Source organism: Streptococcus australis (genome assembly GCF_019930045.1).
In the GTDB taxonomy this organism is placed as follows: Bacteria; Bacillota; Bacilli; order Lactobacillales; family Streptococcaceae; genus Streptococcus; species Streptococcus australis_D.
Map to the genome: position 1 here is coordinate 1 of NZ_JAHZQQ010000014.1, position 41,869 is coordinate 41,869.

The 41,869-nt window shown below is 43.7% G+C and carries 40 protein-coding genes; 7 read left to right on the forward strand and 33 right to left on the reverse strand.

Annotation, left to right across the window (positions count from 1 at the left end; translation table 11 throughout):
* Window positions 1-255: 255 nt before the first annotated feature.
* The 10 genes from K1J10_RS04215 to K1J10_RS04260 all read right to left on the reverse strand — a co-directional run bounded on the left by K1J10_RS04215 (window position 256) and on the right by K1J10_RS04260 (window position 12,324).
* A complete protein-coding gene (locus K1J10_RS04215) occupies window positions 256-840 on the reverse strand; it encodes a DUF1307 domain-containing protein (RefSeq protein ID WP_129268906.1) in 585 nt (194 codons plus the stop codon).
* A gap of 128 nt (window positions 841-968) precedes the next feature.
* Entirely contained in the window at window positions 969-1,967 is a 999-nt protein-coding gene (gene galE, locus K1J10_RS04220) for a UDP-glucose 4-epimerase GalE (protein ID WP_223355978.1), read from the reverse strand.
* A gap of 64 nt (window positions 1,968-2,031) precedes the next feature.
* Window positions 2,032-3,504: a UDP-glucose--hexose-1-phosphate uridylyltransferase gene (galT, locus tag K1J10_RS04225; RefSeq protein WP_223355979.1), complete on the reverse strand. Its 1,473-nt coding sequence runs from the start codon at window positions 3,502-3,504 to the stop codon at window positions 2,032-2,034.
* Window positions 3,501-4,160 carry an HAD family hydrolase gene (locus K1J10_RS04230; RefSeq protein ID WP_223355980.1) on the reverse strand — a complete coding sequence of 220 codons (660 nt, stop codon included), beginning with the start codon at window positions 4,158-4,160 and terminating at the stop codon, window positions 3,501-3,503. The genes galT and K1J10_RS04230 overlap by 4 nt, the downstream gene beginning before the upstream one ends.
* A gap of 9 nt (window positions 4,161-4,169) precedes the next feature.
* The gene (locus K1J10_RS04235) at window positions 4,170-5,348 is read right to left on the reverse strand and encodes a galactokinase (protein ID WP_263285387.1); all 1,179 of its coding nucleotides are present in this window, start codon (window positions 5,346-5,348) and stop codon (window positions 4,170-4,172) included.
* 241 nt (window positions 5,349-5,589) lie between these two features.
* Window positions 5,590-7,032, reverse strand: a complete 1,443-nt coding sequence (gene gtfA / locus K1J10_RS04240; protein WP_223355981.1) for a sucrose phosphorylase — start codon at window positions 7,030-7,032, stop codon at window positions 5,590-5,592.
* Between the two features lie 128 nt (window positions 7,033-7,160).
* Window positions 7,161-7,994: a carbohydrate ABC transporter permease gene (locus K1J10_RS04245; RefSeq protein ID WP_021153463.1), complete on the reverse strand. Its 834-nt coding sequence runs from the start codon at window positions 7,992-7,994 to the stop codon at window positions 7,161-7,163.
* A 13-nt stretch (window positions 7,995-8,007) separates the two neighbouring features.
* Complete coding sequence (locus K1J10_RS04250; RefSeq protein WP_049523549.1) at window positions 8,008-8,874, reverse strand: carbohydrate ABC transporter permease; 867 nt, start codon at window positions 8,872-8,874, stop codon at window positions 8,008-8,010.
* A 13-nt stretch (window positions 8,875-8,887) separates the two neighbouring features.
* Window positions 8,888-10,147 carry an extracellular solute-binding protein gene (locus tag K1J10_RS04255; protein ID WP_223355982.1) on the reverse strand — a complete coding sequence of 420 codons (1,260 nt, stop codon included), beginning with the start codon at window positions 10,145-10,147 and terminating at the stop codon, window positions 8,888-8,890.
* Window positions 10,148-10,161: 14 nt separating this feature from the next.
* Window positions 10,162-12,324 (reverse strand): alpha-galactosidase, encoded by a 2,163-nt coding sequence (locus K1J10_RS04260; protein ID WP_223355983.1) that lies wholly within the window; start codon window positions 12,322-12,324, stop codon window positions 10,162-10,164.
* 163 nt (window positions 12,325-12,487) lie between these two features.
* Here K1J10_RS04260 and K1J10_RS04265 point away from each other — a divergent pair, with 163 nt between their 5' ends.
* The 3 genes from K1J10_RS04265 (at window position 12,488) to birA (ending at window position 15,341) form a co-directional block, all read left to right on the forward strand.
* Window positions 12,488-13,321 carry an AraC family transcriptional regulator gene (locus K1J10_RS04265; RefSeq protein ID WP_223355984.1) on the forward strand — a complete coding sequence of 278 codons (834 nt, stop codon included), beginning with the start codon at window positions 12,488-12,490 and terminating at the stop codon, window positions 13,319-13,321.
* Between the two features lie 67 nt (window positions 13,322-13,388).
* Entirely contained in the window at window positions 13,389-14,393 is a 1,005-nt protein-coding gene (locus K1J10_RS04270; RefSeq protein WP_223355985.1) for a LacI family DNA-binding transcriptional regulator, read from the forward strand.
* A gap of 6 nt (window positions 14,394-14,399) precedes the next feature.
* Entirely contained in the window at window positions 14,400-15,341 is a 942-nt protein-coding gene (gene birA, locus K1J10_RS04275) for a bifunctional biotin--[acetyl-CoA-carboxylase] ligase/biotin operon repressor BirA (protein ID WP_223355986.1), read from the forward strand.
* Window positions 15,342-15,381: 40 nt separating this feature from the next.
* Here the strand turns inward: birA and K1J10_RS04280 are convergent, their stop codons facing one another.
* From K1J10_RS04280 to udk, 5 genes are all read right to left on the reverse strand, one after another.
* Window positions 15,382-15,594, reverse strand: coding sequence for a DUF3272 family protein (locus K1J10_RS04280; RefSeq protein WP_048690913.1), 213 nt, complete (start codon window positions 15,592-15,594; stop codon window positions 15,382-15,384).
* Window positions 15,595-15,632: 38 nt separating this feature from the next.
* Window positions 15,633-17,309: a DNA polymerase III subunit gamma/tau gene (gene dnaX / locus K1J10_RS04285; protein ID WP_223355987.1), complete on the reverse strand. Its 1,677-nt coding sequence runs from the start codon at window positions 17,307-17,309 to the stop codon at window positions 15,633-15,635.
* Entirely contained in the window at window positions 17,309-17,806 is a 498-nt protein-coding gene (locus K1J10_RS04290; protein WP_223355988.1) for a GAF domain-containing protein, read from the reverse strand. Before K1J10_RS04290 ends, dnaX begins: the two co-directional genes overlap by 1 nt.
* 312 nt (window positions 17,807-18,118) lie before the next feature.
* Entirely contained in the window at window positions 18,119-18,790 is a 672-nt protein-coding gene (locus tag K1J10_RS04295) for a YoaK family protein (protein ID WP_223355989.1), read from the reverse strand.
* Window positions 18,791-18,856: 66 nt separating this feature from the next.
* Window positions 18,857-19,492: a uridine kinase gene (gene udk, locus K1J10_RS04300; RefSeq protein ID WP_048691384.1), complete on the reverse strand. Its 636-nt coding sequence runs from the start codon at window positions 19,490-19,492 to the stop codon at window positions 18,857-18,859.
* A gap of 207 nt (window positions 19,493-19,699) precedes the next feature.
* On the opposite strand from udk, the gene K1J10_RS04305 reads away from it, so the two are divergent.
* On the forward strand, window positions 19,700-20,677 hold the full coding sequence (locus tag K1J10_RS04305) for a Gfo/Idh/MocA family protein (protein ID WP_223355990.1): 978 nt from the start codon (window positions 19,700-19,702) through the stop codon (window positions 20,675-20,677).
* Between the two features lies 1 nt (window position 20,678).
* Window positions 20,679-21,767, forward strand: a complete 1,089-nt coding sequence (locus K1J10_RS04310; RefSeq protein ID WP_223355991.1) for a DEAD/DEAH box helicase — start codon at window positions 20,679-20,681, stop codon at window positions 21,765-21,767.
* 308 nt (window positions 21,768-22,075) lie between these two features.
* Here K1J10_RS04310 and K1J10_RS04315 read toward each other — a convergent pair whose 3' ends face one another.
* The 5 genes from K1J10_RS04315 to K1J10_RS04335 form a co-directional block, all read right to left on the reverse strand.
* The gene (locus K1J10_RS04315; RefSeq protein WP_223355992.1) at window positions 22,076-23,461 is read right to left on the reverse strand and encodes a polysaccharide deacetylase family protein; all 1,386 of its coding nucleotides are present in this window, start codon (window positions 23,459-23,461) and stop codon (window positions 22,076-22,078) included.
* A gap of 194 nt (window positions 23,462-23,655) precedes the next feature.
* On the reverse strand, window positions 23,656-24,042 hold the full coding sequence (gloA, locus tag K1J10_RS04320; RefSeq protein ID WP_023022851.1) for a lactoylglutathione lyase: 387 nt from the start codon (window positions 24,040-24,042) through the stop codon (window positions 23,656-23,658).
* Window positions 24,043-24,292: 250 nt separating this feature from the next.
* Window positions 24,293-25,666 carry a sensor histidine kinase gene (locus K1J10_RS04325; protein ID WP_223355993.1) on the reverse strand — a complete coding sequence of 458 codons (1,374 nt, stop codon included), beginning with the start codon at window positions 25,664-25,666 and terminating at the stop codon, window positions 24,293-24,295.
* Window positions 25,656-26,330 carry a response regulator transcription factor gene (locus K1J10_RS04330; RefSeq protein WP_006596563.1) on the reverse strand — a complete coding sequence of 225 codons (675 nt, stop codon included), beginning with the start codon at window positions 26,328-26,330 and terminating at the stop codon, window positions 25,656-25,658. Before K1J10_RS04330 ends, K1J10_RS04325 begins: the two co-directional genes overlap by 11 nt.
* 113 nt (window positions 26,331-26,443) lie before the next feature.
* Window positions 26,444-27,040 carry a hypothetical protein gene (locus K1J10_RS04335; RefSeq protein ID WP_223355994.1) on the reverse strand — a complete coding sequence of 199 codons (597 nt, stop codon included), beginning with the start codon at window positions 27,038-27,040 and terminating at the stop codon, window positions 26,444-26,446.
* A 209-nt stretch (window positions 27,041-27,249) separates the two neighbouring features.
* Here K1J10_RS04335 and K1J10_RS04340 point away from each other — a divergent pair, with 209 nt between their 5' ends.
* On the forward strand, window positions 27,250-27,792 hold the full coding sequence (locus K1J10_RS04340; protein ID WP_223355995.1) for a biotin transporter BioY: 543 nt from the start codon (window positions 27,250-27,252) through the stop codon (window positions 27,790-27,792).
* 54 nt (window positions 27,793-27,846) lie between these two features.
* Here K1J10_RS04340 and K1J10_RS04345 read toward each other — a convergent pair whose 3' ends face one another.
* The 13 genes from K1J10_RS04345 to truB form a co-directional block, all read right to left on the reverse strand.
* Window positions 27,847-30,390: a M1 family metallopeptidase gene (locus K1J10_RS04345; protein WP_223355996.1), complete on the reverse strand. Its 2,544-nt coding sequence runs from the start codon at window positions 30,388-30,390 to the stop codon at window positions 27,847-27,849.
* Window positions 30,391-30,521: 131 nt separating this feature from the next.
* Window positions 30,522-31,175, reverse strand: a complete 654-nt coding sequence (gene phoU / locus K1J10_RS04350) for a phosphate signaling complex protein PhoU (protein ID WP_006596567.1) — start codon at window positions 31,173-31,175, stop codon at window positions 30,522-30,524.
* Between the two features lie 14 nt (window positions 31,176-31,189).
* A complete protein-coding gene (gene pstB / locus K1J10_RS04355) occupies window positions 31,190-31,948 on the reverse strand; it encodes a phosphate ABC transporter ATP-binding protein PstB (RefSeq protein WP_126404057.1) in 759 nt (252 codons plus the stop codon).
* Window positions 31,949-31,984: 36 nt separating this feature from the next.
* Entirely contained in the window at window positions 31,985-32,788 is an 804-nt protein-coding gene (gene pstB / locus K1J10_RS04360) for a phosphate ABC transporter ATP-binding protein PstB (protein ID WP_048689960.1), read from the reverse strand.
* Window positions 32,789-32,799: 11 nt separating this feature from the next.
* Window positions 32,800-33,684: a phosphate ABC transporter permease PstA gene (gene pstA / locus K1J10_RS04365; RefSeq protein WP_061563816.1), complete on the reverse strand. Its 885-nt coding sequence runs from the start codon at window positions 33,682-33,684 to the stop codon at window positions 32,800-32,802.
* Window positions 33,674-34,585, reverse strand: a complete 912-nt coding sequence (pstC, locus tag K1J10_RS04370) for a phosphate ABC transporter permease subunit PstC (protein ID WP_006596571.1) — start codon at window positions 34,583-34,585, stop codon at window positions 33,674-33,676. The genes pstA and pstC overlap by 11 nt, the downstream gene beginning before the upstream one ends.
* 17 nt (window positions 34,586-34,602) lie before the next feature.
* Window positions 34,603-35,469: a phosphate ABC transporter substrate-binding protein PstS family protein gene (locus K1J10_RS04375; protein WP_223355997.1), complete on the reverse strand. Its 867-nt coding sequence runs from the start codon at window positions 35,467-35,469 to the stop codon at window positions 34,603-34,605.
* 129 nt (window positions 35,470-35,598) lie between these two features.
* Window positions 35,599-36,903 (reverse strand): RsmF rRNA methyltransferase first C-terminal domain-containing protein, encoded by a 1,305-nt coding sequence (locus K1J10_RS04380; protein ID WP_223355998.1) that lies wholly within the window; start codon window positions 36,901-36,903, stop codon window positions 35,599-35,601.
* Window positions 36,900-37,673 carry an inositol monophosphatase family protein gene (locus K1J10_RS04385; RefSeq protein WP_223355999.1) on the reverse strand — a complete coding sequence of 258 codons (774 nt, stop codon included), beginning with the start codon at window positions 37,671-37,673 and terminating at the stop codon, window positions 36,900-36,902. The genes K1J10_RS04380 and K1J10_RS04385 overlap by 4 nt, the downstream gene beginning before the upstream one ends.
* Window positions 37,663-37,941, reverse strand: coding sequence for a UPF0223 family protein (locus tag K1J10_RS04390; RefSeq protein ID WP_048689976.1), 279 nt, complete (start codon window positions 37,939-37,941; stop codon window positions 37,663-37,665). Before K1J10_RS04390 ends, K1J10_RS04385 begins: the two co-directional genes overlap by 11 nt.
* 1 nt (window position 37,942) lies before the next feature.
* Complete coding sequence (locus tag K1J10_RS04395) at window positions 37,943-38,344, reverse strand: Spx/MgsR family RNA polymerase-binding regulatory protein (RefSeq protein WP_040803090.1); 402 nt, start codon at window positions 38,342-38,344, stop codon at window positions 37,943-37,945.
* Between the two features lie 127 nt (window positions 38,345-38,471).
* Window positions 38,472-39,389: a bifunctional riboflavin kinase/FAD synthetase gene (locus K1J10_RS04400; RefSeq protein ID WP_223356000.1), complete on the reverse strand. Its 918-nt coding sequence runs from the start codon at window positions 39,387-39,389 to the stop codon at window positions 38,472-38,474.
* Between the two features lie 4 nt (window positions 39,390-39,393).
* Complete coding sequence (gene truB, locus K1J10_RS04405; protein WP_223356001.1) at window positions 39,394-40,290, reverse strand: tRNA pseudouridine(55) synthase TruB; 897 nt, start codon at window positions 40,288-40,290, stop codon at window positions 39,394-39,396.
* Between the two features lie 180 nt (window positions 40,291-40,470).
* Between truB and K1J10_RS04410 the strand changes: the two genes are divergently transcribed.
* Window positions 40,471-41,787 carry an FAD-containing oxidoreductase gene (locus tag K1J10_RS04410; RefSeq protein WP_223356002.1) on the forward strand — a complete coding sequence of 439 codons (1,317 nt, stop codon included), beginning with the start codon at window positions 40,471-40,473 and terminating at the stop codon, window positions 41,785-41,787.
* The last annotated feature ends 82 nt before the right edge of the window (window positions 41,788-41,869 follow it).

The window sequence follows — 41,869 nt, forward strand, 5'->3', positions numbered from 1 at the left end:
CTTACAGTTTACCCCAATGAAACGCTATGAGTTTTTTTGTTGCACTATATTTTACAATTTATCAGAAGAAAAAAGTTTCTTTCATACTACTGTTCATCATTAGAAAAACCTCATTAACTACTGCTATGTTTTCATACAACAGTTAAGTTAAATTTCTTTAAACTCACTTTTCCTTAAATTCTATTCTACCAAAATATGCCCATGAATTCATACCAAAACAAAAAGAGCAGCAAACTGAGCTGCTCTCCATTTGGTTTATTTTTCTACCATACCGCCCTTGATAAGACTGTCTTTCGTTACTGAATAACTAACTGTTTTGTCATCTAGGGGATTAAAGCCTGGGACGATTTCTTTTAATTTTTTAAAATCGATTTTTGTGTAATCAATGGTATTGCGGATATAAAATATTCCATCTTTGTATTCTGATGTCAGTTCAAATCCTTGTCCCATCAAATCTTTGAACATTTCTTGGCTCTTAGCAACGGCTTCTTTCATGGATTCAAGAGGGTTTTCACCAGGAACTTTTGAGACGTCGTAATCATCAACTTTTTCTTGTACTAACAAGGTATCTCCCTTGTAATACAAGGTTACAGTGGACTTACCTGCTTCATCACTCGATTCAAGAACCGTTTTTTGAGCACCTGCTAGTGCATCCTCTTTTTGGCTTTCATCCGTTGATGACTCTTTTGTCTTCTCTTTAGCGGATGATTTGCTTGTTGCTTTACTAGTCGCCTTAGTAGACGATGGACTAGTAGATTTTGTACTCTCTTTTTGTGCGCAACCAGCTAAAAGAAGACCCGCTGTCAAGAAGACGGCTAACATTTTTGTGGTTTTATTCATTTTGAATACCTCATTTTTTTATGATAGTTAGGGAAATGACTGATGTCTGAAACGAGTCATTTAGCAAGATCAACTGTCGTTTTAGGTGTTATTAGAAAAGCCTCAAAAATGATGTTCGCAGTCCCTCCTTATCGATCATTGTAGCCGTCTGGGTGGCTGGAATGCCATGCCCAGGCGGTTTGGATGATGGTTTCGATATTGTCAAATTTTGGTTGCCAGCCGAGGATGGCACGCGCCTTCTCAGAGGATGCGATCAGGGTATCTGGATCTCCTGGTCTACGATCTGCAATCTCCAGAGGGATTGGATGTCCCGTCACCTTTCGGGCTGCTTCTACGATTTGAAGATTGGAGAATCCAGTCGACGAGCCCAGGTTAAAGGCAGTAGATGGGTTACCATTACGCAGATACTCCACTGCTAAAAGATGGGCATCCGCCAAGTCAAATGGATGGACATAGTCCCGAACATTGGTGCCATCTGGTGTCTGGTAGTCATCTCCAAAAATAGAGATCTTCTCGCGTTTTCCTTGGGCCACTTGTAAGACGATCGGTAAGAGATGGGTCTCTGGTCCATGGTCTTCCCCAATAGATCCGTCAGGCTTAGCACCCGCAACATTAAAGTAACGAAGGGGCACATACTTGATGCCGTAGGCTTGATCAGCCCAACGCATGATGGTTTCCATCATGAGCTTGCTTTCGCCATATGGGTTGATTGGTTTTTGCGGAGTGGTTTCAAGAATCGGAATTTCTTCTGGAATGCCGTAGGTGGCAGCAGTTGAAGAAAAGACGACGTAGTGCACCCCACATTCATGCATGACTTCCAAGAGTTTGACCATGCCTGCTGTATTGTTGTCAAAATATTTCAATGGATCTGCCATGGATTCAGCGACCAATGAGTAGGCCGCAAAGTGGATGACCGCATCGATATCTGCATGTTCCTTAAAAACAGTGCGCATAAAGTCTTGATCCGCCAGGTCTCCTTGGTAAAAGACGGCATCTGGATGCACCGCTGCACGGTGGCCTGTGACCAGGCTATCGACCACGACGACTTTTTCCTGTCCTTCATTAACCAAGCGGTCCACCATGTGGGAACCGATATAGCCAGCTCCTCCGAGTACGAGTATTGCCATTTATTTTCCTTTCGCTTCTTTGTTTTCTCTCTTATTGTACCAAATTTCTGCCTCTTCTCCAGACTTAAAGTGTCGCAACAAAGCGTCTAAAGGCTGTCTGGCCTTCTGCTGTTCGCTTGTAGACACCAGCATCTTCCAGCACCCGCGCAAAGATTTGACCGACTGATTTACGGACAAGGGCTTCTGCCTCTGCTTCATCTGTGAGGGATGGGTGAGTGGCTTTCAAATTATCTGTCCAAGGCTGGTGGTAGGTTGCTACCGTGCTCTCACGTCCAAGTAGATAGTCTTGGACCTGCTTGAGTTCTTCCTTAAGACGAGGTGGCAAAATCGCTAGCCCCATGACTTCGATTAGGCCGATATTTTCTTTTTTGATGTGTTGCACATCTGCATGCGGGTGATAGATACCATCTGGATGCTCTGGTGAGGTTTGGTTGTCACGGAGCACCAAGTCCAGCTCATAATGCCCATCACGAATCCGTGCAATGGGGGTAATGGTATGGTGGGGCTGACCGTCGGATGACGCTAAGACTTGAACGGCTGGATCCGAGTAGCCACACCAGGCTGTAAGGATATGGTCTGCCAGAGCAATCAATTGTTCCTTGTCGTCTGATTGCAAGCGGAGAACTGACATAGGCCAGTTGACAATTCCTAGTGACACAGCCTCAAATCCCTCAACGCTAAAGCTTTCCTCAACAGGAGCTAGCTCCATAGGGAAGGTGTGCCGTCCGCCTTGGTAATGGTCATGAGTGAGGATAGACCCCCCTACAATAGGCAGATCTGCATTGGAGCCCGCAAAATAACCTGGAAAAGTCTCGACAATGGTCAAAAGTCGCTCAAAGGTCTTGCGACTAATGGCCATGGGCACATGCTGGCTATCGAGGAAAATGCAGTGTTCATTGAAGTAGGCATAAGGGGAATACTGGAAACCCCAATCATGACCGTCCATGTCAAAGCGAATAATCCGGTGATTGGCGCGAGCTGGATGATCTAGGCGACCTTGATAGCCTTCATTTTCAAAGCACAATTGGCAGGCTGGATAATGACTGGCTTTAGCAAGCTTGGCCGCTGCAATGTCTTTAGGATCTTTTTCAGGTTTTGACAGATTGATGGTGATTTCAAGAGAGCCATAGGGAGTCTCTGCCTCAAAGGCGATATTTTGTGCAATAGCCTCTACTTTGATGTAGTCGTTGCGCTTCGAAAGGGCATAGAAATCAGCAATCGCGTCCTCCTTGGACTGACGGTAGGTCTCCCAGAAATGATGGTTGACCTGACTCGGACTGGGGGTGATCCAATCCATCAACTCTGCACCCAAGCTGTCCTTGGCGGCCATGCTATCTTGAATCATATTATTCGCAACTGCAATCTCCACCAACTGATCTTTGAGCGCGATCAAGTCTTCTTTTTGGGCTGGTCCATCTAGGCCTTCTTCTCCAACGCGACTCATGATGCGATTTTTTAGATAAATCCGATCCATCTCTTCGTAGTCACTCGCCGCAATGACGGCTGTGACAAATGCATCCAAAATTCCCTGATTCATTGATTCTCCCTCTTACGTTTTAAATAGTCTCTGACAGCATCCAAATCCTGGAAAACTTGTTCTGCTTTAGTTAAGAAAGACTGTGCTGGTACTTTTAAATCTGGAACACATATGACTGGGATTCCAGCCCGATAGGCTGCTTCAATCCCTGCTTCACTATCCTCTAGCACTAAGCAATTCTCTGGTAAAGCATTCAAATCACTACAAGCCTTTAAAAATATATCTGGGTAAGGTTTACTTCGTTTGACATCTTTTGCAAAAACTAAATGGTCAAATAAGGACAGGATCCCATTGCTATCCAAGATCATTCTAGCCCGAGATTCAACACTTGAAGTTGCTAGGGCGATTGGGATGCCCTCTGTTTTCAAAAAAGTAAGTAAATTCTTAGCACCTTTTTTTAAATGAACACCTTGGGCTAATATTTTAGCTTCCAGTTCATAGACTTTAGCCAAGGTTTGGTCAAAGTTCCATGGTAAATCATAGGTATCCAAAAATCGTTGAACATTCTCCTCTTCCCTATGTCCACTGTAGTCTCTAGAATAAGTTTCTTCTGTGAAAGGAATTCCAAAATCTCTAAGCAATTCTTGATAAACTTTTAGAGAAATGATTTCAGTATCGGCTAATAAGCCATCTAAATCAAATATTACAGCTTCCATTATTATCACCTAGTCTAAAACTCGTGTCCCTGCCGCAACTTCTGCAATATAGAAGCTTGGCGCATAGCCAACTACTTCTTCATAGCGGTTGCCGACAGCTTCTTCAAATGCTTCAACTTTATCTTTGTTTACAAGGGCGATGGCGCAACCACCAAAGCCTGCTCCTGTCATACGAGCGCCCAAGACACCTTCTTGTTCCCAGGCTGTATGCACCAAGGTATCTAATTCTAGACCAGTCACTTCGTAGTCATGCTCCAAGGATACGTGGGAAGCATTCATGAGACGGCCAAAGCCTTCCAAATCACCTGCTTCAAGAGCCTTACGAGCTTGGAGGGTCCGTTGGTTTTCAAGTACAGCATGACGAGCCCGTTTGATGCGATTTTCATCCTTGATCAAGTAGCTGTAGGCATCAAAAGCCCAGAGATCCAATTCCCCTAAGGTTTGGATATCCAGTTTTTCTTGGAGTTCAGAGACGGCTGTTTCACATTCCGCACGGCGTTCATTGTATTTTGAATCCGCTAATTCCCGGCGTTTGTTGGTGTTCATGATGACCACGACATTGTCTTTGAGGTCCAGCGGTACCAAATCATACTCTAGGGTGTTGGTATCGAGGTAAATAGCCCGTTGATCAGCTCCCATACCGATGGCAAATTGGTCCATGATCCCAGAGTTGACTCCGATGAAGTGATTTTCGGTTTGTTTACCGATCTTGACCAGATCTAGACGATCTAAGTGAAGATCATATAGTTTCTCAGCGATGACGCCAATCAAGAGCTCAAGCGATGCTGAAGAAGAAAGACCGGATCCATTTGGAATATTGCCGTAGACATAGACATCCATACCGCTATCAATAACATGACCCGCTTCTTGCAAGAAATGGAGCACGCCTTTTGGATAGTTGGTCCAGTTGTGTTCTTTTTCAAAGTGGAGATTTTCAAGTGGAACTTCAATGATTCCCTTGTCTTCAAAGTTTCCTGAGAAGAAACGCAAGACCTTATCCTCACGCTTTCTTGCTGCTCCGTAGGTACCAAGTGTGATAGCTGCTGGGAAGACATGGCCACCATTATAGTCAGTGTGTTCACCGATCAGATTAATCCGTCCTGGTGAAAAGAAAGTGTGGTCAGCCTTTTCCCCAAAGACAGCCTGGAATTTTGCTTGTAAATTTTGAGATGTGATTGTTGTCGTCATGAGAAACTCCTTTAGTTTTGTAAACGTTTTTATACTTGTATTATATCTGATTAGAAGTAAAACTTCAAGTATTTTTAGTAAAATTTTATTCATTTTCCATTTCATGCCCAAAAAGGCTATAAAAAAGCCTTTTCATCCGATCGTAACTTCTATTTCTATCTTTCTTTTTTGAGCTAATTTTAGTAAAAGTTTACCAAAAAATCTCAATTGGGAGATTACCCAATTGAGATTCTTAAAGGTTCTAAAACACCATTTCTTGACCATTTTCTGTCACTTGGTAAGTGCCCTCAGCAAGATTGAGTCGGGCTGTTGCTGTTACAGTCTGGTCCTTGTTTTGGCGCGTGATGACAATGGTATGTTCATCTGGTGTATCCACTTCAATGCTTCCTTCTAGGTCAAAAGCTTGCGAGTTGTTACGGAAACTAAAGAGCTTGAGAAGGGATTTCACAACTGCACGCTCTACTTCTTGAGCAATTTCTTCATTGCTGTAGTAATGACGATTGATATTGCGGCCTTCCTTAGTGTTTTCTAAGAGTTCCAAATCATTCTTCCCTGCTAGGAATCCAACATAATAGACTTGTGGAATGCCTGGCGCAAAGGCTTGAATCAAGCGGGCTAGGAAATACTTGCCATCGTCATCTCCAAGCGCTGAATAGTAGGTCGAATTGATTTGGTAGATGTCCAAGTTGTTGTACTCTGCTGTTGAATATTTGCGTTTCACATTTGCTCCTACCTTGTAGAGCTCATTTGAAGCATAGTCGATCTCTTCATCTGTCAAGATATCCTTGACATCGACCACGCCAATCCCGTCATGGGTGTCGAGTGTCGTGAATTGCTTCATCGGACTCATCTTCAACCACTTAGCAAGGCGCTCCACTTTTGAGCTATAGAGGGTATAGAGGGTCACCATTGGAAGGGCAAAGTCATAGACATAATAGTCGTGATCAGCAATCTTAAATTGGATAGAATAGTGTTCATGAATCTCTGGCAAGAGCTCAGCACCGTAGCTGGCTGCCATATCGCGCACCTTATCCAACAAGTCCCAAATGTCTGGCTCCACGAAGAAATCATTGGTATCCAACTTCTTGACTGCATAGGCAAAGGCATCTAGGCGAATGAGGTCACAACCATTGCTCGCCAAATGTTCGATGGTCTTGCGTATAAAGTCCATGGTCACTTCCTTGGTCACGTCCAGGTCAATCTGCTCTTCCCCGAAGGTATTCCAGAGATGCTCAGTTGTCCCATCCGCAAAGGTAATTTCTTGCTTGGGAGCTCGATCCTTGCGCTTATAAATCAAGTCCACATCCGCTTGAGTAGGACGATTCTCCGGCCAGAACTTGTCCCAGTTGAGGAAAAGATCCTTGTAGGCACTTTGGTCGTGCTTTTCTTGGTAGTCTTTATAATACTTAGATTGACGAGAAATATGATTGATCATAAAGTCAAACATAAGATAGTACTTGTCGCCCAAGCGTTTGACATCTTCCCAATCTCCAAAGGCTGGATCCACTTGGTCATAGTCCACAGGCGCAAAGCCACGGTCACCGGTTGATGGGAAAAATGGCAAGAGGTGAACTCCACCGACTGCATCTCCAAAATATTTCTCCAGATTTTCATAGAGGTCCTTGAGGTTATTTCCCAAGCTGTCTGAGTAAGTAATTAACATGGTTTTATTTTGAATCGACATAATGGTCTCCTTTTCTTTATTTGAAAGCCAAGTCTGAAGAGACCTGGCTTTCTTGAGTTTTTCTATTTTAGAATTGCTTTCTAGGATACGATTGAAATCAGCAAGCTGAATCGTCCCTTTGTATCTTATTATTTCACTGCGCCGTTGCTCATTCCTGCGATGATATGGCGTTGGAAGAAGAGATAGACAATGGTGATACTGATAATGCCGACCACGTAAGAGGCAAAGCTTGGTCCGTAGTCGTTGAAATATTGGCCTGCGTAGTTGTATTGGAACAAAGGCAGAGTCCACATTTTGGAATCCCGGTTCAAGACAAGGAGTGGCAACATAAAGTCATTCCAGAACCAAAGGGCATTGATGATCATGGTTGTCGCATGCATCGGTTTCATCATTGGGAAGATAATGCGGAAATAGGTTGTAAATTTATTAGCCCCATCGATCTCAGCTGCTTCATCCAGACTTTCTGGAATCGAGATTTTGATATAGCCGACATAGAGGAAGAGGGTCTGTGGAATTGCATAAGTCAAGTAGAGCAAGATCAAACCAAAGGTGTTAGCCAAACCGAGTTTACTCATCATAACCGTAATCGGAATCATGATGACTTGGAAAGGTACGAAAATCCCAAGGATCAAGAGGGTATACATGATGGTAAAGGCTTTTCTCTTACTCATATTACGAGCGATGGAGTAGGCTGCCATAGGGATAAAGATCATTACTGCAAGTAAAGACAAGACAGTGATGACGACAGAGTTCCAATAATAGCCTCCGATGCCATCCGCTAAGAGGCGACTAAAGTTATCCCATGTGAAGTTGGTTGGAAATCCAAAGAAATTGTCTACGATATCCTTGGTGGGTTTGAAGGAACTAAAGAGGGTGGCAAGGAGTGGCACTAAAATCAGAACCGATCCTAGAATCAATAGAATGTATTTGCCAATCAAGGCTTTTCTTTCATCTTGTTTCATCGTGCTTCTCCTCTTAAATTTCAAATTTCTTAGATACTCTCAATTGGATGATCGAAATCACTACAATTAAGAAGAACAAGATTACGGCAATGGCATTGGCATAACCGAATTGGTTGTTTTTAAAGGCATAGTTATAAACCAAGAGCCCAAGTGAGGTTGTGGCGTTGTTTGGACCACCACCGGTCATGGCAAAGACTTGGTCAAAGGCAGTCAGCCCACCTTTTAGGGCTAGGATAAAGACCATAGAGACACTTGGTAGCAAGTAAGGCAATTCAATATTCCAGAAGACTTGCTTGCTAGTCGCGCCATCGATCTTCGCAGCTTCTGTAATCTCAGTTGGGATGGATTGCAGACCTGCTAGGAAGATAATGATAGGCATAGCCACCCCTTGCCATAGAAGGACAAAGACAGCCGCAAAGATTGCTCCCCACTTAGTCCCTAAAAGACTGGTTTGGAGGAACTCAATATGAAGGGCATTCCCAATCGCTGGAAGACCGTAGTTGAAGACTTGCTTGAAGATCAAAGCTACTGTCAACCCAGACAAAACAGCTGGGAAGAAGAACCATGCACGGAAGAAGGTTTGACCTTTGATTTTAGAGTTCAAGACACGCGCAATGAAGATCCCAAGGGCAATCTCACCAACCACCATGGCAATGGTGATGATCGCGGTAAATCCAATCGCATTCATGAATTTTGGATCCATGAAGAGGAGTTTAAAGTTGTTTAAGCCGACAAACTTGTAGTTATACGTCAAACCTGTCCAGTTGGTAAAACTGTAAAAGGCTCCTTGGAACATCGGCACATAGAAGAAAATTGCTTGTAACAAGAGGGGAATGACCACAAAAGCCCATGCCCAATATTTTTGTAATACTTTTTTCATAGTCTCTCTACTCCTAATCCACATCCGCTTTCATCGGGTTAAAGAAGGCATTCAAATCATTGACCATTCCTTGTTTATCACCTGTCAAGACATAGTTCATGGTCAAGGTATGGAAGTCTGCTTCACTGGTCCAGTATTGTTGCAACCAGACCAAGTGACGATCCGTAAAGGCATATTTGGTCATCCCAGCAAGCGGTGAATCCTCTCCTGCTTGTTTGACCCCTTCGATCGCTGTTGGAGATCCGTCCACATCGTAGTATTTTTGCATGACTTCTGGACGGGTCATGTATTCCACAAAGGCATTGGCTTCTTTTGGATGTTTGGTAGTAGCTGAGATAGACCATGCCAAGTCACCTGCACCAACGGTTAAGCTTTGTCCTTTTTCTTTTCCTGGAATCATGAAGGTCCCAATCTTAAAGTTCGGTTTTTGTTCATTAATCGCTGTGATCGCCCAAGACCCATTTGGTGTCATGAGGACATCCCCACGTGCGAAGGCTCCGATGACATCGGTATAGCCAGCACCTTCCCAGTTCTTTTGCTTCGAACCTTTAATGCGAAGAATATCCATCACCTTGATGTCATCTTTCATAATCGGATCAGTCAATTTAATAGCATTTGGTTGAGAATAACGAAGGTATTGATTGGCTTCTTTTCCTCCACCTGCTGCTGTCGCAAAGGCTAATTGATTGTAACCATTGAGTGTCCAAGCATCTGCACCTGCAATTCCAAATGGTGTTTGTCCTTTAGCAACGATGTCTTTGACTAACTGTTCAAATTCATCCCAGGTTTCAGGGACCTTCAAGCCCAGTTCTTCGAATTTATCTTTGTTGTAGTAAATTCCGTAAGCATTGGCTGTGAAAGGAACGTTGTAGACTTTTCCGTTTACAGCATATTTTTCAGCATAGCCATTTTTCACGCGTTTCAGATAGTCTTTATTGGACAAATCTTCGAAGACACCTGCTTTTGCCCATTCTTGCAATTCGATGGACTGTGGGTAAATATTGACCACATCTGGCACATCTCCTGCGAGGACACGTGTCTTCAACACCTCACCAGCGTTTGGTACATTGACAACTTTGACCTTGACCTTTGGATTTTCCTTTTCAAAATCACGCGCGATTTCTTCCAAGGTTTTGGTCATTTCTTTTTTCTGGTTGAAATACTCGATGGTCACTGTGCCATCCGCAGATTTTCCATCGTTGGAGCAAGCACCGAGCCCAAACAAGGCTAGGCCTGTAGTCGCAAGAAGTCCGATTTTTTTATACCATTTCATTTGGCTGTCTCCTTTTATTTTTTGACAAAAACATATTGTTTGCTGAGGAAATCTCCCTGAGGAAGAACGACGGTTAAGCCGGCATACATGAGCTCAGCTCCTGAATAGACTTGGTCTGTCCCTTCTAGGCTATAGAGCGCATCTTCTTCCAATCCTTTGAGCTTCAGAGTCGGCTCGATCTCCTCAACCGTTGATAAAACCCGTACATAGGTTACAACCGTGCGGTCTTGATAAGTAAACTGGACGGCTGCTTGATTGCTACCTTGGCTTGGATTGATCAAGCGGTAGTGTTTTCCGAATTGAACAAGGGCTCGAATCGTTTTGTAATGAGCGACTTGAGCTGCAATCCTATCCAACTCTTCTTGCGGAAGACTGGTTAGATCCAATTCATAGCCCAGATTTCCCATCATGGCTACATGACCTCTCGTTTCAAGTGGTGTCATCCGTCCCATCTGGTGATTTGGCACCGCTGATACGTGAGCCCCCATAGCGATAGTTGGATAGAGATAGCTAGATCCATACTGGATCGGAAGTCTGGCAATGGCATCCGTATTGTCACTCGCCCAGACCTGAGGGAAGTACCGCATCATACCAAGGTCGTTGCGACCACCACCACCGGAGCAAGACTCAAAGAGGATGTTCTCGTACTTCTCTGTCAAGTAAGAAACCACTTCATAGAGACCCAAGATATAAGCATGGGATTGCATCTTGGTTTCAAGGTAGGTTTTACCATTTCCAAGTTTGGTGATATTGCGGTTCATGTCCCATTTGACATAGTCGATCTCATGGTTTCCAAGTAAGTCATCCAAGACCTGCTTGATATAAGAAACCACTTCTTTATTGGAGAAATCGAGCACCAGTTGATTCCGTGAATAGGTGTGTTCGTAACCTGGGACTTGAATAGCCCAGTCCGGATGAGCCCGATAGAGGTCACTATCAACAGAAATCATTTCTGGCTCCACCCAAAGGCCAAATTGAAGCCCCTTGTCGTGGATGCCCTGGATCAATTCTGCTAGACTTCCTCCTAATTTTTCTTCATTGACAGTCCAGTCACCGAGAGCCCGATTGTCATCATAGCGATTGCCAAACCAGCCATCATCAAGAACAAAGAGCTCGATTCCCACTTTTTGAGCCTCGTCTGCCAGCTCCAATAATTTTTCTTTCTTGAAATCAAAGTAGGTGGCTTCCCAGTTGTTGATCAGAATTGGACGTTCTTTATGAGCAAAGGGACTAGGAATGATATGGTCTTGGACAAATGCTTGACTCTCTTGACTGAGACCGGTCAATCCCTCATGTGAATAGCTAATCATGGCCACCGGCGTATCAAAGCTCTGATTTGGCGCTAACTCCCAGGAGAAGTTTTCTGGATTGATTCCCAATCCAACCCGCACTTCATTGATTTGATTCTTTTGAACAAATCCTTCAAAATTCCCACTGTAGAGCAGTTGGAAGGCAAGGGCTGAACCGGCATCTTCTGTCACTTCATGGTCAGCAAGGATCAGGGCAGGAGTCTGGGCGTGTCCAGAAGCACCACGGTTCGAGCTAATAGAGAAGATTCCTTGTTCCACTTGTTGACGGCGAACTGTTTTTTCTCTCGCATAGGCTCCTTGAAGTGTGATGACATCATAGTCACCTGCTGGGACATCGGTCATCACACTAAGGGCCTTGTGGATCACGACGGTTTCATCACTATAGTTTTCAATCTTTGAAAAGCTGGTGATGGTTGCCCGATCCTCGTAAGCCGTGTAATAGAGGGTCAAACGAAGGGCCGCTTGATCATCTTCAAAGACCAAGGCCAAGGTTTCAGCCTGATCTACCGAGTAAGGATTAGGAAGGCCGGTCGCCTCGACACTACCAGAGTATATATTGGCTCCGACATAGAGGAAATCCGTCACCTCTGTGGCACCGTGCTGGATCTGGATCGACGGTTTTCGAAAATCTCCAAGCCCATGTTGTCCTAAGACCTGACGCTGGGTATCCAAACTGAAGGTTCGAATATCAGGTGTGGGATTTCCTGAGAAAGCATGGTCCTTCTCATGCACCGTATTGGAAAAATGATAAGACGGAATCGGACGTCCCAAATGCTTAAGCATCAGGTAGCCATCGCGATTTTCAAGGATGAGGCTCAATCCCTTACTTTCTACATAGAACAAATTTTGTTCAATACGAATTGCCATGTCTTCCTCCCATTGGATCCTAAAAATCTATTACTATGTATTTTTATTTCTAGTTCCCATATCTTTCTTTTTTAACATGTCTTTATTTTACGTGATGTAAACGCTTCCGAAAATAGAATTTTGTTGCACTTATATGGTAAAATGTTAGGTAGGAGGTTCAACCATGTCAGTCTTTTCTGAATACCAAACCGACACTATTGACCTAGCCCTTGATTTTTATGGCTACGAAGATTGTCCGAAGAATTATGAATTTGGTCCTAGCGTCCGAGATAATTTTGTACTGCATTTTGTTACCAAGGGAAAGGGAGTCTTTCACTTTGAAAAAAAAGAAATCCACCTAGAAGCTGGGGATCTCTTTCTTCTTCCAAAAAATAAGGTGACCTACTACCAGGCAGACTCAGAAGAGCCTTGGTCCTACTACTGGATTGGCATCAGTGGCACCAAGGTAAGTGATTTCATGCGCTTTTCAACCCTACAAGAAAAAGGCTTTTTAAAGAAAACAGAGGTGGACACAGAGCGGATTGGCCTGTTTATGGAGCAACTCGTCCACAAGGCAGAGGCTTCAAAGATGACTTCGCATTACCAACTCCACCTTCTCTCTCAGATCTATGAACTGCTATTTCTTATCAGTGAAGTGTCCCCCGATATCCATCGGAGCCATCCATCTCCCACCTATCAGCTCTATCTGACCTGCAGGCATATGATTGAGACTCATTACAATAAAGAGCATCTAAGTATTCAAGAGATCGCCGATGACCTCAATGTCCATCGGTCTTACCTAACAACTGTTTTTAAGGAGTTTCACCAGATCTCTCCCAAAGAATTCCTGCACTCGGTCCGCATGCAGCGGGCCCAGCAATTGCTGGCAAACACAGACGAGAGCATCAAGATTGTGGCTTACTCAGTTGGCTTTTCAGACCCCCTCTATTTTTCAAAGTCCTTTAAGGCCTATAGCCAACTGACTCCTAGCCAATATCGTAACAAACATAAAATTTAGTAAAATTTTATTTCTTTTTACTAGTATTTAGAGTATACTGGAACTAGTAAGCAATAAAGGATGAACTATGGCAACGATTAAAGACATTGCGGAAAAAGCAGGCGTTTCTCAGGCAACGGTCTCTCGCGTCCTTAACCAGGATCAAAACCTATCCGTTAGTGATGCAACTCGAAAACTAATATTCGAAACAGCTGAGAAACTCCATTACCAAAAGAAAGATCGAAAAAATAACCCTCTTCAAAGCAAACGCTATCGCATTGCTATCTTAGAATGGGTGACTGAAGAGGAAGAGTTAGAGGATCTTTATTACTACTCCATCCGAGTCGGAATTGAAAAACAAGCCCAAGAACTTGGACACGAAATCTTCCGTGTCTTTAACTTAGAGGATTGGGGACCTCTTGAAAAATCAGATGGAATTATCGCTCTAGGTAAATTTAGTCCCGAAGTTATCAGTCAACTTGAAGGCTATCAGAAAAAACTTGTCTTTGTAGACTCTAATACTTTAATATATGGCCATACCTGTGTAATGACAGATTTTGAAACATCTGTTTACCAAGCGCTGTCATATTTAATAGAATCTGGTCACAACCAGATTGGTCTCCTTGTTGGACAAGAAACGACCGCCGATAATCTCCCTCTTCAAACAGATCCCCGTTACATAAGTTTTAAGCATTACCTAGAAGAGAAAGAACTTTATCAACCAGACTTTATCCGGGTGGGGCATTTTTCAAGTGAATCCGGCTACGAGATGATGAAAGAACTGATTGCTGAATTAGGAGACCGGCTTCCTTCAGCCTTTTTCATGGCCAGCGATGCCTTGGCAGTTGGTGCTCTTCGTTCTCTCCAAGAAGCTAGCATTCCCGTCCCAGATCGGGTCAGTCTCATCTCCTTTAATGACACCTCGATTGCTAAGCATGTCTATCCTCCGCTTTCTGCCGTTACTGTCTACACAGAAGAAATGGGGAAACAAGCCATTCACAGACTGTTACAAGACCTTCAAAGAGGAGATTCAGGAATTCCAACTATGCATACTTTGGCCACTCGTCTCACCATCCGTGAAAGCACGCGTTAAGAACTTATGAAAACACACGAAATTTTATACCAAACCTTATCCCAAGCCCAGGATTATGTCAACGGCGAACAACTAGCCCAGGAAATGGGCCTGTCTCGCACCTCTATCTGGAAGGCCATCCAGCGTCTAGAAAAAGAAGGCATCGAGATTGAGTCTGTTAAAAATCGAGGCTACAAGATCCTTTCTGGAGACCTCCTAATCCCCCAAGTCATCGAAGACCTTTGTCCATTGACTGTCTCCTATAATCCCCAGTGCCAATCCACCCAGTTAGACGCTAAGAATGCCATGGAAGCGGGTGGCCAATCTGCTACTCTGTATCTGGCTCCTTTTCAAACAGCTGGTAAGGGGCGTTTTGGGCGCGACTACTTCTGTCCTTCTCAAGGGGGGATCTACATGTCCCTCCACCTCAAGCCCAACCTCCCTTTCGATCAAGCACCTGCCTATACCCTCATGGTCTCAGCTGCTATCTACAAGGCTCTGAAAAATCTAGCCTTATTGGATGTCGATATCAAGTGGGTCAATGACATCTACTACAAGGGGAAAAAAGTAGGAGGTATTCTGACTGAAGCCATCAGCTCTATCGAAACAGGCCTCATCACAGATGTCATCATTGGAGTAGGTCTCAATTTTGCCATCACCGATTTTCCAAGGGAACTGAAAGACAAGGCAGGATCTCTCTTTGGCTCTCAGCCTCCCATTTCCCGCAATGAACTGATTGCTGAGATTTGGAAGGAATTTTTCACCACTCCAGAAGAGGAGCTGATCTACCTCTACAAGCAACGTTCACTGGTCCTAGGTAAGGAAGTCCGCTTTGAACAAAATCAAACCAGCTACCAAGGTCTGGCCAAAGATATCTCAGACAGTGGACAATTACTAGTCCAACTGGAGGACGGCCAAGAACGCTGGCTCAACAGTGGCGAAATTTCCCTCAAGCAGTGGGACCTGTAAAGCAGACCAACAGCTCAAAAAAATAAGCACCAGTCGGTGCTTATTTTTTATACTTATCTCGTTTTTTCTGATTGAGCTGTTGATCGATACTTTCGACCAATTTCCCTAAGATATAGCTGACTTGCAAATTTCTCAGGATCAAGAGAGCCCAGAAGATAGCTGCAAGGTAGCTTTCTCTCATCACTGCATCATTGAAAAAATAAGTTTCAAAGGCCGTAAAGATAGCCATAGTCCAAAATTGACGTTTATTCATATTGATATTCTACCACGATTTTCTGGAAAAAGCACATCCTAGTCTTCCTGAACAGTAATTTTGTCAGAGAGGAAATCGAAACCTTCCGGAATGACAGAATCTTCTGCTACCTCGACTTCTTCCTTGTGACCACGCGCTTTCTTCGAGAATTCCGCCCGGACCTGGGTCCACTCCTCTATGGAAATGGCCAAAATTTCAGGTGAGAATCCGGCTGCATTGCTTAAAATATTGCCAAACATGGTATTGAGGTTATCTCGCTTCATGGTCTGTTCGGCATTAAAGGCAGACTCAAAAGCAAGAATCGCATGGCGTTCATTTGCCGCAACCGGTTGCGAACCAACCAGCAAGGCCTTATCTGCCCCTGCTAAGCTATCAATAATTTCCCCCCAAGCATTTTGCAGGCGGATGAGATTGTTACGGGCCAAATCTGGATTTTCAACCGCTTCTTGTAAGATGGCTTGAACCTTATTGCGATCCACTCGATATCCCTTGCTGGACTTCTGAGGACGGGCTGGAGCCGACTTGGCTACAGGAGCCCCGCTCCCTACTTGAGCTAACTGATTCTTCAGAGACTCGACTTCTCTTTTGAGCTGGTCTACTTGTGCTGAAAAATCTGCTGGAAGAGCCGCTTGGCTAGCCGAAGGGCCCTCACCCTTGTATTCTGCCAAACGAATGGTCATCATCTCCGTATAGATTTTCGGCTGCAGGCTGTTTTTGATATCCGCTAAACTCCTTGTCGCAAGATCAATCCAAGCAAAGAGGGTGGCTTGTGGAATGGCTAGATTCTGGTTAAATCTCTCACTGACATGGAGATTTTCCCCACCTGTCTGAACGATCAAGAGATCCCGTAAATACTGCAAGAGGTCCGTCACAAAGCGGGCCATGTTTTTCCCATTATCAAAGATCAGGTTCAACTGGTCCAAGGCAGCTGTTGCATCGTGTGCTGACAAGGCTACAACATAGAGATCTAAAGCTTCTTGACTGATGGAACCTGTGATTTCTTCAGCCGTCGCAGTGGTCAATTGGGCACCAGCTGTCAGGCTGAGGGCTTGGTCCAAAATGGACAAGGCATCCCGCATCCCACCTTCTGCCCGACGGGCAATTATGGCTACAGCTTCTTCTTCGTAATCAATCCCTTCTTTATCCAAAACAGCTTTTAGGTGGTCTTGAATGGCTGACGTCTTGATGGATTTGAACTCAAAGCGTTGAACCCGTGAAAGGATGGTTGCTGGAATCTTGTGCAATTCCGTTGTTGCTAGGATAAAGACTACATTTTCTGTCGGTTCTTCCAAGGTTTTGAGAAGAGCATTAAAGGCTCCCGTCGAGAGCATATGGACCTCATCGATAATATAGACCTTATGAGGAGCCAAACTAGGCGCATAGGTAGATTTATCGCGGATATCTCGGATCTCATCTACCCCATTATTTGAGGCTGCGTCAATCTCGATAACATCCTCTAAACTGCCATTGGTAATGGCTTCACAGATATAGCAATCATTACAAGGCTCTCCCCCTTTTTGGTTGGGGCAGTTCATGGCCTTGGCAAAGATTTTTGCCACACTGGTCTTCCCCGTCCCACGAGGTCCAGAAAAGAGATAGGCATGGCTAATTTTCCCCTGTTCGACAGCTTGTCGAAGGGTCGTCGCAATAACCTCCTGCCCTACAAGTTGGCCAAAGGTCTGGCTACGGTATTTACGATAGAGGGCTTGATACATTAATCTACTACTCCAAACATCCTAAAATTCCAATTTGTTTTTTCAAGCAAGATAGCTACAAAACGTTCCAAATAAAGGCGATCAAGGTCGTCATAATCTTCCACTTGGTCCGAATCTAGATCCAACACTCCCAGCAACTGGTCTTTCAAGACCATGGGAACCACAATCTCACTCATGGCGCGACTGTCACAAGAGATATAATTGGCATGCTGGGTCACATCCTCAATTACCAGCGTCTCTCTTTTCTCTGCTGCTTCTCCACAGACGCCTTTTCCTAAGGCAATGTGGACACAGGAAACCTGACCTTGAAAGGGACCTAAAATCAGCTCTTTTTGATCATAAAGATAAAAACCTGCAAAGACCGAATGTGGTAGGGCTTGATTGAGCAAAGCACTGGCATTGGATAAATTGGCCAAGGCATTGCTTTCACTCTCTAAAAGAGCTTCTAACTGGGCTAGTAAGAGTTGGTAACGTGATTCTTTTTCCTGTATATTCATAACCTTTATTATACCAAACTTTAGTTAGAAAATTAAGTATTTACAACGGAGCAACCTTTGATAACAACCCAGCTTGCCATCAGAACTATCAAGCAAATATTCCCAATTAAAAAAGAGTGGGACAGAAATCGGTAATTCGTTAGAATTCGATTTCGTCGTCCCACCTCCGCACAGTTGAGTAGGGCTGTAAAAGCTGATGAAATCAACGTAGTAGAGCCCACTCAACCACTGCGTCTTGCTCGATAATCCAAAGAAAATTTAGAGGCTAGGACTTTTGTCCCAGCCTCGATTGATCAAACTATTTGAATGTGACTAGATATCTCTTCGAACATATTGAATCGCCCGATAAGAGAGAAAGAGGGTCAGAACAAGGGAAACAAACCAGATGGTCCGAAGGCCGTAATATTGGATGAGGAAGGTGGAAAGAATAGCTCCTCCCACAAAGCTCCCAATCAAAGAAGTCATAAAGAGAGACTCCCAGAAAAACTCCATCTTCCGCTCCCGTACAAAATTTCCATATGCGACCATGGTCTTCTTGAGATTCCCTGTCATAAAAGAATGGTTGTAGGCGTAATCATCTACTTCTCCAAAGGAAGTGGCTACAATCCCCAAGCTCAGTCCAAAGAAAGGCACAATCAGAACATTGGGCACTTCTTTGGGAAAAAATCCTGCCACCAAGGTCGTCAAAACCAAGGGCACCAAGGTACTGAGCCGCCAAACCGAATGACTAAAGAAGCGTTGAAAGACGGTCATCAAGAAAATCCCGATCATAAAGGCCAACATGGTGGCTAGTTTGACCTCCACATCCGCGATTTCATGGCCAATTAAACCAACAGATAGAAAGACCACGTTTCCCGTTTGGCCCGCGGCCAAGGTCCCTCCTCTTTCGATAAAGGTGTAGGCATCTGAAAAGCCTGCACACATGGTCAGTAGGCAGGCAAAGGCCTTACTTCTGGAGTGAAACTCCCTTCTTAACTTTTTCATATTTCTCCCTATTTGTCATGGAAAAGAGGCTGGGACACTACTTCCTAACCTCTCTCACTTGTTATCTTATCCTTCACGTGATTCGCTCAAAATCTTCTCAATCTTGGTCGTAATCAAATCGATGGCTACGGTATTGGTCACGCCTTCTGGAATGATGACATCCGCATAGCGCTTGGTTGGCTCGATAAACTGATGGTACATCGGCTTCACCACTCCCAAGTACTGCTCGATGACACTGTCCAAACTCCGACCACGCTCTTCCATATCCCGCTTGATTCGGCGAATGATCCGCACATCATCATCGGTATCAACGAAAATCTTGATATCCATCAAGTCACGAAGACGCTTGTCCTCCAAGACCAAAATCCCCTCAACGATAAAGACATCCTGAGGCTCTTGGCGATAAGTCTTAGCACTACGCGTATGCGCTGCATAGTCATAAGTTGGAATATCAACCGGACGGCCAGCCAACAACTCATTGATTTGCTCAATCATGAGGTCTGTATCAAAGGCAAAAGGATGGTCATAGTTGGTCTGAATCCGCTCTTCAAAGGTTAAATGGCTTTGATCCTTGTAATAAGAATCATGCTCAATCATAGCAATCTTTTCATCTGGAAAGTGGGACAAAATAGCTCGAGAAACACTAGTTTTTCCCCCACCAGAACCACCTGTTACACCGATAATAATTGGTCTGTTTCGCATCTTCTTCTCCATTTTCTATAATCCTATTTATTCTATCACAAAAGCGGTCACTTGACCACGACTTGAACCATTTTTCTATGGCTTTCGTCCAAAATCAAAGAAGGATCTCCTTTCCCCTTCCGTCCCAGTTCGAATAGCCAATTCCATCTTTTTAGGGTGAAACATGATATAATGAAACCAGTAAATACCTGATTGAAAGGAGCTGCCATGCTGAAACTTGGTATCATCGGCACCAGTGCCATCTCCCATTCCTTCCTGGCCGCAACAAAAGAAACAGGCCACTATGAGTTAAGGGCAGTCTATTCGCGGACCTTAGAGAAGGCTAATAGCTTCGCCCAACCCTATGGACAAGTGGCCCTCTATGATGATCTGATTGCCTTTTTAGATAGTGACCTGGATGTCATCTACATTGCTAGTCCCAATTCACTCCACTATCCTCAGGCAAAGTTAGCCCTTCTAGCTAAGAAACATGTCATCCTTGAAAAACCAGCCGTCACTACTCCCAAGGAATGGGAAGAGTTGGTCAAATTGGCCAAGGAGCACCAGGTCTATCTCTTTGAAGCAGCTCGCAACTATCATGAAAAAGCCTTTGCGACCATCCAAGACTTTCTCAAAGACAAGACCATCTTGGGTGGTCACATGACCTATGCCAAATACTCCTCTAAAATGCCCGAACTCCTGAAAGGGGCTACACCTAATATTTTCTCTGACCAGTTTGCTGGCGGAGCCCTTATGGATCTGGGTGTCTATCCCCTTTACTTTGCAATCGGCCTCTTCGGTCAACCTGAATCAGTAACCTATCAGGCGCGACAATTGCCTAATTCAATCGATTTGAACGGACATGGTAGCTTGGTTTATTCTGACTTTGTCATCGGCATTCAAGCCGGCAAAGATGTGACCAGCAATCTTCCTGCTGAAATCTACACAACAGATGGCACCCTCTTTCTGAGTGGCATTGAAGCCGTTAACGAGGCTGTTTTTCAAGACCATTCTGGAAACAGCTACCAGCTTCTAATCACTCCTGCCCCTCATAACATGCTAGAAGAAGCCCAGGCCTTTGCTAGTATGATGACAGAAGGCGACCAGATACTTTACCAGACTTGGCTCCAAACTGGACAAATGGTCCATCAAGCCCTCTATGCTATGCGCCAAGATGCTGGAATACACTTTAAGGACGAAAACTAATATGACACTAGCATTCCCACCGCTCTGGCAAGAGCAACTCAAAACCCTCGGCTTTGAGCAACTCACTGAAATCCAAGAACGCCTCTTTGAGCCGATCACCCAAGGGGAGAATGTGCTTGGAGTCAGCCCGACAGGAACTGGGAAGACTCTGGCCTATCTCTTCCCTAGTCTTCTCAAGCTAAAACCTAAAAAAGCGCAACAATTGCTGATTCTCTCCCCCAATACAGAATTGGCCGGACAAATCTTTGATGTCACTAAACAATGGGCAGAGCCTCTTGGACTCAGTGCTCAACTTTTCCTTTCCGGCTCTAGTCAAAAACGGCAAATCGAACGTCTTAAAAAAGGACCCGAAATTCTCATCGGAACTCCAGGCCGTATTTTTGAGTTGATCAAGCTCAAGAAAATCAAGATGATGAATGTCGATACCATCATCCTGGACGAATTTGACCAACTTTTCAGCGACTCTCAGTATCACTTTGTCGACAAGATTTGCCACTACGCGCCACGAGATCATCAATTTATCTATATGAGTGCAACGACTAAGTTTGATCCAGAGCAAATCGAGCCCAATACCCTGACCATTCAGGTAGAAGGGCAAAACTTGGACAATATCCAGCACTTCTATATGGAAGTGGACAAGCGAGAAAAGGTCGAACTCCTCAGAAAACTATCCAATGTCGAAGACTTTCGTGGCCTCGTTTTCTTCAATAGCTTGTCCGACCTAGGGAGCGCTGAAGAAAAACTCCAGTACCGAGGAGTTAGCGCTGTCTCACTTGCTAGTGACGTCAACGTCAAATTCCGGAAAGTCATTCTGGAACGCTTTAAGGATCATCAGCTGACACTCCTTCTGGCAACAGATTTGGTAGCGCGGGGAATCGATATCGACTCACTAGAATGTGTCGTCAACTATGAAGTCCCAAGAGATGCCGAAACCTACATCCACAGATCCGGGCGTACCGGGCGCATGGGCAAAGAAGGCTATGTCATCACCTTGATTAGCCATCCAGAAGAATTAAAAAGTTTGAAAAAATTAAGCCCTGTTCGTCCTTTAATCCTTAAGGGAGCTCAACTCTATATAGGGGAAGAATAAGAAAATCGTTCGTAGTATTACGAACGATTCAGATTGAAGATAAAGTCATTTTTAAAACTTTCCTTAGGTGAGTACGGACGTCAGCGAACTTCGTAGAAGTTCCATGACTTAGTTTTGAACCTAAAGTTTCAAAACTCCCGAGTGCCTGAAACAATTGTGTTTCAGGCATTTTTCTCACAGCGGAAAGTTTTTCATATTCTTAAATGATTAAAAAATAAAAGTCAATTTTTGAAAATCATCCCGGTGTTTTATGTAAAACAATAGTTTGTCTACATTCAAAATCGTTCGTAGCAATACGAACGATTTTTTTAATTACGATTGTAATAGAGGCGATGACTTTCCACTTGATGGTTTAAGAGTTCATCAACCGTCACGATGGTGTAGCCTTGCGATTGAAGGTATTCAATCACGGCTGGAAGGGCATTAATAGATGTTTGGTGAATATCGTGCATCAGGATGATCGATCCTGGTTTGACTTGTTTTTTCACTTCTGCCAAGATGGCTTGTGTATTGTGGGTCTTCCAATCCAGAGTATCCACATCCCACATGATAAATGCCTGATCAACGGCATATTGAATGGCACTATTAATCGAACCATAAGGCGGACGAGTAATCTTCGTTTGCACTCCTGTGACCTTTTGAATCACTTCCTTCGTATCCATGATTTCTTTTTGGGCAGCCTCCAAAGGCAACTTGGTTAAGACAGGATGATTCCAGGTATGGATTCCGATTTCATGTCCTTCCTGACGTACCCGTTTAGCCACTTCAGGATAGGCCGAGACATTCTTCCCAAGCATAAAGAAAGTAGCCTTAACATGGTACTTGTTGAGGATATCCAGGGCTTGAGGGGTCGTCGTTGGATCTGGACCATCATCAAATGTTAAGGCAACCATCTTAGCATGACGTTGAGTTTGGTAGGCCTCATAAGCTTGAAGATCTCCGGGATTCAGACGAGTAGAATCAATCACATCATAGAGCTTCGAAAGGGGTACATCGAAGGTTTCCATGCCCTCAATAGTAACTGGAAGGGTAATAGAAAGAACCCCTTGATTGTAGGTGAACTGCCAGCCTGCCATATCACTTGCTGAAACAGATTGCATTAGCTCTTCAATTCGATCTTCCCCTAACTGTAGGAAGACCAGCTGAGAACGCAATTCTGTCAAAAGAATTTCTTTGGCTAGATCTGCATTCGTAAACAATTGTAAAAATTGGAAGACAGCTCCCTCATCCGTTAGATAGAGGAGAGGTAGTTTGTCAATCCCATCTTTAATGAATTTGCCATTTTTCCACTTGTACTGGGTCTTCTTCATCTGATAAGGATGAACCCCTACAAATGGGTCTTCTGAACGTTCGGTATGGTAGAACAAAAGTTCTTTTGCTTGCTGGTTATTCTTCTCTTCTTGGGGAAGAGAGCCAACGTCAGCCAAAATTCTCTCTTTAACCACTGCGATGGGTTCTTCATTATTTTTCGGGTAGTAAGCCGCGACATATGTTTGACCAACCATTCCTTTTTGAAGGCTGGTATCCTTGTCTTTTTCAATTGCTTCTTCTTCCCGGACAGCTTTGGAAAACTGTTGATTATAATTTTTGATGGCGCGTGCTTCCTCAATCTTCTGATAAGCTAGGTAAATTCCTCCGATAAAAAGGAGGTTTAGAATAATGAGGATAAACATTTTCAAGTAGGAATTCTTCATACTCTTATTATAGCAATTTTATCACCAAAAAACAGTAGAAAACTCTAGAATCTAGAAAATAAAACCTAAAAAATAGTAGGAAAATAGAATCAATTCTGTCCTATCTCCTGTCACTCCCTAGAGGCCATCTTCATGCACAAAAAAAGAACAGGTCAATTCTCGCCTGCTCTTTATCACATGTTATATGATGCTGATTATAAGGACTTTTCACGAATCACTTCTACTTTGTAGCCATCTGGGTCCACAATAAAGTAATAGTTTGGAAGCGTTCCTGGCAATCCTTTTGGATCCGTTACTTGGTAACCTTTTTCCTTATGCTCTGCATGAAGGGCCTCAAGATCTGGGGTACTTAAGGCAACATGGGCAAAACCATCTCCAATGACATAAGGACCATGATCATAGTTGTAAGTTAATTCTAACTCATAGTCATCTCCTTCTAAGCCAAGATAGACGATCGTAAATTTGTATTCAGGAAAATCCTTGCGACGCAATTCCTTAAATCCAAACGCATCTGCATAAAAAGCAATTGATTTTTCTAAATTCTCCACTCGTAAACAAGTGTGTAACATTTTTGAAGCCATAAGACACCTCTTTCTTTTTTTACTATTATACACTAGTCAGATAAAAATAGCGATTATTTGAAATGGATGAAAAAAGAGAGTGGGACAGAAATCGGTAATTCGTTAGAATTCGATTTTGTCGTCCCACCTCCGCACAGTTGAGTAGGGCTGTAAAAACTGATGTAATCAGCGTAGTAGAGCCCACTCAACCACTGCATCTTGCTCGACAATCCAAAGACAATTGAGAGGCTAGGATTTCTGTCCCACTCTCTTACTTGTTCTTCGTTGATTTAGAACTGGATTTCTTTTTACTATCTGATTTAGTTGCTAGCTTTACCTCAAAAATAGCACCTTTAGGCTTGTTATCTCGAACAGTAATGGTACCATTAAAAGCTTCTACGATTTGCTTGGCTAAAGAAAGTCCTAACCCAAAACCACCCTTTTGACGGGTCCGCGACTTATCCACTCGGTAGAATCGATCAAAAATCCGTTTTTTATCTTCGTCTGCAATCCCTGATCCATTATCCTCTACCCGGAGATAGAGATAGCGATCCTTGAATTGGGCGACAAACCGTATCTTTCCTTCTTCCTCTGTGTATTTGAGGGCATTGTCATACAAAATGGTCATCAGCTGTTTCAGTAGGACCTTGTCAGACACCAGACTCCTTTCGACATGATTCTCATACTCGAAGATTTTATCATTTTCCTCGGCAATGATTTCATAATTGGCAAAAGTTTGGTCGAAAAAGGATGGTTTGATCTCGCAAAACTCCGGTTTAATCCCATCATCTCGACGGGCTAAGTTTAAGAGATTGGTCGTCAATAAGCGCATATTGCGAACCTCATCCAAAGAGGAGGCGATATTCTCACTGGATTCCATGATCGTTGCCTCTGGTTTTCGGAATAAGGTTTCCAAACGATTTTGCAAAACCGCTAAAGGTGTCCGCAGTTCATGAGAGGCATTTTCGACAAAAGCCTTTTGCCGGTTCATGCTCTCTAAGAGAGGTTTCACACTCATTTTAGCCAGAAAGATACTTGCAAAGAGGGAAATGCCCCAGAAGCAAATCATGACCAAGGCGATTTGGCTTTCGTGTTTTTCACTGGTTTGTTCCAACTGGCTGATATTGGTCATGATCACAGCATATTTCACCCCATCGATATAATCATCAGGGTCAATATCCACCAAATAAGCACGATAGCTTTCCTTCTGCCTATAATGGTTGGTAATTTGAATCTGCTTGATCTTGTTTAAATAACTGCGACTAAAGGTTACTGTTTTTAGATCTAGAAAACCATTATCCGTCGTAACATTTTCAAAATTATCATTCAAGAGGATGGCTGTACTATTGGAAGTGACCGATGGTCTAGGGCCATCCTCGGGACCAAGTTCATCATCTTCTGGTCGGTCATCATCTGGTTCGTCTTTTCCCATCCCATTTCCTGTACGATTGGCCAAGCTAATAATAGAATAGCGATCCTTACTGAGCATCTTTAAATTTTCATCAACCGTTGTATAAAGACTTGACCGCATCACTTGAATAATAATCAAGGTCATGGTTGAGAAAATCAAGGTAAAGAGTCCGAAATAGCGGATGAAATAAGAAAAGTCATCCGCATTGACAGTTTTTTTTATTTTATTGAGCATCTTTCAGAATATACCCCACGCTACGCAAAGTTTGGAGATTTTTTGCAAAGTCTGTACCTTTTAATTTCTTACGAATCTTGGAAACATACACTTCGACAACCGAAATAGTTGTATCACTATCGAATCCCCAAAGTCGATCAAAGATTTGTGTTTTTGGCAGGATAACATTTTGATTTTGAAGGAAATAAACCAAAAGGTCAAATTCTTTCCCTAATAGCTCCACTTCTTTCCCTTCAACAAGCGTAGAGTTTGTCGAGAGATTAACGGTCACATTCCCATACGAAAGGGTATTTTCATTGACCTTACCAGAGCGCTTCAACAATGCTTGGATTCGCATCTTGAGTTCTTCTAAGTAGAATGGCTTGGTCAGATAATCATCTGCACCTAGCTCAAAACCATGGCCCTTATCGTCCAAGCTCTCTTTGGCTGTCATAATCAATACTGGAGTGGAGACACCCTTATCTCTCAATTCTTTGAGAACTTGAAAACCATCTTTTTCAGGAAGCATGAGGTCTAGCAAAATGAGGTCATAGATGCCACTTTCAGCCTCATACAGACCTTCATCCCCATCAAAGACTTGCATGACATCCGCAAAATCATCTAAAAAATCAAAAACTGAATTAGACAAACCGAGGTCGTCTTCGACTAATAAAATCTTAATCATCTTTACTTTCTCCTTCTCATTCATCCATACAGGGATGATGAGTATTTTCTACTCTATTATAACATGGCCGGGCTTCATTCAGTAACATTCAGATAGCGATTTCATCTTTTTTCTTAGCCTGCTGTCCCTGTCTCATCCTTTGATGAATGTTTTGTATTGCTTGACGTTTTTTTCGAAGAGGATTTCTTGGAGGACTTCTTACTCGATTTCCCATTTTGTTGGTTATCTTGTTGACCTTGAGGTCCTCCATCTTGTGGTGGTTGGCCATTCATGTCTCCTTGTCCTGGTCCACCGTTTTGGCCATCTTGCGGTGGCATACCGCCTGGTCCTCCACCAAATTCATCTTGTCCTTGTCCCCCTTGTGACCCGCCTCCTTGAGGTGGTTGGCCGTTCATTTGGCCTTGCCCTGGTCCACCATTTTGGCCATTAAGACCTTGTGAGTTAGAATGTCCATCCTGTCCTTGACTATTTCCCTGGCTATTTTGTCCTTGATAGTTTTGGGCAGGCTGGTTGCTATTTTGTGTAGCGACTGTTGCTTGTTGGCGTTGGGGAGTCGTATTGGCTGTCGCCAACATTCCCAATCCAAATCCACCAGTCATCCCAACGATGAGTCCTCCTGTTGCTGCGGCAGTTGCCCACCACTTAGGACTTTTCTTAACGACAATCATTTTTTCAGTTCTTTCTTGCTTTTGTTCATTCGAAGCTTGCATTCTTTCAATTCCTTAAATTATTTATTTAAACAAGGCCTTTGTTTAGATAGGGATAGTTTACAGGCTTTTCCTTAACAGTGACTAAATTTTTTCTTAAACTTTCCTAAAATGATTAAGGAGACATTTGTCACAGCTGAAAAGAGGACTTGACAGGCTTGCCTTCTTTTTTGTAGAATAGTTACCATAAAAACAAAGTGAGGTTTACTGTTTTGAAAAAAATAGAATCAATGACATTAATTGCTCTTGGAGCAGCTTTGATTGCTGCCCTATCTCCTTTTACAATCCCACTTGGGCCCATTCCTATCACACTTCAGACTTTAGCCATTGGATTGATCGCCAGCATCTACCGTCCAAAAGAAGCCACCCTTTCCGTTCTCATTTACCTCCTCTTAGGTGCCATTGGCCTCCCCGTCTTTGCAGGTGGTCACGGAGGCATCAGCTCCTTCTACGGTCCCACTGCTGGATTCCTTTTCTTCTTTCCCCTTCGTGCTTTGGTGACTTCAATCTTTGCTGGCCAAAAAGGACAACCCATTCGAATTTTTCTTGCTAACGCTTTAGGAGAAGTCGTTCTCTTTATTGGAGGTGCCTTAGGTTTTATGCTCATTGCCCATAAATCTTTAGATTTCGCAGTAAAATTTGTCGTCTTACCTTTTGTGGTGCCAGATTTGATTAAGATGACGTTGACAACGATTTTCGCGGTCATTCTTTATCGCAATCTTAAACATCTTCCTTATTTCAAAAAGACAAAATAAAAACTCTTAGAGAGGCCTGCAAAGCCGCAGGTTCCTCTCTAAGAGCTTTTTTCTTTATTTCGTTGCTAGAAGGGCTGCTTCAACAGCTGCTTTCTCCCGCTCAATAAGATCGATACGAGCCGCGATTTCTTTGATTCCCATCTTGATATTACGGCTGATCGCCATATCATCCAATTGAGGCTCAAAGAAGGCCTTGTATTCATTCAACCGTTCACGGGTCTTGAAACAGTTAGCTGGGTAGATGACAAACTTATCAAAGCTCATATCACCACCGAGTGCTTTCTTGATCCAATCCCAGTTTTCACGCGCCCAAGTCCAAGTTCTAGCTTGGGTAAAGTCATCATGCAAGAAGTTGTAGTACCAGCTCATAGCCAAGTCCTGAGGTTTCACCACATCCTTGTTCTTCCACTCCTTCAATAGAGCTTCCAAGGTTTCCGCATCCTTGGTGTAAGAAAGAGCTGCAGCCAACTGGCGTTTAAAGTTTCCATCCACTGTCTTCACATAGGTATCTAGGTATTGTTGGCTAAGCGCCTTGGTTTCCTGATGCTTGATTTGGTTGACCAAGATTTGCAAGCGAATGGCAGCTGGAAGTTTTTCCAAATCATCTGCGTGCGCTTCAAAGATAGCGCTCGCTTGTGCTTGTGCAGCTTCATCATTGGCCTTAATCATATTAGCAATCATTAGCTGACGAACTTTTTCGTCTTCTTCTGTTTCACCAGGCTTAGCTTCTAGACCCAAGCGTTCAAAGTTGTAACGGTTCAAGCGTTTCAACAACTCATGGAAGGCCACTTCTGTTTCAGTTCCTTCATCCACAAAGAGACTGATTCCAGCTAAGACGCTCGAAACAGTTGAAACAACCAAGTAGGAACTTTCTTCTGTCAAGTGTTCAATCACTGGCAAGAGGCTTGCATAAGAAATTTGACCACTTTCCGCTAAGAGACGGCGTTCTTGAACTACTTGTAGTTTCGAAGTGCTATCTAAGCTAGCAAGGTCAGCAAGGATGTCTTCCAACAATTCCCCACGGTAGTCACTGATATAGTGAGCTGTATTTTCTGTATTGAAGCGAAGAGCTCCGCTGTTAGCTGCTTTCAAGGCACTGTAGTTTGGAATTTCTAAAACTTCTGTTTCCAAGGTATCTGGAATACCGGTCCAGTTGCTATTCAATGGTACAACCCACTTGCGACCTTTTTCTTCTCTTTCTCCGATGAAGAACTGCTCTTGACGGATGATCAAGGTATCGTTCTCTACAGAAGCTGAAACAACTGGGTAGCCAGGTTGCTCCAACCAAGAATCCATAAAGGCTGCGACATCGCGACCTGAAGCTTGCCCAAGAGCATCCCAAAGGTCACGACCGATGGTATTGCCGTATTGGTGTTTTTCAAAGTAGATCTTCAAACCTTTACGGAAGGCATCGTCGCCTAACCAACGGCGAAGCATGTGCATGAGCCGGCTACCCTTGGCGTAAACGATCGCTGGGTCAAAGAGGGTGTTGATCTCGTCTGGGTGTTTCACTTCTACATGGACGGATTGAACGCCATCAGTAGCATCGCGTTTCAAGGCAGCAGGTACACCTGTTGTTTGGAAGTCTTCAAAAATATTCCAGCTTGGTTCGATGGCATCCAAGCAGACATATTCCATCATATTGGCGAAACTTTCATTCAACCAGAGGTCATCCCACCACTTCATGGTCACGAGGTTTCCGAACCATTGGTGGGCCAACTCGTGAGCCACCACCAAGGCTACCGTTTGCCGGCTTTGAGCTGTCGAGTTCTCATCTACAAGGAGGTAGACTTCGCGGTAGGTTACCAAGCCCCAGTTTTCCATAGCTCCTGAAGAGAAGTCTGGAAGGGCGATATGAAGGGATTGAGGGATTGGGTAAGCCACTCCGTAATATTCCTCGTAGAATTCAATGGCACGAACGGCAATATCTAATGAGAAATCCAAGTTTTCTAATGGATGAGCTTTGGTAGAGTAGACACCGACTAGGGTTCCATTCTTGGTCTTAGCTGTCACACCCTGCAAATCTCCAGCCGCAAAGGCCAAGAGATAAGATGACATACGAGGAGTCGTATCAAACTTCCAAATACCTGTTTCTTTTCGACTTTCGACATCGATTTCAGGCATGTTAGAAAGAACGATTTCTCCTTCTTCTTGGTCAAATTTCACAGCCAAATCAAAGGTCGCTTTGGCTTCTGGTTCATCCACACTTGGGAAGGCTTCACGAGCAAAGTGACTTTCAAATTGAGTAGAGATTACTTCCTTTTTAACGCCATCTACTGTGTAGTAAGACGGATAGATCCCAGTCATATTATCGGTAATTTTCCCTGTATAAGTGAGGGTAAGGTTTACTTTGCCTGTAGCAGGAAGTTCGACAAAGACCGCTTCTTCCTCATCATTGACTGTAAAGGCACAATCTTGCCCATCTACTCGAGCAGATTGGATGGTCAAATCCTTTTGATGAAGAGAGATGCGAGTCTCCTTTGCCTCTCCAGTTATGGTCACTTTCCCCGAGAAAGTTTTGTCTGAGCGGTTTAAATCTAAGAATAGATCATAGTGCTCAGGTACAAATGTATCAATAAAATGTGCGACTGCTTGCATGAGTAACTCCTTCTTCATTTTTTATCATCTTCTATTCTAACATAAATCCTACTAACTGTAAGGTAAGAGGGGGCAAAACCAGACCTACAAGAAGACAAAAGTCCGAGATCATGACCTCAGACTTTATTTTCTTATAATTCCACAATTTTTCCTGTTTCGAAGTAGACAACCCACTCACAGATATTTTTAGCATAATCACCAATACGCTCCAAGTAATTGATCACTTGGAAATAATCCCGACCAGTGATAATCAAGTCAGGATTATGCTTGATTTCTTCCGTTGCTAACTCTTGAATACGATCATAGTACTCATTAATTTTTTCATCGCGAGTTGCTACTTCATAGGCTGTTTCTACATCCCCTTTTAAATAAAGCTCCAAGGTTGCTTCGACAAAGTCTTTGACTTCTCGACCCATTTTGCTGATTTCTTCCTCTACAACCTTACTACGAAGTTCTCCCTTCATACGAATGGTTGCACGGGCAATGGAGACAGCGTGGTCTCCCATCCGCTCTACGTCAGATACAGCTTTTAAGACTGTCATGACCATCCGAAGGTCCTGAGAAACCGGTTGTTGAAGGGCAATCATTTCAAAGGATTTGCGCTCCAACTTCACTTCATATTCATTAATCTCTGCATCATCTTCGATAACCTGGCGTGCCAAATCCCGGTCATGAGTGACAAAAGCTCGAACCGTGCGGTTGATCTGAGTCAAGACTTCATTTCCCATAGCATAAAACTGGTTATGAAGTTTTTCTAAATCTTCTTCAAATTGTACGCGTAACATTTACTTTCCCTTTCTTATCCAAACTTCCCTGATACATAATCTTCTGTTTCCTTACGAGCAGGGTTCAAGAAGATTTTTGAGGTGTCATCATACTCGATGAGGTCCCCATCCAAGAAAAAGGCTGTCTTATCCGAAATCCGACTGGCTTGTTGCATAGACCGAGTCACCAAGAGCATAGTGTAACGATCCTTCAACCCATAAAGCGTTTCTTCAATCTTTCCAGCAGAAATCGGGTCCAAGGCTGAGGTTGGCTCATCCAAGAGGATAATCTTTGGACTAGTTGCTAGGACACGCGCCACACAAACCCGTTGTTGTTGCCCCCCTGAAAGCCCGATTGCTGAATCATGAAGGCGATCCTTGACCTCATCCCAAATAGAAGCGTTTTTCAAAGAGGTTTCGACCGCTTCATCCAAGACTTGCTTGTCCTTGATTCCATTAATCATGAGTCCATAGGTGACATTGTCATAGATAGACATGGGGAAAGGGTTGGGTTGTTGGAAAACCATCCCGATTTCCTTACGGAGCTCCACCGTATCAGTCCGTGGACTATAGATATTGTGACCATTATAGAGGACGGTTCCTGTCGTAGTCACCTCATGGTTCAAATCGCCCATCCGGTTGATGGCTTTGAGCAAGGTAGACTTCCCTGATCCAGACGGTCCGATTAAAGCCGTGATTTCTTTAGGGGTGAAATCCAGTGACACACTATTCAGTGCCTTTTTCTTATTGTAATAAACCGACAAGTCCTTGACTTGCAAAATTGGTTCTGTCATGTTTTCATCCTTATGTTGTTTCTATGTTACCAATTCCTATCCAAAGTGACCAGACACATAATCGTTGGTTGATTGTAGTTTTGCATTTTGGAAAATGTTGGCTGTTTTATCATACTCAATCAAATCGCCTAGATAAAAGAATCCTGTATAATCACTAGCACGAGCAGCCTGTTGCATACTGTGGGTCACGATGATAATAGTGTAATCCTTCTTCAACTCCAGCATGGTTTCTTCCAACTGGGCTGTTGCAATAGGATCTAAGGCTGAAGCCGGCTCATCCATGAGCAAAATCTCTGGTTTAACGGAGATGGCACGGGCAATACAAAGGCGTTGCTGTTGACCTCCTGAGAGCGTCAAAGCAGACTTGTGCAAGTCATCCTTAACCTGATCCCAGAGGGCTGCTTGCTTCAAGGATTTTTCTACGATTTCATCCAAGACCTTCTTGTCTTTGACTCCTGCACGTTCGTGAGGGAAGGTAATATTGCGGTAGATGGACTTGGCAAAGGGATTTGGTCGTTGGAAGACCATCCCGATATGTTTTCTCATTTCATAGACATTGATATCAGGACGGTTGACGTCGATCCCTTCATACCAGATCTCACCAGTCACACGCGCAATATCAATGGTATCGTTCATCCGGTTCAAACTTCTAAGATAGGTGGACTTTCCAGATCCAGAAGGACCAATCAAAGCTGTGATTTTATTCTTCTCAAACTGCATATCCACGCCCTTGATGGATTCATTTGAACCATAGTAGACATGCAAGTCTTTGGTCGAAAGGACCACTTTTTCTTCAGGAAAAGTAATGATATGTTTTTCATCCCAATTGTACTTTGACATTTCTTCTCCTTTTATGCTGAGGTTAATTTCTTATGGAGGTAAGTCCCGAGCTTACGCGCTCCAAAGTTGAAAATCAAAATGAAGATCAACAAAACTGCTGCAGATCCAGCGGATACTTCAATCGCATCTGGAATGGTTCCTTCACTATTGACCTTCCAAATGTGGACTGCTAGTGTTTCTGCTTGACGGAAAATAGAGATCGGACTGGTCACACTAAAGAGATTCCAGTTACTCCAATCCAAGGCTGGGGCAGACTGACCAGCTGTATAAATCAAGGCCGCTGCTTCCCCAAAAATCCGTCCAGAAGCTAGTACAACACCCGTAATGATACTTGGTAAAGCTTCCGGTACCACCACGTGAATCACGGTTTCCCAACGAGAAATCCCAAGCGCAAGTCCTGCCTCTCTTTGTGTATGGTGGACGTTTTGCAAACTATCTTCAATGTTTCGCGTCATTTGTGGCAGGTTAAAGACCGTCAAGGCCAAGGCTCCAGAAATAATCGAGAAGCCATATTGGAACTGCACTACAAAGACCAAGTAGCCAAAGAGACCGACTACGACCGATGGGAGAGAAGACAAGATCTCAATACAGGTCCGAACCAAGTTGGTCAATGGGCCCTTCTTGGCATACTCTGACAAGTAGATCCCTGCCCCCAAAGAAAGTGGGAAGGAAATAATCAAGGTAATAACTAAGAGGAAGAAGGAATTATAGAGCTGAATCCCAATCCCTCCACCTGCTTGGTAAGAAGAGGATTTGCTGGTCAAGAAGGTCCAAGACACATGCGGTAACCCTCTAACCAGGATATAGAGAATCAAAGAGGCAAGAATCGTAACAATAATTCCAGCAATAGCATAGAGAATTCCTGTTGCTATCTTATCTATTTTTTTAGCGTGCATAGTTCTTCTTACCTCTTTCTTTCGTGATCAATTTGATAACGCTGTTGAATGCCAAACTCATCAGCAAGAGCACCAAGGCAAGTGACCAGAGAACGTTGTTGTTAACTGTTCCCATAACGGTATTTCCGATACCCATAGTCAAAATAGAGGTTAAGGTGGAAGCTGGAGTCGTTAAAGATGTTGGAACAACCGCTGAGTTTCCGACCACCATCTGAATAGCCAAGGCTTCACCGAAGGCACGGGCCATTCCAAAGACAACTGCCGTAAAAATACCGGAGCGAGCCGCCTTTAAGGTGACATGCCAAATCGTTTGCCAACGAGTCGCTCCCATAGCCATACTCGCTTCCCGATAGTGACGAGGCACTGCCCGTAAGCTGTCTGTTGTCATAAAGGTCACAGTTGGAAGTATCATGACAAAGAGGACAAAGACCCCTGACAAGATTCCAAACCCTGTCCCACCAAAGATGGAACGAACAAATGGAACCACCACTTGCAAACCAATAAATCCGTAAACAACAGAAGGGATCCCTACCAACAACTCAATGGCTGGTTGTAAGAGACGAGCTCCCTTTGGAGAAACCTCTGTCATAAAGACTGCCGCACCGATGGCAAAAGGTGTCGCCACCAAGGCAGACAAAAGGGTTACAATGAAGGAACCCAAGATCATTGGCAAAGCCCCAAATTCTTTCCCTGACGGATTCCAAGTGGATCCAAAAAGGAAACTAAAGACATTAACCTTGTTGACAAAGAAGGTCGATAATCCCTTTTGGGCTACAAAAATCAAAATCAAAGCTACAACAAAGACAATCAAACTCATACAGCAGAAAGTAATGGTTTTACCAAATTTTTCCAAACGAGAATTATTGGACTTTGCGAGCATTTTTTTTGCTACTTCGTTCATGTTTTACCTAATTCTTCTTATTTCTTCGTAATGTTACCGTCAAGATCACGGCTGACTTTCATATCATTGATTGGGATATAGCCCATCTTACCAACGATTTCCTGCTGGACCTCATCTGTCATCATATAATCCAAGAATTTCTTTGCCAGTTTACTTGGCTCACCCTTGGTATACATGTGTTCATAGGACCAAATTGGCCAGTTATTATTCACTACGTTTTCCTTAGTTGGTTGATAGCCATTTAACTTCATGGTTTTGACACTATCATCCACGTAGGTAAAGGCCAGATAAGAAATGGCACCTGGAGTCTGGGAAACAATGTTCTTCACCATTCCGTTGGAATCCTGTTCCTGAGCCTGTTTAGGATCTTTGCCGTCCATGATGATGTCATCGAATACAGCACGGCTACCGGATCCTACTGCCCGGTTCACAATGGTAATTTCCAAGTCCTCACCACCCAATTGCTTCCAGTTGGTATATTCACCAGTAAAAATCTTACGCAATTGTTCAGTAGTTAAATCGTCTACGGAAATCCCCTTGTTCGCAATGATGGCTGTTCCTGCTACTGCTACTTGATGATCCACCAAACTAGAAGCATCGATGCCATCTTTTTCCTCTGCAAAAAGGTCACTATTTCCAATGTCGACAGCTCCTGATTGGACCTGAGAAAGACCTGTACCAGATCCACCCCCTTGGACATTGACAATCTTACCGGGATGCTCTTCAATATAACGATCTACTACCCCTTCAACGAGCGGTTGTAGGGCTGTTGATCCAACAGCTGTAATCGCTTCTCCACGGTCAATCCAAGACGCACAGGCAGAAAGAGAAGCTGCAAGTGCTACTGTTGCTAGCCCAAGGACTAGCTTTTTGCATTTATTCAATGTAAGTCTCCTTGAATCATAATCAAATATCGTTTAAATGTTGTCTCTAAACACTTGTTATCTTCTAGTATTCTAGCAAGAATCACTTTATTTCCACTATAACATAGAAAGACGGCATTTCCTAATTATTTATCTAAATCTCAAGCCTTTTGGAAAGAAATTTTTTAAGGTCCGTCCAGTCACTTTTGCAAAACCTAAACCATTGCCTCCAGCTAAGACCTGATACCAACCATTTTGGTAGTCTTGATCTAGCTGAATAGTCTCTCCAGCCACATACTTCATAAAGTCTGGATCCGACAAGCTGACCGATTTCTTCACTTGATCTGGTTTCAGAGCTAGCCCCAAAGCAAAGCTAGGTTCAAAGCGATTTTTCTTAAAGGTTCCAAGGTGCAATCCATTACGAGCAATCTTGACCTTTTTCAAATCAGGGAGACCAACAGGTAAGAGATAAAGCTGATCTCCAAAACACTGGTAGAGACCCTCTAAATCAATGGCTAAACAGTCCTCGGCAAAAGCTTGCCACAGTTTCCTCTGCTCAGCCGTTAGATTGGAACGTCCTTCCTTGATCTTCTTAACTTCAGGCTCTCCCCGATAAAGGAATTTAGCAACAAATTGCCCTTCCCCTTTGAAACGATGGGGATACATCCGGGCTGTTTCAGGATAGCCGATCCCCTCTACCATGTCATTGATTTTTTCAATCGGTAGCAATTCCAACTCATATTCTTCTAAGAGCCAAGAGACAATCTCTTCATTCTCTTCCGGTGCCCAGGTACAGGTCGAATAAACTAGCTGTCCACCTGGTGCCAGCATCTTGATAGCATCTGTTAAAATTTCTCTTTGGAGACCAGCACATTGAGCTGGATAATCTGGGTGCCAGTAGTCCATGGCATCTGGCTGCTTCCGGAACATTCCTTCACCAGAACACGGAGCATCCAAAACAATCAGATCAAAATAGGCTGGAAAAACCTTTGCCAAGCGCTCAGCTGATTCATTGGTCACCACAACGTTACGAGCCCCAAAACGTTCGACATTCTCGACCAAAATCTTGGAGCGACCCTTGTGAATTTCATTAGAAATGAGGAGACCTTGATTGTCTAAATAAGAGAGTAAGTGGGTCGTCTTCCCACCAGGGGCTGCCGCAAGATCCAAGACCTTCATACCCGGACTTGGATGCGCAACTTGGGCTACCATTTGAGCAGCAGGTTCTTGCGAGTAGACCAGTCCAGAGACATGGGCTATGGATTTTCCCGACACCTTACCATAGTAACTCCAAGGCATGCCTGGAATAGGCTCATTACCTCTGATTTGCTCCGCCTTTAACGGATTGGTTCGATAGGCAGATATTGCTGGCTCGTCAAAGGTTTGAAAGAAAGCCTTGGCCTCTTTTCCAAGTAATTGGGTATACTTTTCTTTAAATCCTTGAGGAAAGGTCATGCGTCTTTTCCTTTCGTCAAAAAAGGTTGAATCTCATCTAGTTTACAAGTTGGGACCATCATGATAGGCTCCAAGCTCTCATAGTTAGGTTCTTTCCCTTCTAAGGTCAAGACTGAGTATCCGAGGCACTCGCCCATAATAGCTGCAGCGGAATAATCCCAAGGCCAGATATAGCTAAAGTAGCCTAACATGCCACCAGATAGAATCTTGGTAAAGCTGATACCAGCGCTCCCGTAGACCCGAATTCCCAAGCACTCTGCTCCCAGATCCGCCATGCCCCAGGCGTTGGACTTGAGCATGCCGACATTAGAAGCCACTAATAAGTCCCCAAGAGGCCGATTTTGAAAGGGTTTCAGTTCTTGCTCATTACAAAAGACCCCAAAATCCTTTCCACCAAAAAAGAGATGGTCGCGCATGACATCATAGATCAAGCCAAACTGGCCAAGACCTTCTTCAAAATAGGCAACCATAACAGCAAAATCTTCTTTTTGGGTCACAAAATTATTGGTCCCATCAATGGGATCAATCACCCAAACCTTACCGGAGTGAATAGGTGCACGAAGTTCATCTTCTTCGGCAAAAATTTGATCTTCTGGATAAGCTTCCAAAATCTTACGGACCAGGGTTGCTTGCACTTTCTGATCCATCTGAGTCACCAAATCCGTCGGATTTGTTTTGACAGTAATCGCTAGCTGGTCATGTAAGTGTTCTCTTAGATAGCTTCCTGCTTCTTTGACAATGGTCTTAGCAAATTCTAATTTATTGATCAATCGAAAACCATCCTTCCCCTTTTTCTTTCGCGGCTTTAGTTGCGCGGTAAAGTGAGTAGCCACTGACCTCTTCAAACTCCTTGCCCAGACGCTTTTCTTCGCCAATACTTGGGACAACTTTCTTAAAGGCCTTATAGGCTTCTAGGTAGATACGAGCATCTGCCTTTTGTTCATAGGCTTGTTCAACCTGATTAAAAAAAGAAAGCACCGAAGCAAGCTCTTCAGTACTCCACGATAAATCGAGTGGGTAACTATAATTCTTATTCATATTAATGGATCTCCGCTCTTAATGTAGCAGATCTTAACTCTTCCTTACGATATCCTCGAGGGAGAAATGCGCGAATTTCATCCTCATTAAAACCGATTTGCATCCGTTTCTTGTCTAGAATAATTGGGCGACGCAAAAGACTAGGATTTTCCTCAATCAACTTGATCAAAGCAGAAATCGATAAATCCTCTACATCAACATTTAACTTCTGAAAAATTTTAGAACGAGTTGAAATAATATCGTCTGTACCGTTCTCAGTTAGAGCTAAAATATTACGCAACTCCTCAGTTGTTAGAGGACTCGTCATAATATTGTGTTCCTTAAAAGGAACCTCATGTTTTTCTAACCAAGCCCGTGCCTTCCGACAGGATGTACAACTCGGAGACAAAAATAATGTAATCATGTTCTTCTCTTCTTTTTTTGGACACACTTAGCTGACTCTATTATACAAAATTATTCCGTGCTTGCCTAGTGGTTTTTTAATTTAGACAAAGAAAATTCTCCCCTTAAGGGAGAATTTCTAACAAAAATTATCTGGTCCATTGACGAGCCATGATCTCATCCTGACGCAGTTGTTCCACAAGCGCTTCTACACTGTCAAATTTGACCATTTCTCGAATCTTGTCTAGCCAAAAAATCAGAATCGTATGTCCATAAATATCTTTTGAAAAATCAAAGATATTGGCTTCAAAGCGAAGTTCTGTTCCATCAAAGGTCGAGTTTTTCCCTACAGAGGCCATTCCCCGGTGACGTTGACCTAGCACTTCTACTTCGACGACATAAACACCATCTTGGGGGAGATGGGTGCGATCGATCGGTGCCAGATTGGCTGTTGGAAAACCAATGGTACGACCTCTTGCATCCCCATGGACTACAATGCCACGGCTGGATAAGGGATATCCTAAAAGATCAGCTGCTTCTTTGACCTGACCTGATGCAATCGCCTGCCGAATACGAGTTGAGCTGATTTTTTCGCCCTGGTCTAGGACAGGTGGAACGACGATGACTTGACCATTAAAATAGGTTTCTAGATCACTAGCAACTTTCTTATCGCTACCAAAGCTATAATCAAAACCTGCTACTAAGACACGCGCCCGAAGTGCTGTTAGGTAGGCCGCAACGAATTCTTGCGCCGTATGAGCCGCGAAATCACTGGTAAAATCGATAAGATATAGATCATCAACTCCCAGTTCTTCCATTCGTTTAAAGCGCTCCTCCGGATTTTGGAGGTGGAGGAGTAGTTCTGGTTGGTAACGGGCAAAAGCCAGCTTTGGAGATTCTGGAAAGGTCAAAACAGTTACTCGAAGGCCTTGCTCATCGGCAATGGTGCGAGCTGTCCGAAAGAGCTCCTGATGCCCTCGATGGAGACCGTCAAAATAGCCCAAGACAAGAACGGTATCTGCTTGAGCTTTTATTTCTTTTTCACTAGTTACATAACAAATGTTCATAAATTTATTGTAACACACTTTCTGTTAGAAAGACTTTTCGAGGTTTGTAAAGTTCTTCTCTTTTTTCTAAAATGGCTACCAATTTTCCTTGGTAAAAAGCAGCTAACTCTTTGGAGTCACTCTCAACTGGAATAAAGCGTCCCACTTGGACTTCATCGACCTCTTCTACTGTCAGCTCTACTTTTTCCAGATCCCCGGTGCCAATCTCAAGTGGGTAAAGGAAGCTCAAATCTCCTTGGGCTACTTTTTCAGCCACTTCTTCTAAGGTCAGGGCATCATCCAGTGACAAACCAGCAGCACTGGTCCGTGTCAGATGAGACATATGGGCTGCGTAGCCCAGTTTTTGACCCAAATCCACCGACAAGGTCCGAATATAGGTCCCCTTGCTGCATTTTACCCTGAAGCGAAAACGGGCTAGTCCTTCCTCGTAGCCAATCTCACTAGTGCGCGTGAATTCATAAATCGTCACCTGTCGGACAGGACGTTCCGCTTCTTCTCCTGCCCGCGCATATTCATAGAGCTTACGCCCATTGACCTTGACTGCTGAATACATAGGCGGTACCTGCTCCATCTCTCCCACCATCTGGGCAATCATACGATCGACCTCTGTTGCATCTAAAGGTGCTTCCACTGGGGTCCGCTCTACGACTTCCCCACTGGCATCCTCCGTCGTGGTAGAAAATCCCAGAGTGATTTCGCCTTCGTAGACCTTACCTTCATCTTGCATAAATTCGACCATACGGGTTGCCTTACCAACTGCAATCGGAAGCACTCCCACCACATCCGGGTCCAGCGTTCCCCCATGGCCAATCTTCTTGGTTCCTAAGATTTTTCTCAGTTTAAAGACCACATCATGCGAAGTCATGCCCGCTTCTTTTTTTATATTAATAATTCCGTCCATCTGATTTGCTCTTTCTAACTCATGTGTGACCACCCTAGTCACCGACCCTTTATTATACCACGAAACGAGACTTCTTGTCCCTGTTTCCTCTTCCTGATAAGCTCCCAAAAAATCCCGTAGCAGATTTCAGACTTTTTTATAGGGGTTTGATACAATAGAAAACGAAAGAAGGTGTAACATATGTTAATGTATGATGTTATTGTTATTGGATTTGGTAAAGCTGGTAAAACTCTTGCAGCGAAATTATCAAGCCAAGGAAAAAAAGTTGCTCTGATTGAAAAGAGCAAGTCTATGTACGGTGGGACTTGTATCAATATCGCTTGTATCCCAACCAAGACCTTGATCGTTGCTGCCGAAAAAGGCTTAGATTTTGAGCAAGCTATGAGCGAAAAGAATGCGGTCACCACTCGTCTCAACGGCAAGAACTACGCAACGATTGCTGGAACTGGTGTTGACATTATCGACGCGACAGCTCGTTTCGTTTCCAACAAGGTCATCGAAATTCAAGCTGGTGAGGAAAAGGAAGAATTGACAGCTGAAACCATTATTATTAATACTGGTGCGGTGCCAACTATCCTTCCAATCCCAGGACTGGCTGAAAGCAAGTTTGCTGTGGATTCAACCGGTATTCAACGTTTGGAAAATCTACCTAAACGCCTGGGCGTCCTTGGTGGTGGACCAATCGGATTGGAATTTGCCCACCTCTACAATACCTTGGGTAGCCAAGTAACAGTACTAGATGCTTCTGAAGCATTCTTGCCACGGATTGAGCCAAGCATTGCAGCTCTTGCAAAAGGCTACCTGGAAGAAGATGGCATTCAATTCTTGCAAGGCGTTCATACCCAAGAAATCAAAGATGGTGAAGCTAGCTTAACCCTTGTAACGGATAAGGGAGACTTCGAGTTCGATATCCTTCTCTACGCAACAGGTCGTAAGCCAAACACAGCTGGACTTGGTCTTGAGAACACAGACATCCAAATCACTGATCGTGGAGCGATCCAAGTCAACCGTCATTTGGAAACCAGCGTCCCTGGCGTCTTTGCAGTTGGAGATGTCAATGGTGGTCCTCAATTCACCTACATGTCACTCGATGACTTCCGCATTGTCTTCAACTATCTCACAGGCGATGGTAGCTACAATCTCGAAACTCGTAACAATTATGCGACAACACTCTTCATTGCTCCTCCACTTGCCCAAGTCGGCTTGACCGAGCAAGAAGCACGTGACAAAGGACTTCCAGTTGCTGTTAAAGAATTGCCAGTTGCTGCCATGCCTCGTGGATATGTTAATGCAGATCTTCGAGGGGCCTTCAAAGCCGTGGTCAACCCAGAAACCAAAGAAATCCTTGGAGCAACTCTCTTTGGAGAAGCTGCAGGCGAACTCATCAACCTGATCACTATGGCCATGGACAACAAGATCCCTTATACTTACATCGCAAAACAAATCTTTACCCACCCAACCATGGCAGAAAACCTAAACGATCTCTTTGCGATTTAATTAACAGATAAATTGCAAGAATAAGTGCAACATTTACTTGAACTCATCCTCTAGAGCTTCACAAGCAGTTCTGTAAGCTAAA

What these genes read in the sequence shown, in the direction of transcription:
- pstA (WP_061563816.1), bottom strand. Translation starts at nt 33,684, where the DNA reads ATGCACGCTAAAAAAATAGATAAGATAGCAACAGGAATTCTCTATGCT.
- K1J10_RS04305 (WP_223355990.1), top strand. Translation starts at nt 19,700, where the DNA reads ATGCTGAAACTTGGTATCATCGGCACCAGTGCCATCTCCCATTCCTTC.
- gtfA (WP_223355981.1), bottom strand. Translation starts at nt 7,032, where the DNA reads ATGTCGATTCAAAATAAAACCATGTTAATTACTTACTCAGACAGCTTG.
- phoU (WP_006596567.1), bottom strand. Translation starts at nt 31,175, where the DNA reads ATGTTACGCGTACAATTTGAAGAAGATTTAGAAAAACTTCATAACCAG.
- K1J10_RS04310 (WP_223355991.1), top strand. Translation starts at nt 20,679, where the DNA reads ATGACACTAGCATTCCCACCGCTCTGGCAAGAGCAACTCAAAACCCTC.
- pstB (WP_048689960.1), bottom strand. Translation starts at nt 32,788, where the DNA reads ATGTCAAAGTACAATTGGGATGAAAAACATATCATTACTTTTCCTGAA.
- udk (WP_048691384.1), bottom strand. Translation starts at nt 19,492, where the DNA reads ATGCGAAACAGACCAATTATTATCGGTGTAACAGGTGGTTCTGGTGGG.
- K1J10_RS04280 (WP_048690913.1), bottom strand. Translation starts at nt 15,594, where the DNA reads ATGAATAAACGTCAATTTTGGACTATGGCTATCTTTACGGCCTTTGAA.
- K1J10_RS04270 (WP_223355985.1), top strand. Translation starts at nt 13,389, where the DNA reads ATGGCAACGATTAAAGACATTGCGGAAAAAGCAGGCGTTTCTCAGGCA.
- K1J10_RS04325 (WP_223355993.1), bottom strand. Translation starts at nt 25,666, where the DNA reads ATGCTCAATAAAATAAAAAAAACTGTCAATGCGGATGACTTTTCTTAT.
- K1J10_RS04265 (WP_223355984.1), top strand. Translation starts at nt 12,488, where the DNA reads ATGTCAGTCTTTTCTGAATACCAAACCGACACTATTGACCTAGCCCTT.
- K1J10_RS04295 (WP_223355989.1), bottom strand. Translation starts at nt 18,790, where the DNA reads ATGAAAAAGTTAAGAAGGGAGTTTCACTCCAGAAGTAAGGCCTTTGCC.
- K1J10_RS04235 (WP_263285387.1), bottom strand. Translation starts at nt 5,348, where the DNA reads ATGACGACAACAATCACATCTCAAAATTTACAAGCAAAATTCCAGGCT.
- K1J10_RS04245 (WP_021153463.1), bottom strand. Translation starts at nt 7,994, where the DNA reads ATGAAACAAGATGAAAGAAAAGCCTTGATTGGCAAATACATTCTATTG.
- K1J10_RS04380 (WP_223355998.1), bottom strand. Translation starts at nt 36,903, where the DNA reads ATGACCTTTCCTCAAGGATTTAAAGAAAAGTATACCCAATTACTTGGA.
- dnaX (WP_223355987.1), bottom strand. Translation starts at nt 17,309, where the DNA reads ATGTATCAAGCCCTCTATCGTAAATACCGTAGCCAGACCTTTGGCCAA.
- K1J10_RS04255 (WP_223355982.1), bottom strand. Translation starts at nt 10,147, where the DNA reads ATGAAATGGTATAAAAAAATCGGACTTCTTGCGACTACAGGCCTAGCC.
- K1J10_RS04330 (WP_006596563.1), bottom strand. Translation starts at nt 26,330, where the DNA reads ATGATTAAGATTTTATTAGTCGAAGACGACCTCGGTTTGTCTAATTCA.
- galT (WP_223355979.1), bottom strand. Translation starts at nt 3,504, where the DNA reads ATGAATCAGGGAATTTTGGATGCATTTGTCACAGCCGTCATTGCGGCG.
- K1J10_RS04395 (WP_040803090.1), bottom strand. Translation starts at nt 38,344, where the DNA reads ATGATTACATTATTTTTGTCTCCGAGTTGTACATCCTGTCGGAAGGCA.
- K1J10_RS04410 (WP_223356002.1), top strand. Translation starts at nt 40,471, where the DNA reads ATGTTAATGTATGATGTTATTGTTATTGGATTTGGTAAAGCTGGTAAA.
- pstC (WP_006596571.1), bottom strand. Translation starts at nt 34,585, where the DNA reads ATGAACGAAGTAGCAAAAAAAATGCTCGCAAAGTCCAATAATTCTCGT.
- K1J10_RS04260 (WP_223355983.1), bottom strand. Translation starts at nt 12,324, where the DNA reads ATGGCAATTCGTATTGAACAAAATTTGTTCTATGTAGAAAGTAAGGGA.
- truB (WP_223356001.1), bottom strand. Translation starts at nt 40,290, where the DNA reads ATGGACGGAATTATTAATATAAAAAAAGAAGCGGGCATGACTTCGCAT.
- K1J10_RS04230 (WP_223355980.1), bottom strand. Translation starts at nt 4,160, where the DNA reads ATGGAAGCTGTAATATTTGATTTAGATGGCTTATTAGCCGATACTGAA.
- K1J10_RS04400 (WP_223356000.1), bottom strand. Translation starts at nt 39,389, where the DNA reads ATGAACATTTGTTATGTAACTAGTGAAAAAGAAATAAAAGCTCAAGCA.
- pstB (WP_126404057.1), bottom strand. Translation starts at nt 31,948, where the DNA reads ATGACAGAACCAATTTTGCAAGTCAAGGACTTGTCGGTTTATTACAAT.
- K1J10_RS04215 (WP_129268906.1), bottom strand. Translation starts at nt 840, where the DNA reads ATGAATAAAACCACAAAAATGTTAGCCGTCTTCTTGACAGCGGGTCTT.
- K1J10_RS04335 (WP_223355994.1), bottom strand. Translation starts at nt 27,040, where the DNA reads ATGCAAGCTTCGAATGAACAAAAGCAAGAAAGAACTGAAAAAATGATT.
- K1J10_RS04250 (WP_049523549.1), bottom strand. Translation starts at nt 8,874, where the DNA reads ATGAAAAAAGTATTACAAAAATATTGGGCATGGGCTTTTGTGGTCATT.
- K1J10_RS04390 (WP_048689976.1), bottom strand. Translation starts at nt 37,941, where the DNA reads ATGAATAAGAATTATAGTTACCCACTCGATTTATCGTGGAGTACTGAA.
- galE (WP_223355978.1), bottom strand. Translation starts at nt 1,967, where the DNA reads ATGGCAATACTCGTACTCGGAGGAGCTGGCTATATCGGTTCCCACATG.
- K1J10_RS04345 (WP_223355996.1), bottom strand. Translation starts at nt 30,390, where the DNA reads ATGCAAGCAGTCGCACATTTTATTGATACATTTGTACCTGAGCACTAT.
- gloA (WP_023022851.1), bottom strand. Translation starts at nt 24,042, where the DNA reads ATGGCTTCAAAAATGTTACACACTTGTTTACGAGTGGAGAATTTAGAA.
- birA (WP_223355986.1), top strand. Translation starts at nt 14,400, where the DNA reads ATGAAAACACACGAAATTTTATACCAAACCTTATCCCAAGCCCAGGAT.
- K1J10_RS04290 (WP_223355988.1), bottom strand. Translation starts at nt 17,806, where the DNA reads ATGAATATACAGGAAAAAGAATCACGTTACCAACTCTTACTAGCCCAG.
- K1J10_RS04315 (WP_223355992.1), bottom strand. Translation starts at nt 23,461, where the DNA reads ATGAAGAATTCCTACTTGAAAATGTTTATCCTCATTATTCTAAACCTC.